We start from the raw sequence: 57,671 nt of genomic DNA, 5'->3' as shown, positions 1-57,671 counted from the left end.
ATAATAATTTAACACCTTTATTTTTAAATGCTGAACCAGCTAATACTGGGAAAAAGTCGGCATTAATTACACCTTTTCTAATTGCTGATTTTAATTCAGAAATACTAATTTCTCCACCATCTAAAAATTTCATTAATAATTCTTCATCATATTCAACAGCAACTTCAACTAAATGCGCTCTTAATTCTTTAGCTTGTTCTAATAAATTAGTTGGAATTTCTATTTCTTTATAATTTTCTTCAGGTTTTCCATCAAACTCATAAGCTTTCATTTCAACTAAATCAATAATACCTGTGAAGTTTTCTTCAGCTCCAATTGGTAATTGAATTGGAGCAGCTTTAGCACCTAATCTATCACCAATAGTTTTTACTGAATAAATAAAATCAGCACCTGTTTTATCCATTTTATTAACAAAAACAATACGAGGAACTCTATAATTTGTTGCTTGTCTTCAAACAGTTTCAGTTTGAGGCTCAACACCAGATTGACCATCTAAAACAGCAACAGCACCATCTAAAACTCTTAATGAACGTTCAACTTCAACAGTAAAATCTACGTGACCTGGAGTATCGATAATGTTAAATCTTGTATTTTTTCAGAATGCAGTTGTAGCAGCAGATGTAATAGTAATCCCACGTTCTTGCTCTTGAGCCATTCAGTCCATTTGTGAAGCACCTTCATGTGTTTCACCTATTTTATGAATTTTTCCAGTGTGAAATAAAATACGTTCAGTAGTAGTAGTCTTACCAGCATCAATATGAGCCATAATACCAATATTACGAGTATTTAATAAACTGTATTCTCTAGCCATTTATTAATTTTCCTTTCTAATTATCAACGATAGTGTGCAAATGCTTTATTTGCTTCTGCCATTTTATGAGTATCTTCACGTTTTTTAACTGATCCACCAATATTATTTGATGCATCAATAATTTCATTAGCTAATTTAATTGTCATAACTTTTTCGTTTCTTAATCTTGCATAATTAATTAATCAACGTAAAGCTAAAGTGATTTGTCTTTCAGCTGAAACTTCTACAGGAACTTGATAGTTAGCTCCTCCAATACGACGAACTTTTAATTCTAAGTGAGGTTTAATATTTTCAATAGCTTTATTAAATACTTCAATTGGTTCTTTATTAGTTTTTTCTTTAATTATATTAAATGCATCATAAATAATTGACTGAGCAATTCCTCTTTTACCATCTAACATAATTTTATTAATTGCACGAGTAACTAATTTAGAATTATAAATTGGATCTGCTAAAACATCTCTTTTTTCTGCTTTATTTTTACGCATGGTAATAACTCCTTTCTTTTTAATATAAATATGCTACTTAATGTGTTCTTTTTAATTTGATATACACGGTTTATTTATTACTATTTATTTTCTTATTTTTTAACTTTAGGTCTTTTTACTCCATATAATGAACGTCCTTGTGAACGTTTTGCTACACCTTGAGTATCTAAAGTACCTCTAATAACGTGATATCTAACCCCTGGTAAATCTTTAACACGTCCTCCACGAATTAAAACAACACTATGTTCTTGTAAATTATGTCCTTCTCCTGGAATATAAGCATTAACTTCCATTCCGTTTGTTAATCTAACACGAGCGTATTTACGTAGCGCTGAGTTAGGTTTTTTAGGTGTCATTGTTGCAACACGCGTACATACTCCACGTTTTTGTGGTGATGCTATTTTAGTAACTTTTTTAATTAAAGTATTAATCCCTCTGTTTAAGGCTGGAGCTTTAGTTTTTCATGTTTTTGCTTTACGGTTAACTTTAACTAATTGATTAATTGTTGGCATGTATTTTCCTCCTTTCACATTTCCGAGTGTATCGAATTAACACAATTTTATATTATATATAAAAATATGCTAAATTCAATAAAATAATAAGAATAAAAAAATAATCTCTATAAACTAAAAAAATTATAGTAAAGGTTGAATAATATTATAAATTTTAATTATGATTTTTCTAAATCAATTAATGTTTTTATTTGGTAAATGATCATATAAATAACTGTTTTTAAAATCTTGTTCAAATTTTTTAGAAATTGTATTGTTTAATTTTTTAGAATAAATTAATCCCATTGTTTGTTGATCTGCAAATAAAGCTCTAAAATCAAGATTTGTTGATCCAATAAATGTAATTTCATCATCAAATAAATAAGTTTTATTATGGTTAAAAACATTATTAATAGAATAGATTTTAACTCCAGCTTTATATAATTCTCTAGTTCATTGTTTTGTTTGATCTAATAAAAAAGCTTTATCAGTTAAACCTGGAATTAAAATTCTAACATCTAGTTTTGAATTAGCAGCACTAATTAAAGCAGTTCTAATTTCTTGAGGAGGAATAAAATATGGAGTTGAGATTCAAATTCTTTTTTGAGCTGAATTAATTAAATTAATAAAAATAGATAAATGTAAAGGTTCTTCGTGATTTGGTCCACTTGAAACAATTTGTACTAATTGGTTTTTTGATTTAACTGGATAAATAGTATTTAAATTTAAATCTGATTCTGTTAATCTTTTTTTATTAAAAGGTTTATAAAAATCATAATCACTAATAAAAATACGTTGAATTTCACTTACAGCATTACCTGTAATTCTTAAAGAACAATCATTTCAATAACCAAACTTATTATCTAAATTAATATATTCATCACCAATATTAATTCCACCAATATAACCAATTTTATTATCAATTACTACATCTTTTCTATGATCTCTATAATTTGCTGTTCATTTAATAAATGGAAATCTTACTGGAGCAAAACAAGCAATTTGACAACCATGTTTTAATAACTTTAATCTTGATTTTTCAAATACAGTATAACTTCCTGCAAAATCATAAATTATATAAACTTTAACATTTTCTTTTAACTTTTTAATTAATAAATTAGTTAGTTGTTCTAATAACTTACCATCTTTAAAAATATAAAAATTTAATAAAATATGACTTTTAGCATTGCTAATATCTTTAAATAAATTTAAAAATAATTCATTACCATTTTTTAAAAACTCAACTTCACTATTTAAAAAAATATTATCAGTTTGAGAAATCATTGCTGTTTTAAAAGCACGTTTAAATTGTGGTACTTGATTAATTAAAATTTGATCAATCTCTTTTAATTCATTATCTAAGTGCTTATTTTTAATTTCTGGTAATTTGTAACTTTTATTGATTTTATACTTATAAGATCTACCAAAAAATAAATAAGATAAAACTCCAATTATAGGAATAACAACAATAAAACAAAATCATCTGATTCTAGTTTCAAATCTTCTTTTTTTATCACCTAATACAATAAAAGCTCAAATAATAGCTAATAAATGAAAAATCCCAAATCCAATTAAAGGTCAAGTAAAAAAATAAAGATTTAATAATAACAAACCTAAGATAGTTAAACCAAACATAAAAATTAAAGACAAAACTGTAATAATTGGTTTTTTCATTATTTTTTATTCCTTTTAATATCTAATTTACTAATTCATTTATTGTTTTTAATAATTAAAAGATTAAAGTACTTTAAAGTTAAATTTCTAATATTTTTAATATAATGATCATTACAAATCATTTCTAAATTAAATAAATTATATGAATATTTATAATCTAGTTCTAAACTTAAATATTTTTTAATATAAACAAATAAAATTAATCAATAACAATAACTATAAGTAAGAGTTTTTTTATTTTCATCAAACATTTGACTAAAACTATTACTAATATAGTTATAAATTTGATGGTTATTAAAATAAGTGTTTATAAAACTATTTGAAAATTTAATATCATATTGTTTTGCAATTTCTAATAGTTGTTTTTCATAATTTATTTCTAAACTATTATATTTTCTATTTGTTGCAATTTTATTTATAGTTAAGTTAATTTGTTTAAGTTTTACATTAGATAAACTTTGATAAAAATTATGATAAAGATAATAAATACAAAAATTCATAAAAGAAATATTAGCTCAATAATTTTTATAATTTAAGTTATGAATTTTTAAAATAATAATAAAGTTATTTAATAAAATATTAGATTTCTTATTAAAATCATGATTTTTTAAATAAATATTTTCTAAATTATTATTTTTTAAAAAATCTAAAAAAAACTTTTTCTTTTTTACTAATGCTAAATTTTTTTTAACAATTTTTCTTTTCATTTTATCACCACTAAATTACTTTTATTTTATAAAAAAAATAAGCTTTATTTTAAATAAGCCTATTTAATTAATTAAAGATTAATAGCAATAATTTCATCTTAATATAAGTTTTAATATAACTAGTTATTTTAATCTATTTAATAAAGGGACAACAAACTTAGAAGCTTCTAAATTAGTTGTGCTTTGTTTTACATATAAAAATGATCTATGCTGATAATCAGCAGCCATTATTTTTCTTAACTCTTTAACAACAAATTTATTTTTAATGTTTGGTACAAAATAAAATTCAATTAATAAAATACCTTTTGGTACTATTGATTCTAAAAGCTCTAAAACATCAATTTCATTTTTTGAATATAAACCAATTAATTGAAATGTTTTATTATTAATAGAAAAAATTACAATTGCATCTAAATTAGAAATATAAAATACATTATTTCTATAATATTTTAATAAACTATAAATTGATAAAGCTCCATCTTCTCTAATATAAAATAAAGAGTTATTTTTACTACTATGAAATAATTCATCTTTAACAAACTCAAAATCAACTTGATTAGTATCTAAATCTAATCTTTTTAAAACACTTAATTTTGCATCTTTGTTAGGATCTCATTGCATAAAGTAAGTATACTCTTTTATTTTTTTAAAACCATTTCTAATTAAAACATCATCATTTTCTACATTAGAAAAAGTGTAAATAAAATCAGAAATATTTTCATATTTTTTAACAACACCTTTAATTAATTCATCAACCATTAAAGGGTTGCTTTCTTTTGATTTTGTAAAAGTATTAGTTAGCAAAATTGTATTTAAAGTAGTCTTGTTAATAATAGCTTTACTTTTAATAAAACCACTAACAGCTAAAACACCATTTCTTTCATTTACAATAGTTACTGGAACATATGCAGAATCAAAATTATTATTAATCATTCACTCTTCAAAAGTTTTTGATCCTCTTTTTTTAATGATTGTGTGCATTTCTTGTAAAAAATGCTTATTATCTCTGTAATTAAAAACTAAACTATGTGAATTCATATATACGAGTTCCTTTATATTCAATATAAATATTACCACAAATTTCTAAATTTTAGAAATCGCTTGGCTATTAGAAGACCAACATATAATAATTACTAATTTGTTTTTATCTTAAATATTTTTTTAAAATACTACTATAAATTTTTGATGCTTTATTATTAAGTTCTTTATCAAAAAAAACTTCTATATTTTGATTAAAATTAATTAAATCTTTTTTATTAGTTAAAGGATCAAAACCATGTATATTAACACTTGTTGAAATAATAGGACCAGTATTATTAATAATTTGTTTCATATCATCTCTTTTAACTAATCTAATAGCAATACTTGATGTAGTTGTTTTAAAAATAACAGTTGTTGGATCAGTATTTAATAAAAAATCTTTATCAGTTAAATCTAGAATATCTAAATCATTTAATTGATTTAAACTAGATATTAAAACTATTAAAGGTTTATTTATATCAGCTTTTTTAACCTCATTAATCTTGATTTGATTTTCTAAACTATAAATAGCTGATAGTCCATAAATAGTATCAGTTGGCAAAATAACTATTTGATTATTTTTTAACAATTTTATAGCTTTATTTATCTTAATATTTGTTAACATAATAAAACCTATTTTCTAAATATTTTCTTATTTTTAAATTCATTTCTTACAAAATCAATTGCTAATCTTTTATCTAACATTCCTTTTAAAATAATACAAAACCCAGTAATTGTTGAAACTGTTAAAAAAGTAATACATACACTTATAATGTAACTATCATTAAAAATAGAATTAATTTTTTGATCAATATTATTTAAAAAACATAGTTTTTGATCAATATCATTAAATACTTTTATTCCAACTACATTTTTTATTGCCTTAACATATTTATATCCAATAATTTGATCTTGATCATTTGAATTTCATAAAACTAAAAGTTTATGTAATTCTAGTTGTGAAACAAAAATACTTAGTATTAAAAAAGCAAGTTGACTAAATAATAAAATAAACTTAGTTTTTAGAACTAATTGAGATGATTTTTGTCCTCTAATTGAAATTGCTAATAAAAATAAAACAGTTGATAAAATAATTCCTAAAAAAATAATTGGTGAAGATAAAATTAGTAAAGGACTACTTTTTGTTAGATTTAATTGATTTTTATACTGATCAAAAATAGTATTTCAATCTTTATAATCATTTAATAAATTAGGTAGTTGATGTGTTCAATAAATTAATGATTTTTCACTTCCTCTTGTTGAAATAGCAACAATATAAATTAAAATTGGAAAGCAAATCATTAATACTAAAATAATTAATCAATTTGATAAAGTTTTATCTTTAAAAGAAAAAATATTATTAACATATGTTTTAATTTTATTTTGATAAATTGTTTTGTTTTTTTGTACAAAATAGTTAATATATTTATCTTCACTATTTTCAACATATTCAAAAAATGTAATATTTTGTAAAGAAATACTTGTAACAAACATTAAAAAAATTTGAACAAAAATAATTCATCAAATACTATTAACATTAATTCAGTTATAAATACTACTTGACTTTTTTTCAAACTCAATAAATTGTGTAGTTATTTTTTTAAACTCATCAATTTTATTTTCTAAACCTGTAATTACTTGATAATTAAAAAAGTCTTGAAAATAACCATAAAAATATTGTGAAATTCCTTGAAATAAAATAGTTAAAATTCCAAAAATAATAATTAAAGCAATAATTGTTTCTTTATATCTTTTATTATTTGACAAATTCACTAATGCTTTAAAACTAATAAACATTGCTATTACAATCACCAGAAACACTAAAGCTAAAATTGCTAAACCTCAAATTTGAGCTTTACTTGGTAAATTAATATGTTTAGAGATGATTTTATAATTAGTAAAATAAAAACTTAAAGAATCATGTTTAAAAATTAAATATAAATAAGCATAAAAAGGTAATAATGCTAATAAAAAAACAATTAATCCTAAAATAGATCTTAAATAAATTGAAAAGTTTTTCTTTTCAATATTTGGATCACTATCTTTAATTCTCATTGAAAACTTATTATTTATTATTTTGACTTTAAAGTCTTTATTTTTACACATATTCATCCTTAAAAATTCTTAATAATTAAATTTCTTCAATAATTGTTATAGTCTTTTTTAAAATCTCAATTATATTTTAAACAATTCTTAATCAATAATTGTTCTATTGAATCTTTTTGTAATCATCCAAATTCTAAAACTATTAAAAACTTTTTATTAACATCAACTATTTTATCTATATTTTTAATTAGAATTTCATAAAAATACAAACCTTTGTTTGGTGCAAATAAAGCAATACTTGGTTCATATTCTATAACGTTTTTATCTAAATTTTGATCATTTATATCTATATATGGAGGATTAGAAATAATTACATTTGCTTTAATATTATCTTTAATTAAAACATTAATAAAATCACCAGATAAACAAGTAGTATTTTTTAAATTAAATCTTTTAATATTTTTATTTGCTACTTTTAATGCCTTATATGAAATATCAGTTAAAATCACTTTATTTTGTTTATTTAATAAAGCACAACTTATTCCTAAACACCCACTACCAGTACATAAATCAACTATTAATAAATTATTATTATTTTTAATAAACTCACTAACATAATCAATTATTAGTTCTGATTCACTTCTAGGAATTAAAACATCTTTATTGATAAAAAAATTATTTGAATAAAAATATTTATTTTTTAAAATGTATGCTAAAGGATATTTTTTTTCTAATAATTTTCAGATTTGATCTAATTTATAAAGTTGTTTTTTTGTTAAAACATAATCTAAATTACTAACAATTCATTGGTAATTTTTATTTAAAATATGTTCTAAAATATGATAAACATCAGCCTTATTCAGACTGATGTTAGTTTGTTGTAGCTCTTTTAAAATATTAAAAATAGTTTTATTCATTGTTTTTTAATTGTTCAGCTACTTTTTGACGTTGCTCTTCATTAATTAAAGCAATAATAAATTCATCAATATTACCTTCCATAACCTGATCTAATTTATTTAAAGTTAAACCGATTCTATGATCAGTAACACGATTTTGTGGGTAATTATATGTTCTAATTTTTTCAGATCTAGCACCAGTTCCAACTGCATTTTTTCTTGTTGCATCAGCTTGAGCTTGTTGTTTTTCAACTTCAGCTTCATAAACTTTTGCTCTTAACATTGTCATTGCTATATCTTTATTATCGTGTTGAGATCTTCCATCTTGGCTAGTTACAACAATTCCTGTTGGTAAATGTGTAATTCTTACTGCTGAATCAGTAGTATTAACATGTTGACCACCAGCCCCAGAAGCTCTATATGTATCAATTCTTAGATCATTTGATCTAATTTCAATTTCAACTTCACTCATTTCAGGTAAAACTGCAACAGTTGCTGTTGAAGTTTGAATTCTTCCTTTAGCTTCAGTTTTTGGAACACGTTGAACACGATGAGCACCTGATTCAAATTTCAATTTAGAATAAACTCTGTCACCCTTGATCATAAACACAACTTGACTATAACCACCAGCTTCACCTAAAGATGCTTCTAAAATATTTATTTTTCAATTTTGAGTTTCAGCATAAAGTTTATACATTCTTAAAAGATCACCAGCAAAAATATTAGCTTCATCTCCACCAGCAGCACCTCTGATTTCAACAATAACATTTTTTTCATCATTTGGATCTTTTGGTAACAACATTTCTTCAATCACTTGTTGTAAATGTTCAACCTTATCGTTATTTTCATCCAATTCAATTTTTGCTAATTCAATAAGTTCAGTATCTTTTTCATTTTCTAAAATAGCTTTTGCATCTTTTATATGATCAACTGCTTTTTTATATTCAACAAATTTTTCAACAACTTCTTCTAAATTAGCTTTTTCTTTATTTAGTTCAGTAAACTTTTTAATATCTTTTAAAATATTTTCATCTTCTAAATCTTTTTGAATTTGAAACAATCTTTTTTGCATTGTTTCTAGTGCTTCATATGTTTTAGCATTCATAATTACACATCCTTTTTAGGAGCTATAAAACATTTTCTACATCTTGCTTCATAACTTTCTTTACCATCAACTAGAATTAAAGGAGAATTTCATAAAGCGGGTTGCCCATTAACAATTCTTTGAGATCTATTAGCAAAAGATCCACATAAATGACATCTAGCTCTTAGTTTAGTTACAAATTCTGCTTTTACTAATAACTTATCTACATTTTTAAATGGTAGTCCTCTAAAGTCTTTATCTAATCCATTAACAATCACAATTATTCCATTATCTGCTAGTTGTTCAACTATATCAACAACGTTTTCATCAAAAAATTGTACTTCATCAATTCCTATAACATCAACTTGTTGGATTTGATTTTCTTTTTCAACTATTTGTTTAATTTCATCACTTGATTTTACTAAATATGAATCTAGTTTACTTCCTGAATGTGAAATTATATTTTCAACTGAATATCTATTATCAATACTTGGTTTAAAAGCCAATACTCTTTTTTTAGCATAACTTAATACTTTTAATCGTCTTATAAATTCTTCAGTTTTTCCAGCAAACATACAACCTGTAATTAGTTCAATTCAACCCATTTTATTAGAATTATATGCTTCTATTTCATTAATATCTAATTCTATCATTACTACACTTCTCCTTTAATTAGTTGTTCTAAGTCATTAATTAAATCATTAATTTGATCTAATGAACTAATTTCAGCTCCACTAGCTAATTTATGACCTCCACCATTATATTTATTTGCAATTTTATCAATACTAAAATCTCTACTTCTTAATGAAACTTTTAAAATATCTTCTACTTGTATAATTGTAAATCAAATTTTAATTTCTTTAATTCCACTCATAACTGAAAGTGCTAATTTAGTTTCTTCATAACTCAAATCTCAACCTTTTAAATCTTCATCTAATAAAACAATATAAGCAATACCAGTATTAGTTAATTTCATTTTTGAAAAACTATACATCATTCATTGTCTTAATTTTAGATCTGATACATATAAAAAGTCATTTGCTTTTTTTAAATTAGCCCCAGCTTCTAATAGCTTAGATGCAACATAAAAAGTTGTTTGATTAGTTTTATCATATAAAAATCTATTTGAATCAGTTAATAAACCTAAATATAAATTATAAGCAGCAGTTGGTGAAATAAATAAATTATTTTCTAAAGCCCATAAACTAATAACTTGAGTATTTGAAATACTACTATCATCTATTAAATCATTATTACAATAATCTTCAACATTTATATGATGATCAATTTTAAAACTATCAGAACTTAAATCAAATCTATTAAAATCTATTCTTTTTTTTGTAGCTGTATCAACTGTAATAATTAAACTATTTTTAACAAATTCATCATTTAAATCAGTTTCATCAATAAAAAAACTATTATCATCACTAATTCTAGACCCAACTACATAAGTAGTTTTATTTTTAAAATTATCATTAATAATGTTTGCTAATCCAATTGCACTACCTTGAGCATCTCAATCTGGTTGTTTATGTTTTGCAATAATAATATTTTGATATTGATTAATTTTATCTAATAATAGTTTTGATTTTTTTTGATCTAACATATAACTCCTTTAAATAATATTACTAATAGCATTTTTATTTATATAAAGCATAGTTTTTTCATTTTCAATAAAAGTTTTGTCTTTATTATAAAAATAAATTTTTTCTTTATTTTTAGTAATTGCACAATGCATAAATTTATCAACATATTTTTTAGATTTTATAATTTTAACTTCTAAACATAGATCATTTGGGTCTTTAAATTCAAGTGAAATTTTAAAAGGATTAAAAAACACAAAACCATTACTTTTTAAAATACAATTATTTAAAATTCATCTTCTATCTTGAATTTTAATTTGATTTTTATCAATTAGTTCATAACTAATTTTATTAATACTATTTTCACTTCTTTTTAATAAAATATCAAAAATATCAATAATTGGCATTTCTTTTAGTTCTTGTTTTATTTCTTGTTGTGTTTCTGGTTTTACTTCTAATTGATTATTAACAAAATAAATTTTTTTATCTAAATTATATACATCTTCAATTGAATCATTTAAAAAAATAAAAGTCATTAAAAGATGATGATGTTTAATACTTTTAATAGTTTCAAATAACTGGAAAAATTCTTTTTCTGATAAATGCTTTGTAATATTTGAAAAAATAATATTTCTTTTTGACAAATTAATTGCCTTTAAAATTTTTAAATAAACAATATTTAATGATAAATACTTAACACCACTTTTAATAAATCATTCAAATTTTATGTTGTACTTATTTACACTATTTGTCATTTTTTCAACAGCTTGTTTAAAAACGCTTTTAATTTCTTTCTTTTTTTGCTTTTTCATATTTAAAAATTTACGTTTTTCAACATACTCTAATTCATCTGATAAAACTCTTTCATGATATTGGTGAATTAAAAAAATAATTTCTTCACTAAGAGCTTTTGCAGTATTTCTAATAGGTTCTATAAATTCTTGTTTTTGTTTATTTTCAATATCAGTTAAAGTTTGCTGATTAGCTTTTCTTCAATCAATAAAATATTCTTGTTTTTTGTCTTGTTCTGCTCATGTAAATCTTTTTGATTTATCATTTTCTAAAAGTGCTAATGCTTTAAGATACTTACGAAACTCAAAATTTCATTGAGCTCTAAATTGATTTAATTTTCTATTTTTATGAAAAATGCTAGTTCTTAATTCAACAATTTTAGCACTAATAATTTTTAATTGTTTATTAACAGCATAATAAGTTTGTTGGTAAGTGAATTTCTTTCAACTTTTTTTAAGTTTTTTATTAGATGAATGTTTAGCATTATATTCACAACTACAATTATCTCTAAGTTCATTTAAAGTATAAACATTATCTCATAAAGTTTGTTGAAACATTAACATTATAGAAGCTGTTCTTAGTTCAGTTTTTAAGTTTTCTATTGCCTTAGAAAGTAATTTTATCTGAATAGGTCATTGTTCAGGAATTTCAAGATATTTTTTTTGATTATGTTTTTTTAAATCATTTATTGCATCATATAATGCTTTTTGTTCTTCTCTAGTTTTTGTATTAATGTAATCAGAGATTAAATTATCAATATTTTGTCTAAGTTTTTTATCATTAACTTCACCTTTACTTGCAACTAATGATAAATATTCATATTTCTTTCCAATATATTTAACTGATGCACTTCTTAAAAAGTTTTGATCAAATAATAAAGAAAGAATTAGAACTCATTTACTTGGAATCACACGTTGTATTCAAGTATCGTGTTTAATAAATTCTACATTTTTTCTAGTAAAGCCTCTATTAATAATATCAAAATCATCAATTTGAAATCTACCTGTTTTATTTTTCTTTTTACCTAGTAAAACTTTTTTAAAAAAATTCATTTGTTGTTCATTATCAATAACAATATCAACAATCTGACCATCATCAGCAATTAAATTAACTTTATCTAAACTAGATTTTTTAGAACGAAAGGTTAGGTCTTTAATTTTATATGACATTAAATTAACCTCCACTTAGCACTATTATTATTTTAATGTATTTAAAAAATAAAAGAGGTCCTTAAGACCTCAAATTATTTGTTTTCTTGGTTTTTTGCTTTTTGAGCTGCAGATTGCTTTTGAGCTTCTGCTTTAATTGTATCTCTTTTAGCAAATTTTGATTTAAACTGTTCAACACGTCCAGCTACATTAGCATAAGTTTGAGCTCCAGTGTAGAAAGGATGACAATTTGAACATACATCAACTCTTACTTCTTCACCTTTAGAAGTTCCACAAACTCATTCATTTGTACAAGTTGTACAAATAAATTTTGCTTGGTCAAAATACTTTGGTTGAATATCAATTTTTGGCATAGTTATTCTCCTTGCTATGTTATCATTATGATATTAATTTACTAATAGAGTATACAATAAAATGCTCAAAAATAAAGATTTACCAAGTTAAAAATTAGAATTATTATTTAATAATAAACTATTAAATTTTTAAATTTAGTTAGTTTTTGGATATAAGTCAGGATAATCTGAAATATAACCATTGATTAAATCTTTATACATTTTATGTATAGTTTCTACATCAGACATTTTTTTAAATGTTCAAACATTTAAAGGAATATTTAATTTTTTAAATAATTCACAATTAGATTGTTTTTTTAATAAAGTAATTGGAGGGTGTAAAAAATCAAATTTTTTACCTAATTGAACATCAAATTGAGACATTTTCTCAAATAAATATCCTGATTTGTAGTAATTTTCTTTTCTTTTTAAAATTTCTTTTAATACAACTGGACTAAATGAAGAAACTATTATTTCAACACCTTTATTACAGTATTTTTTAATTGCATTAAAAATTGTATCTAATTCTTCTTCAATGTAATGATCTGGTTTGATTTCAACATTAATCATTTCATATTGGTCAAAATATTTATCCATAAATACTTCAAATAGAATAGGAGTTGCCAATGGATTTTCTACAAAATAAGGAATTTTTGTAATTTCATCATAAGTTAGGGTTTTAACACCTCTATTTAAATTTCCAATTCTTTTAAAATTATGATCATGGAAAATAATAATTTTGTCATCTTTTGTTAATCTAATGTCAAATTCAACAGCTTTACAAATTGTTAGTGCATTTTTAAAGTCATATTCACGGTTTTCTCCATAAAGACCTCTAAAACCACGGTGTGCTACTAAGATCATTATATTCACCTCTTTTAATTGTTTAAATGAATTTTTTAAATATTAATTATTTGTTGATTACTATTTAATCTATTAAGAATTTATTATAGAAATTTTATTTATTTAATAACATCATTTTTTTCTTATCAGCTTTTAGTGAAAAGTGTAAAGCAACTCCAGCTAAAAATCCAATAAATCCAAAAATAACAACAACTAGTAGAATTAATTGGTTTCCTAGTTTATCTGCAACTTGAACTCCATCTATTTGCATATGATGTTTTGATTCAATCGCTGATCTTATTTGTTTAAAGAATGCATCTGGAGTAAAAGCAATAACACTAACAATATTTACAGCAGCTGCATAACTATCATTTTGAATATTTAAATCAGTTCCAATTGGAGATCATCTAATTGTAACAACAGCTCAAGTAACAGCTCCCATTAAAATTAAGTTAAAGCAAGCTGCAACTTGTAAAATAATTCCAGATGTTTTTTTAATTAATTCTTCATTTGGATAATCTTTAGCAAATCCAGGTAAAACAATACCAATAGTAATTAGAACCATACCAATAAATAGTCCAATAATAATTAGTGGAATATATGATTTTTGTTTATCTGCAAATCTACCAAATCAACCAGAAATCATAAAACGCATTACATAGGTTCTAAAAATCCCAATAATCATAACAGCTACTGCAGGAACATAAAATATATTTCTCATATAGTTAACATATGAAGATAGACCCATTTGTAGCATATATACACCTAAAACTAAAATAGATAATAAGTAAATGTTTTTTTGCTTTAAAACATTAACCATTGCTTTAACTGAAAATGATAATGGCTCTTCAACTTTAGGTTCTTTAATAAAAAAGATAGCAAGAATTGCAGAAATTATAATTAATGCAGCATAAACTGAAATTAAAATAAGAAATGCAATACTAATTCCATGTTCCCCACCAATTTTTCCTAGTTTTTCTGAATTTTGAAGAGATAACAATAAAGTACCAAATAAAGCAATTGTAAGTCCAATAAGACCATTTAATGCTCCTTGCATACCATTATTTTTACCAACTTGTTTTTCTTTTAATTCTTCAGGCAAACCTTCAGTATTTTGATTTTTAACAAGTTTTCACAATGGTGCTCAAAATAATGCACAAGTAGCAAAAGCAAATCCACCAAAAATAAAATATAGTTGCACTTTTGTAGCAATTAATAAACCACCAGTAAGAGTTGCACTATTATTACCAGCAATAATTGGAATAACTGGTACTAAAACATATCAAACTCCAAGTGATCCAGTAATTAAAATACCAATAACTACTAATGATTTTGCTCTAAACTTATCACCTAGATATGATCCTAATAAATAACAAGGTATAGCAACAAAACCATAAACAGCACCTGCTTGTGAATAGTCGGCTTGATTTAATTTAAAATTTAAGTTCATGTTAGGAATAAAATTATCCATATAAAACGGAATAGCCATAATAGCAACATCAGCTAGTGCTAAAATGAATAAAACAAAATTTTCTTTAACAAATTTAGATATTTTATTTTTAACCAAAACATATTCCTTTCTATATTGTATAAGGTTAAATATATAACCTTATAATCTAATTTTATGCTAATAGCTGTATAAATACTTCAGCTTGCAAATAAAAATAGTAAATTGAAAATATATTAATCTTTGTTTAGACTACTTTAGATCAACTACAATTATAGTAGGTAATTTTAATTAATTACCTACCTACAGAAAGGTAAGTGTCCTATGACAAAAACAACAAAGCCAAACCCTTTCACAAATTTTATAAATAAAACTTTTAAAACTTTTGATAAAAGACATTTATTTGTTATTATGCTACTAGCAGTTTCAGATACTTTAGTGTTTATTTTCCCTTCTTATTTAAGAAATGTTATGAGTTCTGAAGTAATAAGTTTATATTTGGGAGTAAAAACTGAACATTTATCTCAAGCTAGTGCAATTTATGGTTATATTTCTTTAGCAATTTATTTTTTTGGATCAATATTAGGAGATAAACTTAGTGTTAAGTGATTAACTATTATAGGTCTTGCAACATTTGGAGTTTCTGGAGCTTGATATGGATCAATTGGTTTAACTGCTGGTGGAGCTTTAGTTTCTAGTGTTAATGGACCAATTCTAAATGAAACTGGAGTTCAATCTCGTTTTATTCAACTATGTATAATCTATTCAATTTGAGCTTTTGCTAAAATAATTTTTTGAGCTCCATTATGAAAATTATTATCTCAACAAGGTAAACCAGAGCAAAACGGTATTTTAAATGGAATACATGGTAGTTTTAATGGATTTGCAGGAACAGTTTTAGTTTCAATTGGATATATTTTATTTTTTATATTAACTCCTTTATTTGCTGGGAAAAACATTTCAACTCCTAGTGTATGAAACTTTTCAATTATGATTTATATGTTTTGTGGATTAATAGCACTAACTGTTATTTTATTAATATTTACAGTTAAAGAAGGTAAATCAGAAAAAGAAGAAAATGCTTCATTTAACATAAAAGATGTATTTGGAATATTAAAAAATGCAAAAATTTGATTAGTTTCACTTGTTGTTATGGGTGTTTATATGTATCAAATGGGGTTAAGCATTTTAGTATCTTATTTAGAAGTATCGCTTCAAGTTGCTGCAGTTGCTGTATTTGTTGGTGGATTATTAAGAACTTATTTATTTAGATTTATTTTCTCAGCTCCTGCTGGTAAAATAGCTGATAAAACCGGTAAATATGTTAAATTCTTAATGACTGGTATTTTGATAGGAACTTTTTTAGTAACAACAGTTCTACTACTACCTGGATTCAAAGTTGGTTGAATAATAGAAAAAGCTCCTAAATGATATTTATGAACAGTGAGAATAATTGTTTATACATTCTTTTTATGTTTAGGTGCTTTATGTTGAGGTTTAGTAACTAATCGTTGAGCTACTTTATTTGAAATTGGAATCGATAGAAAACATTATGCTTCAGCTGTTGGAATTATTAGTGTTGTAGCCTTTACTCCAGATGCTTGATTTCAACAATTACAAGCAGTTTTAATTGCTAAATATAAAGTTGCTGATCCTTTAATAAAAGGTGGTTATAACAATCAATTTGCCTATCAAATTTTAATGATAGTGATTGTTATTATCAGTTTAGTTGGATTTACCGCTGGTGCTTTATTAATCTATTTAAATAATAAAGATAAGAAACTTGCTCAAATCCAAGCTCAAGTTAAACAAATCAAAAAATAAATAATCAAATAATCATAATCGACTCACTTATGTGAGTCCTTTTTATTAAAAAAATGGATTATTTTTGTTTAAATAATCCATTTAAATTGACTATTCAAAATCTAAATATTCATTTGATTTTGTATGAATATCAATTTTATTATTAATTTGAACTTTGCTTGCAACTCAATAATCGCTTTTATTACACAAACTAATAAATTCTTCAACTCTGTTTTTATTATCAATTGATCTAAAAGTTATAACTAAACTAAATTTTATTGATTTATTATTTATGTTATCAGTTCTAGTTTTTCTAATTACTCTAATACCTCATCTACTATTTGTTGTTTTTATAAAATGTCTTTTATTACCCTTAAGAGTTTTAGATCATTTGACTATAGATTTAACAGTGTTTCATTTTGCAAACATTTTTCTAGCTTCATCTTCATAAATATAAGTATTTGAACTAGAACTAGATTGATTGTTCTCATTTATATCTTTTATAGATTCAGACTGACTTTTTATTGGTCCAAATTGAATATCTAATTCATCTTGTGTATAGTCAACACCTTGTCTTCTTTGTGATTCAGCAAAATAAACAAAAGTAAGTTTTGCAATAAAAGGAAATTTACTATTTTCAGTTGGAATTGGTAAGTTGTAATTATATGTATAATAAGCTTTTGTATTATATGATAACAAAACTTTTATATCACTATTTTTTGATTGTAGTATTTCATTAATATGTATAGGAACTACACCATATCCAATAAGATCTCTATTATGATTTTCTTGTCTATCAAATTTGATTGCTGAGTCAATTATTAATGCTTTTGCTTCTTCCTTGTTGTAATTCATTTTATAAATCAAATAAGCTACTTTTCTAGTAATTCATGGGGCAGCAAATGAAGTACCTTGAACTTTTGCTTCTCCATAACAACCACATACAGTAATTTTATTATTATCAACTCCACCATAATAACTAATATCAGGTTTATTAAAATATGTTAATACAGGCCCTTTGCGAGAATAATTTGCTGGTTTATTTTTAAAATCTACTGAATTAACTACAATTGAATTTATTGAATCAGCAGGTGAACCTAATATTCTTTGTTTACATTCTCTATCATTAGTACCTGCAACAATAAAAATAACATCATTTTCATACTGTAATTGATCAAGTAGAGAACCTAATAATGAAATATAATTAGAATTAACTGAATAAATTGAACCTAGTGATAAATTTCAAACTTTTATATCCAAGTTATTAGTAACAATTGATTTTATTTTTTTAAATAGAGTTGAGGCATTTGCACTAGAATGTGGCATAACACCAAAATGTCTAACTCTAAACCTTCCACATCCATCTTCTAATTTCTTATTAAAAGATGGGCCATCAACAATAATAGAACTAACTTGAGTGCCATGCTCGTAGTCTTTAGAATCTAATAAAATATCATCAGAAATTTCTTTTCTAAAATCTACTCATTTAGAAAAATAAACATCTTCACAAAACATTGTATCAATAACGCCAACTATTGGTTGATCAGTTGGATCTGGTATAGAAATAATATCACTTATTGTTGTTTTTTCTTCTTTATCATCTATTACAAATTTAGTAAGTTCTTCAACTGACATAGATATTAAAAAAGGTGCTCTAGTTTTTAATTCATCATACTGATCTCTATCTAAAAACAAAGTGTGATCATCAATAAAATTTGACATATTAACATTAATGCCGAGTTTATTTAGCAAATCAACAGCTTTTATACCTATATCATATAAAGTTACTACACTATCAACATTCTTATCACTATGGTTAGTTTTTACAAAAATTTCTTCTACATAGTTAAGATCCACTAAAGTTGATATAAAAACCGTTTTGTTAAGAAATTCATGTCTTTGAATTTCTTTTTTTATGGGTAAACATTCTTCATTATCAATTAGTTTAATTAAATTATTATCAATTTGATTAAAATTACTTTTATTTAAAATATTGATTATTGCATCTAATCTCTTTATTGCTTCTTGCAAATCTTTTTGTGTCAAATAATAAGTAATAACTTGTTTTTTAACTAACTTTTTTTCAATTGATTCATCTAAAAAACTTGAACCTATAATATGTTCATTATTTTTTTGTAATTTTTTTAATAATAAATAACTTATTCTTTTACTTTTAGAAATAATTCTTTTATATTTAACATTTATTATTGGATTAATATCTATTTTTTGTTTTTCCCAAAAACTAGATGCTTTTATTAATTCATTAAGTATTTTTTCAAGATGTTCTATTCTTATAGTAGATGTTTTTGGTATTTCAGGACCACTAGATTTTCTAGTATTTTTACCTGGCTCAAAATTCCCTTTTAATATAATAAGATTATTCATTCAAGTTTAGCTCCTTTACTTTAATAGCTACACTACTTTTTGATAAACCTTTTAAAATTTCGATTTCTCGTACAGTAAAGTTATGTTTGTTAAGCTCTTTAATATCAAACTTATCATCAGTTATTTTTTTATAAATCTTTTTTAAATAATCATACTGATCTTTAGGATCACTTAAATAAATACTTGATTTAATAATATTTTTTAAATCACCAGGATAAATCAATTCGTCTGATAATGAAACAATTTTTCTAAATAATCTTAATTCACTTTTAATGTTATCTACTTTTTTAATATAATGCTTTAATATAATTTCAGCTATATCTAACATATCTTCTTTTGAATATCTATTAAAATCAATTACAAGATCAAATCTTCTAATTAAAGCTTTATCAAAATGTTTAAAAAGATTTGTTGTTGCAAAAACAATAATATCAGAATCTAGTTTATCTAAACCCTGGAAAACAGCGGTTGTTACTCTACCCATTTCTCTTAGATCAGTTTTATTTGTTCTATCTAAGGCCAAAGCATCAATTTCATCAAAACAGATAATATTTTTTTTTGGATGTGGAGTTTCATTAATTTTTTGAAATAACTCAGCAATGTTTTTACTTGATTGACCTAAACGAGAATCAATTAAATTATTAAAATCAACCATAAAAAGATTTCTATTTAGTATTCTTGCTATTTGTTTTACAGTTTCAGTTTTTCCAGTTCCAGGAAAACCTTGAAATAAGAACTTATTTATTCTTCTATTTTTACTAATAGCATTAATAACTCCTTTTATTTCTTCACTTATAACTTGTGGAAGTGGTAAAGGCTCATTATTTTTTTCAAGTTCTATTTTTTGAGTAAACGGTATTTGAATATCATATTCTTCATCTATTTGTGGAACAAAATGATTTGCATCTCTTAACATAAATAAAACATATTCACCTAATTCATCATCACCCATTTTATAAAATTCTTCAGCTATAATACGTGCTTCTTTTCTAAAAGATATGTCGTTTTCTTCTATATGATATCTAATCAAATTTAAAACATTTGCCTTTTTCATAATTTCAACTCTTTTCAAGATTATTATATTTTATGCTGGACAAAAAACAATAAAATAGGACAAAAAATAGAAAATTTATTTTTTCATTTTCCTTTTCAGTACTAAAAAAGTTGCTTGTATTACAAAGCAACTTTTAAATTAATTATTCAGCTTTTCCCTGGCAACCAAATCAACTTGTTAATTCCAAAAATGTAGATTTTAAAGCATCATATCCTGGTTTCAGTAATTTACGGGGATCAAATCCCTTTTTAGAATCATCAAGATCTTTTTCTTCTTCAATATATTTTCTAGTTGCATCTCTAAAAGCTAATTGTAGTTCAGTATTTACATTAATCTTTGAAATTCCCATAGAAATTGCTTTTTTAACTTGATCTTGTGGAATTCCTGAACCACCATGCAGTACCATTGGCATTTTGCAAGCTTGTTGTAATTTTTCTAAAGTTTCAAATGAAAGTGATTGTCATCATAATGGATATTTACCATGAATATTTCCAATTCCAGCAGCTAGCATAGTAATTCCAGTTTTTGAAATTTCCTCAGCTTGTTGTGGATCTCCTAATTCACCTTGACCAATAACTCCATCTTCTTCTCCACCAATTGAACCAATTTCAGCTTCAACTGAAACTTCATATTCTTCAGCAAATTCAATCAATTCTTTAGTCATTTTTAAATTTTCTTCATACGGGAAATGTGAACCATCAAACATTACTGATGAATAACCGGCTAAAATACATTTTTTAGCCATTTCTAATGATTGTCCATGATCTAAGTGTAAAGCAACTGGTACTGTAATATTTAAATAATCCAATAATCCATTAACCATTCCTACAACAGCATTAACACCACCCATATATTTTATAGCACCTTCACTTGTAGCTATAATAACTGGTGTTTTAGAAGCTTCAGCTGCTTCTAAAATTGCTTTTGTTCATTCTAAATTATTAATATTAAAGTGACCTATTGCATATCTTTTTTTATGTGCATCACTTACCATTTTTTTAGCATTAACTAATTTTTTGTGATATAACTTTGGCATTATATTACTTCCTTTATTTAAATCTATTTTAATATTATCATTTTCTAATGTTTTAATGACAACATATAAGTTCATAATTAGTAAATGTACAAATATACTTAATAATTTAATTAATAAAAATATAAAAAACCTAGTATTTACTAGGTTCAAGTTACTTTTTAAATCTTTTAATTAAATAAGGTGTACCAACTGCTAAAGAAGTTAACACAACTTGACTCCCAACAACAATACCAACAATTGCAGAAGTTGAAAGCTTTTTAGATTGTTGATTTGTTGCAGTAGCATTAGCTTTTGGGATTTCTAGTCCTGGTGTTGTTTTTGGTAATGATTTAGGTCTTATAGTTGGAGGAATTAATTTTACTAACTTTATTGGATCAGGCTTACGCTTTGGTGAAGTTGGAGATGGGTGATAAATTATTTTAGGTTGTTTGTCTTCAACTTTCTTTTCTATTGGATCATTAATTTCTGTTATGCTATTTCAATTAGGTTTTTTATTGCTATAGCCAAAAATACCACTTCCTCTAGAAAAATTTTTATTCTTAGTAACCTTTTCAACTCTCCAATTTTTCAAACTTTGGCTAAAATTAGTGGCGCCTTCAAACATAGAGTCCATTGATGTAACATTACTAGTATCTCATTCTAGTGATTTTCCGCCATTATTAAATTGTGTTGCATTTTTGAACATTCCATTCATATTTGTCACATTATTAGTCTTTCACTTTGATATATCTGCATCAAAAATATGATTATTAGAAAAAACATAGCTCATATCAGTTATATTTGAAGTATCTCATGTTTCAAAACCTGTGACTTTTACACCATTATTAATATTTCTATTTGAAAAGGCTCCATATAAACTTTTAATTTCAGTAGGTAATTGTCCTGAAACCTTCTTAATTTTTGGTGGTATTTGCTTTATTGTTATTACATCATTTCTTTTATAGAACCCAATTTCTGTGATTTCAGTTCCATCTTCACTATACACATGACTTTTTTCGTCACTTCTATCAATTTTTCTTTTACCTGTTTGAAAACTAAATAATGATTTTTGTTCTTTGCCTAATGTAAAAAATAATGCAGAACTACCGATTATTGGTATGCAAAATAAAAATAAAAGTTTTTTCATAATTTTTTACCTACATTGTTTTTATCTTTTTAGTAAAATATCAAATTAGTATTTGTTATTAAAAACTTAAAAAGATAAAAGTAATATTAGATTAATGCATTAACACATTTACTTTTTAAATCTTTTAATCAGATAAGGTGTACCAACTGCTAAAGAAGTTAACACAACTTGACTCCCAACAACAATACCAACAATTGCAGAAGTTGAAAGCTTTTTAGATTGTTGATTTGTTGTACTCAAATTAGCTTTTGGTATTTCTAAACCTTTCTTTGAATCTGGTGTTGGTTTTAAAATTGGAGATCATTTTGTAGTAGGAGTTATTATTCTAGTTAAAGGTATATTAACTTTAGGCTTTGGTGGAGATGGATGAATAATTACTTCAGGCACTCTTGTTTCTGGTTTTTTAATAATTGGGTCGTTAATTTCTGGTTGTTTTCAAAGAGGTCTTTTATTAGGTTCATGAGAAAAACCGCTTCCTCTAGAAAAATTTTTATTATCTTTAATCTCGTCTACTACTCAACTTCTTAAATTTTGATTAAATTTTTTTGCTCCATCAAACATTGAATTCATTGAAGTAACTTTGCTAGTGTCTCACTTCAATGGTTTTCCATTATTGTTAAACTTGATAGCATTCTTAAACATACCTTGCATATTTGTCACTTTATTTGTTTTTCAGCTAGATAAATCAGCGTTAATTGTCTCATTATTATAAAATGTATAACTCATATCAATTATTTCAGACGTATCTCAAGTTTCAAAACCAGTTACTTCTTTATGATGTTCAAATCTATTAGCAAATGCATTACGTAAACTTTTAACTTCTTTTGGTAAAGTAGATGAAACTTTAGTTATATGTCAAGGAATTTGCATAAGTGTAATAGTTGAACCGTTTTTATAAAATCCTAAATCTGTAATCTCAGTTCTTGTTTTATTATCTTTATATTTATGAACTTTGTATTCTTCTTTTTTTATTCTGTTGAAAAGCAATTTTTTGACACCGCCACTAAAAATTGAGAAAGATAGAAAAGTAATTAATAAAATGAACATAAAAAAAGACGCTAATATAACCATCAACTTTTTCATAAAACACCTACAACTTAACTGAAACTTTTTTATAATTCATATATAACATACTTAATAAATTTTTACAATATCTATTTTAAAATAAAAACTCACAATTTAATTGTGAGTTTAACTTTATTATTAAGATACTATTTATTATTTTCAATAATTGCTTTAATAAATCCTTTAAATAAAGGAGTTGGCTTATTAGGACGAGAAGTAAATTCAGGATGAAACTGACTAGCAACAAAAAATTTTAAACTTGGCATTTCAATAACTTCAACTAAATTTTTTTCTTCATAAATTCCAGAAAATCTTAATCCAACACTTTCTAAATCTTTTTTATATTCATTATTAAATTCATATCTATGTCTATGTCTTTCTAAAGCAACATCTGAATTATATAACTTAGAAACTAATGAATTTTTTTCTAATTTAGTAACCATTGTACCTAATCTTAAAGTTCCACCAATATTATCTCTATCAATACCTTTAATATAATCAAAAATTGGATGAGTAGTATTTTTATTAAATTCAGTTGAATCAGCATCAGTTCAATTTAATAAATCTCTTGCAATTGAAATTGTTGCTATTTGCATTCCTAAACAAATTCCTAAATAAGGAATATCATTTTCTCTAGCATACCTACTAGCTAACATCATTCCTTCAATTCCTCTTTTACCAAATCCACCTGGAACTAAAATACCTTGGCTATTTTTTAATATTTCTTTGTAATTTGATTCATTTAATTTTTCTGCTTGAATTCATCTAATTTTAATTTTTTTATTAAATTCTCAACCAGCTATTTTTAATGATTCTAAAACTGATAAATATGCATCTTGTAATTCTATATATTTACCAACAAAACTAATTTCAATTTCTTGACTAGATGAATCGATTTTTTTGTTAAATTGTTTTCATGAAGTTAAATCTATAGCATTAGCTTTTAATTGTAACTGTTCAATTATAATATCTTGAAGATTTTGTTTTGCTAAAGCCAATGGAACTCTATAAATTGAATCTTGATCAATTGCATCAATAATATTTGTAATAGGAACATTACAAAATAAAGAAATTTTTTCTTTAATATCTTTTGGTGAGCTTGAGTCACTTCTACATACTATAACATCAGGTTGAATCCCTAAACTAGCCATTGCTTTTACTGAGTTTTGAATAGGTTTAGTTTTATATTCTTTTGAAGCAGCTAATCATAATAATAAAACAACATGAACAAACATTACATTTTCTTTACCTTGTTCTAGTCTAATTTGTCTAATTGCTTCAATAAAAGGTTGAGATTCAATATCTCCAACAGTTCCACCAATTTCTGAAATTATCACATCAGCTTGACTTTGTTTAGCTGCTTGATAAACTTTATTTTTAATAGCATCAGTTATATGAGGAACTACTTGAATAGTTTTACCACTAGTGTCTCCTTTTCTTTCACCTTTAATTACAGATAAATAAATTTTTCCAGAAGTTGTTGAAGATAATTTAGTTAGTTCTTCATCAATAAAACGCTCATAATGTCCTAAATCTAAATCAGTTTCTCCACCATCTTTTGTAACAAAAACTTCACCATGCTGATATGGAGACATTGTTCCTGGATCAACATTTAAATATGGATCAAATTTTTGCATAAATACTTTTAATCCACTAGCTTTTAATAATGCACCAATTGAACTAGCTGTAATTCCTTTTCCTAAACCTGAAACTACTCCACCAGTTACAAATATAAACTTTGCCATCTATTTATTCTCCTTTACTTATTATTTTAATTAATTATAAACAACTAATTAAAATAAAAAGGTCATAAAAACTCAGTTTTACAACCTTTAATTATCGATTATATTCATCGTCATCATCTATATATGAATTATCAATGTCATCAAAATCTTCGTCAAAATCATCTATATCTTGAGTAAAGTCATCATTATCATAATCTTCATCAAGCATCATATCATCATCTATTGCTAATTCATCATCTAAATCGTGATATCTATATTTATGATCTGAAGCATTAATAAAATCATCGTATTGTTTTTTAACATTTTCAACTGAAGAATTAGAGCTTAAAGCTCATAAATTATCAGTTGTTAAAGCAAATCTATTATCAAGAACCATATCTCCATATAGATCTGCAATTAATGAGATTTCATCTTTTTTTTGACTAATTACATCTTTTGAGATTGACTTTCAAATTTCAGCTAAACTTGAAGGTGTTTTAGTGTTTTGTAAATACAAATGCACTAAATCCAGATTTCTAACTTTTGACATATTTTCACCTACACAATTAGATATTCTACACTATTTCTTTTGGAAAAATAATTTTTTTCACTTTTTTTTGAGTATTAGTTTTTTGAAAAAATTTCACTAATTTACTATAGTAACTTAGTTCATTTATTTGATGATTATTATTATCATATAAATAGATATTTTCATCTTTATTATCTTTAATTATAGGATTATACATAGTTAAAGGCTTAATATTTGCTTCTAATAAATAATACTTAGGATCTAAACCTAATTTATTTAATTTTTTAATCAAGACATTTTTATCTATTAGATATTCATCTCTAATAGTGAATAACTTACGTTCTACTAGTCTTTTAGATAGATCACTTAATATTTCATCAGTTTCAATACTACAATTTTTAAAAATATCAAACATTAAATAATCATCTATTTTTAAATAAGATTCTAAACTAATATTTCTATTATAGAATAATGGTGAAAAAAGGTCAATAATTCTATTATCTTTAAACTGATAGTTTTTGTTAAATAAATCAACAACTCTTTTAAACCAACTAATAAGCATAGCATCAAAAATAGTTGATGTTTTATGATTATAAACTTGTTGGTACATATGATATCTACCTAATAAATATGATTCAATTGCATAAATAGTTTTTTTAGGAAAGACTATTTTATCATCAATAATAAAAGCATTTCTAATCATTCACTTAAAATCTAGTGTTGCATAATCAACACCACAACTAATTGAATCTCTTTTTAAATAATCAAATCTATCAGCATCAATTTGTGAACTTACTAATAAATTAATAATTTTATTTTTATAAGTTCCATTAATAATATCAACAATATCTTGAGGATTTATATGATGTTTTTTTAAAATCGGATAAATATTTCCTTTTTTATTTAAAATAATTTCACTTGTGTATTGTTCATGATTTTTATGTGTAATTTTTTCAAAAGTATGTGAAAAAGCACCATGTCCAATGTCATGTAATAATCCAGCTATTTTTACTAGTTTTTGTTCATAACTACTTATTTTTCAAAAAACTTTATTTTTAAAAAACTCTTTTAAAATATAATAAGTTCCAATAGAATGACTAAAGCGAGTATGTGTTGCACTTGGATAAGCTAATTGTGTTCCTGCAAGTTGTAAAATTCTTCTTAATCTTTGCATTTCATAAGTATTTATTAATTGAATATAAATTACATCATCAAAATAAATATCACCATGAACATTATCTCTAATTACTTTTAAATACATAACTATCTTTCTAATGAATTAATATTGTTTAAAACAGTTGTTTTTCCTAATAAATAAATTACATCAGCTAAACTAGGTCCATGTTCTGATTTAGTTGCAAAAATTCTAATTGGCATAAACAAATCTTTTCCTTTAACATTTGCTAATGTTGAAGTGTTTTTAATTATTTGTTTAATATTTTCTATTGTTCAATCTTTTAAATCATTAATTTGATTTTTAAAAATCTCAACTACATTTTTATAATTAGTTAAATTGTTTAAAACATCAATTGTATTGTTATCAAGTGTATTTTTATTAAAGAATAAATCTAAATGATCATTAATTTGTTCTGCATATTCTAATTCTTTTTTATAAAGTAATAACAAATGATTTAATCAAGTTTCAGATTTACTAGTAATGTCAAATTTATTAGTATTTATAAATGATTTAACAAATTCTAAATATTTATCATCATCTAATTTTTTCATATAAACTGAATTAATCCATTTCATTTTAACCATATCAAAAGTTGAAGGAGATTTACTAAAACGTTTTTCATCAAAAATTTTAATTAATTCATTTTGAGATAAAATTTCTTGTTCACCAGGTGGAGATCAACCTAAAAGAGCAATATAGTTAAAAATAGCTTGTGATAAATAACCTTGTTTTTTGTATTGTTCTATAAAAAATAAAGCATTTCCACTTCTTTTTGATAACTTTTTACCAGTATTATCTACAATTAAAGTTAAATGACCAAACTTAGGATAATTTCAATTAAAAGCATCATAAATCATCATTTGTCTTGGAGTATTTGAAATATGTTCTTCTCCTCTTAAAACGTGAGTTATTTGCATATCATAATCATCAATTACAACTGCAAAATTATAAGTAGCTACACCATTAGATTTTAAAATTACAAAATCACCTAGATCCTTTGAATCAAAACTAACATCACCTCTAACAATATCATTAATTGTTCAAGTTTTATTTTTTGGAACTTTAAATCTAATTGAGTATTCTTTTTTATTTTCTAAGTTTTTTTGAATTTGTTCTTGAGTTAAAAACAAACATTTTTGTGAATATTTAGTAGCAATAATTCCTTTACTAGTTTGCTCTTCATAATCTTTTTCTAATTCTTCACTAGTACAAAAACATCTATATGCTTTATTTTGATCAACTAATTGTTCAGCTAATTGTTTGTATCTATCAAATTTTTGTGATTGCATATATTTACCATATTTTTGATCGTTTGAATTAAAAATAGATTCATCAGGAAAAATTCCTAATCAATTTAAATTTTCAAATTGTGATTCAATCGCTCCATCAACATTTCTTGCTAAATCAGTATCTTCAATTCTCACAATAAATGAACCATTATAATGTTTTGCAAATAAATAATTCATCAAAGCTGTTCTAGTGTTTCCTATATGTAAAAATCCAGTTGGTGATGGTGCATAACGTAATCTAAATGACATAATATTCTCCTTAAATAACTTTTTTGATTATACTACTTTAATTAATTTTAAAATTTTTTTTATATCACAACAAATCTATATTTAATAAAATAAAAAGTTCAGATAACAATCTGAACTTAAATTATTTAAACTAATTTAAATTTAAAATTTCTTTTAACTTATCAGCAACGTGTTCTACATCAGTACCAATTATTATTTGATAATTTTTTTGACCTAATCTAACTACTCCAAAACCACCAGCTTGTTTAATTTTTTCATCATCAATAATTTGTTTTGAATTATTTTTTACAGTCAATCTTAATCTTGTAGAACAACTTTCAACTAATTCAATATTATCTCTACCAACAATATCTAAAATTCTTTTAGCCATTAGCTCATATTTATTTTGTTTATTATTAATTGTTGTTATTGGTTCTGAAATTTCTTTTTTAAATCCTAATTGATTTTCTCTACCAGGAGTTGGAATATTTAGTTTTTTAATTAAAAAGTAGAATGTTGTAAAGTATAAACCAAACATAGCAACAGCAAATACTCAAATTCATAATGGATTTGCATGTCATCCAATTTTTGTTGAAATTTGTCATGAAGTTCAAAATGAAACTACATAATCAATAAATCCAGCACTAAATCCAATACCTAAAGCAATTTGAGATCAAGTTACAAACATGTAAAAAATACCTGTAAATAAAGCGTTTAAAACATATAAAATTGGAGAAATAAAAATAAAGTTAAAAATTAAAGGTTCATCAATTCCAGTGATTCAAGCAACAAAAGCAGATCCTCCATAAAAAGCAGTCATTTGCTTTTTCTTGTCTTTATCTGAAACTAAAATTAAAGCTAGCGCAACTCCTGGTAATCCACCTAAAAACAAAGGGAAAAAACCAGAAGTAAATAATCCTGAACCAATTAATCCTTTTTGAAATGCAGTAATATCACCATTAATTATTGCTGTAGATCCATCGGCTAATAATTTACCTTCAATTGGTAATTGAAATCATACAAATGTATTTAAAATATGATGTAAACCAAATGGTTGAACAATTCTATTTAAAAACCCATAAGTTCCAACTGCAAATCCCTTAGCAAAACCATTTGCTTGAGATAAAGTTGTTCCTATTTTAATTAAAATAAATTGTGCTCAAGGTCAAACGATAGCAAAGCCTAAACCTAGTGGAACAATCATTAAAACACCTAACATTGGAATAAATCTTCTTCCACCAAAAAACGAAAGAGCTTGGGGTAAAGTTACATCTTTATATTTGTTATAAATTAAAGCAACTAAGCAACCAACAACAATACCACCAACAACTCCAGTATCTAATTGATACTTAACAGTATTATCTTTTAAAAAATATAATAATTGAGTAGCTGGAATCATTTGATCGCCTTGTTTAATTAAAATCTTATCTGAAGTCAGTACATTTTTTCAAATAAATGTTGGAATTAAACCTTCTTTTAATAAAGCTGTCATTCCAAATCAAACAATTCCACCAACTAAAGCAGCTTCTCCACGATTATCTTTTGCTAACCCAAAACTAATACCAATAGCAAAAATTATTGCTAAATTATCAAAAACAATTTGTCCAGGAGTAGCTATAACTAATCCTATAAATTTCTGAATTTCAGAAATATTTGATCCCCCATTAGCTAGTGGATCTTGAATTAAAGCACCAAATCTAGCTAATAAAGCTGCAATAGGTAAAACTGCAATTGGAAACATTAAAGTTTTTCCTAAACGTTGTAATGCATTTAAAAGATTATTATAAAAACTATTTTCTTTGTCTTTTTTAGTTTTTGTTTTTAGATTATGCATGGATTATCTCCTTTCTGCAATTTCTAAATATTTTTTATCTAATAAACTAGCTGCATCTTTATCAAGTATATAAGTACAATCTTTATGTAATTGTAAAAATGAAGCTGTAATTTGTTCATTTGGTTTATCTTCAATCATTTGTTTAGTAACTAAAGCTTTATGAATTCCATATGAAACCATAATTGCTTTTTTAGTTCAATTTAATAAAGTTTGAATTCCCATAGTCATTGCATGAGTTGGACAATCATCTAATGAATTAAACTTTTTCTTATTAACCATATCTAAAATAGTTTCTTTAGTTAATTTAACAACATGTGTGTCAGTATTAAGACTAGTGTTTGGTTCATTATAAGCCATATGACCATTAATTCCTAAACTGATGTATTGAAAATCAATCCCATCAACACTTCTTATTAAATTTTCATATCTTTGACACTCTTTTTTAGGATCACTAGTTTGACAATCTAAAAAATTAATATTTTTAGGATCAATATCTAGATGATCAAATAAATTATCTTTCATTTGTTTAATAAAAGCTTGTTTATGATCTTTACTAATATTTACAAATTCATCTAAGTTAAATGTAGTTATATTTTTTCATGAAATATTATTTTGTTTTGAATGCTTAATTATTAATTTATAACAATCAACTGGGCTAACTCCTGTTGCAAAACCAATTTTTGCAAACGGATTTTGTTTTACTTGATCTATAAATAATTGAGCACAATACTCTTGTAGATCTTCTATCTTATCAAATATAATAATCTTCAAATAAAACACCCCCTTTTGTACATTTAATACACTAAATATACACCTATATTTTATCTCAGCTGAACTTTTAAATTTTTTATTAAACATTTTAATTATTAATTTATAACAACCAACTTTATTAAATTAGGTATTATAAATTCTTTAAAATTGTTTGGTTAATAAATTTATGCACAACACTTTTATAGATCAACTATTTTATCGATTAAAGTTATTTAAAACTCCTTTCATAAATTTAATACACTAAATATACAATTTTATTTTATCTAATCTAAGGTCTTAATTTTTTTATTATTCTAATCATTATTTCTAATTACTAAAAAATAAAAAAATCACAATTTTTAAAATTGTGATTTACATTAATTATTTGTATTTTTTTCTTATTTTATTGATACGTTTTTAGTTGAATCTTTTTTAGTTGGAAACATTGGATATTCAGGATGTGGTTCTTTTAACATTAATATACCAATTAATGATATTAATGTAGCAACAATAATAATTACTAGTTGAATTGAACTTACTAATACTTTATCTAAGCCTTGTAAAAGTGTTACACCAGAAATTATAATTAATACAACAGTAAAGAACATGTATCCAAATCCTCAAATTAAACTAAACATTCAACCAATAGTTTTTGGATCTGCTTCTTTGTATTCGTGAGGCATGTTTAACATAACTCCTTGAATACCTCAAACACATAATCCAGTTAAAAAACCTAAAATAATAAACATTATAGCTGAAAATACAAACATAGAATTGTTTTGGCTTTTTCCATATTTAGCAACACCAAATACAAAAGTTAAAGTTGATAATACAAATAAAACTATTCCCATTGTAATTGCACAAGCAATGAATCATCTTCTTTTTGCTTGTTTTCTTGATCACAAACCAAGACTAATAGGACCTACAAACACAGCTGCTAAAAATGCAATCTGTCAACCTTGAATAAATTTGTTAAATGATCCACTAGCTCCACTTAGTCCGTTAAAGATTGGTATTGTTAAACTTGTTAGAAAAACAGCTATACATAATCATCCACCATATAGTAGAACTCATGCATAAGTTTGTTTTTTCTTAATGTATGAACCAAGAATTTTTCAACCATTTACTTTTACTTTTGGTTCATCTTTTTTAATGTCAAATTTTGTACCTATAAGAATAAATAATATTAAAGGAATAATATTTAATGCAGCAAGTAAAGTAATTATTAGTTGTCATTGATTTCTAACTGAGTCTGGCATGCTAACTAAAAATGCAGGTAAGATTGAAACAATTGTACCTAGTGGATAAAATCAAATACCAAATTGTGAAACAATTGATTTTTGCTTAGCACCAAAGAAGTTAGCAACAACTGGTTGGGTTAAAATAACTAGTGTTGTTCCTCCAATAGCCATAATTGTTCTTAAAATTAAAAACAATGCATATCCAGATCTAGTTGCTGGCATAAATGCAGCTGGAATACCAGCTAATGTCATACCAAGCGCAATAATAGTTGTGTATTTATGAGCAAATTTTGCTAATAATAATGCAATAAGCACTGAACCTATAGCACGACCTAATGTAATTGATCAGTTTGAAATTTGGTTTAAAACTTGAAAACTACGGTTGTTTTCAATACCAAAGTAACCTAGAAATCCCGGATGAACTGTTCCATTACTTACACCACTACCTGCTAATGTAACTGAAAAACCTCAGTTAGCGATAAATAGCATATATGCAAATGAAATAAATGATCATAAAATAAAGCCGTAAAGTACTTTATTTTTTTGTGATCACTGTTGAATTTTATTATTCATATTCCCTTTCTACATAATCAGAATTTAAGATAATCGCAATTGATAAATTATTTGTTGGTAATATTTAATTTTTTTAGAAATTTATTTTTTAGGGCGTAATAAACTATTTAAGTTTTTAATTAATGATTTGGTAGAATGAAAAATACTGTATCAGTTGCTTTTAAAATGCCTTACTTTTAAATATTTTGTAAAACAGATTTATTAAACTTGTAATCTTTTTTTTAAGTAGTAGGGTGGTTATGTTTAATTAAAAAACTACTTGATTTTTAAAAATTAATATTTATTATTAACCTTATAGTGGAATTATTGGTAAATAATTATTTTTCTTTTACAGAGAATATAAATTTTATTTCATCAGAAAGTTTTGTAGATTTAACAACTACACCACCAGTTTTATCTTCATAGTACACATCTAAAACTGTTAGTGTAGATTCATCTACTTTCAATATTTCTGCTATTTTCTTTTTAATTGTTGAATAAAATTTTGAATTATCTAGAATTTGGTTTTTAGTATAAGCACCTAATTCTAGATTTTTTTTACTAAAAATGTAACTTTTAAAGCATCAGAGAATTCTGTAGATTTAACAATTGCTTCTCCAGATTCATCATAAAAATAAACATTTTCAACTTTTAATGATTTTTCTTCTATTTTTAGTATTTCTACAATTTTCTTTTTAATTGATGAATGTAAAGCACTATTATCTAGTACTTGTTTTTTAGAATAAGTCCCTACTTCAATATTTTGTTTAGGGAATTTTGGTAGATTTTGATTATTGTTTGGTTTTGAAAAATCATGATTTTCTATATCTCAACCAGTTATACTATCTCTAAAGGCATCACTTCAGTGACTTTTTGAAATAACTTTTGGTTTTTCTTCGCTTTTTTCATTACCATCTTTTTTATCTTTATCTTTATTTTGATTAGTACTTGGTGCTTTTGTAGAATCAGTATTATTGCAAGCAACTACTAAACCAACTCCACTTGCACTAATCATTAGAGAACTTAATATTGTTAGTAATGATTTAATACTCATGTCTTTATAAAAAATTGATTAACTTTTTGAAGTTAATCGGCTATATACCTAGTGTATATAGTTAATTCCATTATATATATATATATGTATATAATGTCAAGTTTATAACCAGATAGCAGGCCATCTTTATATCAGTTTTTTTACATTTTTAAGTTTTATATTTGCCATTTTAAAAAAGATAATAGATTTTTTAAAATTTAAACTTCACCATTTAATATATATGTTTATAAATTTAATAGATAATAAAAAAATCAGCACTTAGTTGTGCTGATTTTTGTTATTATTTTTTAATTTCAATTCAATCATCTAAAACTTTATAATGTTCATCTCTTAAATAATCAATTCCCATACAGTGACGAATTGGTTTTGAATAAACATGCTTGTTTTTTAGATATTTTAAGTGTTTTTTAAAATGCTTATAATCAACTAAAGCATCTCCTGTACTTTGAATATGTAAAACATTATCTAAATTTTTAAAATCTTGTTTTTTAATAAATCTTTTAACTGGATAATGAGAAAGTTTAAATAGTACTGGTAAAAATAAATAAGATAAATAAATAAAATATCAAACTTTTTTAAATCCAGATTGAATAGCAATATCTAAAAATGAATTATATCCTGCATCAACAATAAACTTATCAGCTATTTTATTATTATATTTACTAATAAAACTATAAACAGTTCCTCCACCCATAGATTCACCATATATAACTAGTTTTTTTGGTTTAAGATCTTTTTTAACAAAATCAATAACATCTTTTAATAAATCTGCTTCTTTAATACCTAAAGTACATTTACCAAATTTATCAGATTCACCTCAACCAAAATTATCATAACTAATTAAAGTTATATTTCTTGAAAAACAATAATCTAAAAACTTAATCGCATTTCTATTATTTGATAAAATGCCATGACAATAAATAATTACACTATCACCAGTTCCGTGTTTAAAAATTTTTAATTTTCCAAATCTAGTATTAATAGTTTTATATTCCTTATTAAAACCTGATAAATCTAAATGATCAAAATTATATCCATTTTCATTTGCTATTTGATATTCAAAATCTAAAGAATCTTGATAACTAACTTTTCTTTTTAGTTTTTTTCTAATTTGTAATCAAACATATAAAGATAAGATCATAATATCACCTATTATTTTTTAGTTTGTTTTGGTTTATCTGGGTTATGATGAGATGGTACTAATAAATGTTTATTAAATGTTTTATCATCAATTTCTCTAGTAATAAATTCTGGTTCTTTAAAAAATAAGATTAGTAATAAAATTGCAAATAAACATGAAATTCCACAAATTAATCAAACTCAATATCCACCAGCTCCACTAATTCCAAATACTGGAGTTTTTGATAAAAACGTATTAACTCCTACAAAAATAATTCCACCAAAGCCATATGTAATTGAGTTAAAAACAACAAAGGTTGCTGGGCGAGTATTAATAGTTGTTACTCTTGAAATAAATTCATATCCTAAAGCAACAGCTAATGTTCCAGTAATAGCTCCACCAATTCCACCAATTAAACTAGTAATAATTGGATTTTTTGGTTTAACTATATAAACTATTGTTCCAATTCCAAATCAACTAATTGAAGCTAAAATCGCTGCTCATAGTAAGAATTGTTTTAATTTAATTTTAGTAACAACTTGTAAAATCAAATAAGATAAAAGTAATTGAACTGGTATTGAAAAAGCTTTTTGATATCCAATATGTTGAGGAGAATTAAATGATTTTGTTGTTGAAGTAAAGTTTTCAACTGTATTTACTCAAATTGAACCAAATGCTTGTACTGTACCAATTACTATTAAAAAGAATAATAACCCAATAATAAAGTTTTTATTTAAAATAATCTGTTTTAAAGTTAATTCTTGATTAAGTTTATTAGCTTGCTTAACTTCTTCATATTTTTTTTGACTAACTCTTTCTTCTTTAACATGCAATTTATCAAAAATATTATCTGGCATAAATAGTCATAAAAAGATTGTCAAAATAACATAAAAAGCACCAACTACATAATATGGAGTAGCATCAGCTCAACTAATTGTTCTTTTATAATAGTTTAAATGTAAAAGCAATTGAGTAAGACCAATTGAACCTAAACCTGCTCCAACTTCATAAAACCCACGTACAAATGAAATTTTTACATTAGTTTTACGCGCAACTGAAGTAGCTCAAGAATCTAAAGCAGTTCTATAAGAATATAACATTCCAAATAATGGAGTAAATACAGTAGCTAATAAAAGTACTGATGAAATTACTGGCATTATAAAAAACATCATTATAGATAAACCTAAAAGTATTGGTAAAATAAAGAACTTATAAGTTTTTTTCTTAGTAATTGCATACACTAAAATAGGTCCTGAAATAAATGAAGCTATTAAAGCAGCAGCTGAAAATAATAAACCTTCTTTTTTAAATGCACTATTAATATTAATATTATAATATTTTGTAATTATATGATTTTCTTTATCTATTACATCATTTAATTTAATATAAAAATCATCTATTGTTTTAATATTGTGTTCACTAAAAACAATAGTTAAATTTTTATCTATTATAGCTGTTCCCATATTTAGATCAGCTTGTAAACTACCATTAAAAATAATTACTTTTTGAATAAATCATTCTAAGTTATAAACAAGTGTTGTTGTTATACCTACTAAAATTCAAAAAATAATCAAAGTTATTAACGACTTATTTTTTTGTTTTTGTAATTCCATAAATAGCCTAAAATTGTTAAATAGACAAATAGTCTAAGTTATTAACAACAAAAATTAGACGTTTCATAAAACTTTTGTTGCTTATATTAATTTTATAATAATTGATTTTAATTTCTTTAAAAAGAAATTTTTGAAATTAGTATACTTTTATAAATAAAAAAAGTATCTTTTTCTAGTATAAACTAAAGATACTTTTTAAACTATAATATTTTTAAAATTAATCTGTAATGCTTGTAATTTTGTAATTAGCTTGAATAATTTTGTCAATGATTTGCTGTTGTTGATCAGTATTTGATAAATCAATAATAAATGTTGCATGAATTTCACTTAATTCTAAATACATAATATCTCTATTAGTTTTTATTTTAAAAATTTTAGCTCCACAAGAATTAATAATATTAATTATATTTAGTATTTCTTTATTATCTGATGGTATATTAACTGATAATACTAATCGTCTATTAGTTTTAATTAAAGCCTTATTAATAATATTACCAACCATTGCAATATCAATGTTTCCACCACTTACTAAACCAACTATTGTTTTATTTTGATTTTTAATATTTAATTTATCAAACATTAAAGCTGCAGCAGTAACTGCTCCTGAACCTTCAGTTACAAACTTACAATTTTCCATTAAAAATAACATTGCTTCAGCAATTTCTTCTTCACTTACAACAACTACATCATCAACATATTGATTTAATATTGAAAAAGTTAAATCACTAACTTTTTTAACAGCAATTCCATCTGCTATTGATGGTTTAGAATCAATCATCACCGGTCTACTCAAAGCTTTTGCTTGTTGATAGGAATTAACATTAGCAGCTTCAACACCAATCATTTTAATATTTGGATTAACTTGTTTTAAATAAGTAGCAATACCACTCATTAATCCACCGCCACCAATTGGTACTAAACAATAATCGATGTTTTTAATTTGTTGATCAATTTCATATGCAATAGTAGCTTGACCTTTAATAATTTCAATATCATCAAAAGCATGAATTAAAGTTAGATTTTCTTTTTCTTTTAATTCAATTGCTTTAGCTAAAGCATCATCAAAAAATCTTCCACTTAGAACAACTTTTCCACCATATTTTTCTGTTGCTTGAATTTTTGCCATTGGGGCATTTTCAGGCATAACAATTGTTGATTTTAACCCTAAATTAGTAGCTGCAAAAGCTACACCTTGTGCATGATTTCCAGCACTAGCTGCAATAATTCCATGTTCTTTTTCTTCATTAGTTAGTTTATTAATTTTATTAGTTGCTCCTCTTAATTTAAAGCTTCCTGTTTTTTGTAAATTTTCTAATTTTAAATAAATATTATTACCAGTTAAAGCTGATAATTTATCTGCATAATGTAAAGGTGTATAATGAATTATTTTAGAAATTTCTTGATGAATTTGTTTAATTTCATCTACTGAAAATGGATGCGACATAAATTCTCCTTTTAGTTTATATGTTCAAATCCTTGTATATTAAATATTATATAGTTTAAAAAACGTTAACTTTATTTACCTAACAAATAAAAAATAATTAATTTTATGATTCTTAAAAAGGTTGACTGTAAAAAAATAATTTAACAAGAATATATAATTTATATTAAGAAAAGAGATGATTTTATATGAATATATCAGGTTTGTATGATACACACTGTCATCTAAATGATAATAGATTTATAGATATTAATATGACTTCAAATGAAATAGTATTTGAAGCTAAAAGATCTGGAGTTAAGTATATTAATAACATAGGTTATGATGTGAAATCTTCTAAAACCGCTATATTTCAAGCTAATTTATCACCAAATGTTTTTGCAGTTGTTGGTATTCATCCAAGTCAAATTCACTTATATTCTGAACAAGCTTTTCAAATTATTGAAGAATTAGCTAATTCAAATAAAGTAGTTGGAATTGGCGAAATGGGTTTAGATTTTTTTGAAACCAATAAGTATGAAAAAGAACAAATTCAAGGTTTTAAAAGACAAATTGAAATAGCTCAAAAACTAGATTTACCAGTAGTTGTACACTTAAGAGATGCTACAAACCATTTCAGAGTTTTTGAAATTGCTTATAAGATTTTTAAAGAAAAACGTGTTAAAAAAGGGGTGATTCATGCTTTTCGTGGTCCTTTAGATTGAGCATTAAAATTTATTGAATTAGGGTTTTATATTTCTTTTGATGCTGCTATTACTCATGAAATCGAACTAGAACAAGTGGTAAAAAATATTTCATTAAATAAATTATTAGTTGAAACAAACTCTCCTTTTTTACCACCAACACCATATAAAAAAGGTTTAAGTTATCCTAAGTACTTACCACTAATTGTTAAACACATAGCAAAAATTAAAAAAGTTTCTGATAGCATTGTTGCAGAAAATACTAAAAATAATGCTGAGCGATTATTTTTAAGATCATATTAAAAAAACGAGAAGTTATTAAATTCTCGTTTTTTATTCAACTAAATCTTCAAAATTTAATACTTTATCAGCTCAATTAGTTTCAAAATTAATATCATGAGTTGTAATTAGAACAGTACCTTGAAATTCTCTAATTGCTTCTAGTAAAGATTCTTTTGCTAAAACATCAATATGATTAGTTGGTTCATCTAAAATTAATAAACTTGCTGGTTCTAAACTAAGTGAGGCTAATCTAACTTTAGTTTGTTCTCCACCAGATAAATCATTCATTGGATTTAACATAAGTTCTGTTCTAATTCCAAACCTTGAAAGTGTTGATCTAATTTCAGGTTCTAGAACTTGTGGGTGTCTACTTGATAAATATGAAATTGGATTTTCATATTCATGAAATTTTTCAACTTGTTCAAAATATCTAACTTCAACACCATCTCCAAGTTTACATCAACCATCAATTGGATTTAATTTATTTGAAACAGTTTTTAAAAAAGTGGTTTTTCCAATTCCATTATATCCTTTAACAATACATTTTTGACCTTCTCTTAATTCAAAAGTTAAAGGAGCAGTTAAACTAAAATTATAACCAATTTCTAAATTTTGAGATTTAACAACAACAGCTGAATTAGGACGTTTATATTTAAAACTCATCTTAGGTTTAACTATTTTTTTTCTTTCATCTAAAACATCCATTTTATCTAATTGCTTTTGACGAGATTGTGCACTTTTAGCTGTTGAAAATCTTGCAGCATTTCTTGCAATATAATCTTTTAGTTTTGCTATTTGTTGTTGTTGAGATTCTCTTGCTTTATCATATTGATCAGCCTTTAAAGCAGATAATTCTAAATACTTATTATAATCTCCAACATATCGATTTATTTTTTGATTTTCTATAGCAAAAATAATTTTTGCTACTCTATTAACAAATTCAATATCATGACTAATCATTAAAAAAGCATTCTCATAATTATTTAAAAAGTTAATTAATCATTCAACTTGCTCAATATCTAAAAAATTAGTGGGTTCATCTAATAAAATAAAATCATCATTTTTTAGCAACAACTTAGCTAATAAAATTTTTCCACGCTGACCACCAGATAATTCTGATAGTTTCTTCTTCATATTATTTGGATTTATTCCTAATCCTGAAACTAAGTTACCAACAGTTTTATCAATAGTATCAAAATTATGACTAGTTAAATAATCTTGTAATTCTAAAGCTTTTATTAAATCTGATTCTTTATATTCAATTGCCATATTTTCATAAATTTTATGAATTTTAGCTTCAATTTCAAAAAGATTTTTAAAAGCATCTTTTAAATACTCTTCACTAGTTATGTTTGGATCTACTTCTTGGTGTTGATCTAGATATCCAATTTTTGCTTTAGGATGCCATTCTATATTTCCATGATCTGGAGTAATTTTTTGAGCAATAATATTTAATAAAGTTGATTTTCCAGCCCCATTAGGACCAACTAAAGCAACATGTTCACCTTTATTAATTCTCATTTCAGAATTTTTATATAAAATTTTTCCTCCATTTTGATGTGTAATATTTTCTAAAACTATTAAACTCATAATCCCTCCTAAAAAACATATTAAAAAACAAACATTTAAAAATAAAAAGTTCTTTTACTTTTTAATAGCTTGTTTTTTTCTTGGAAATGTATCTGGCTCAGTTTTATTTGTTATTCTTTTAATATTTTGAGAATGTCTTAATCCTAAAATTAAACCACCAATTAAAACTATAATATTTCCTTCTAACATTCCACTAGCTCAAGTATTATCAAATCAGTAGTGAAATGAATTTAGTAATGAAAATAAAATGTAGTTTTTTCAAGCAACACTAAATTGTTCTAAACCATTTCATTGTCAAATGAAATAACTCACTCCATTTAAATAAGGAATTCACATTATTATTAAAATAAAAAATGCTGAAAATATTGAAGCAACACTAACTTTTCTTGAAATAGCAACACTTATAAATCAAACAGTTAGAAAAATGATTAAATATAAAATGTTAACTACAAATAAAAGACCTAAAAAACAACTAACTGCTTTTCCACCTTTAAACTTGTAATAAATTGGAAAACAATGTCCAATTAAAGCAAAAATACAAGGAATAAAATAACTAGTTTGACTAAACAAACTATTTGGTATTAGTGATAATAATATAGCTATTATGCTTGTAAAAATTACTTTCAAAGCATCTAAAAAAGCTACAACTAATCCTCATTTTTTACCTAAAGCTCTTACAGTATTAGTTGCTCCAGGATTACCTGATCCAATTTTTCTAATATCAATATTTCCAACTTTTTTAACTATAATTATTGATCAAGAAATAGAACCTAAAAAATACCCAACTATACTAGCTAAAATTATTCCTAAATAATACATATAAAATCCTTTCAAATTCTAATAAGATTATAAAATAAATAAAACTAAACAACAATTGAGGTTATAAATATGCAAAATAAAACTGGCTTATCACTACTTGAAGATGTATTTGTTAATAATTATTATAATAAAATAGATTTTATAAAAATGATTTTTTCAAAAGAACAAATTAATCAGCTAAATTCAAAAATTAATTTAAATGAACTTTTAATTGATCTAAAACAACTTTTAGATCAACAAAAAATCATTAATCAAAATAAAATTAATGATTATCAGTTACAACTGAAACAAACTAATAAAAAAATTTTAAATAAATTATGATTATGATGAATATTACCAATTATTGGTATGTTTATTTTTTTTATTATTTATAATAATCGCTTACAAGATCCATATTATGCAAATCAATTAGTTGATATTAAAGTAAAAATTACTGATTTAGAAATTAAAAACATTTATATAAATAAATTAATAAATGAAATTTTAAATAATAATTAAGATTAAAAAAGCTAGTTATATGAACTAGCTTTTTATTTATTTAATTTTTGCTTGTCAAACTTATAAACCGCTAATTCTGAATCAGTTGCTAAAACAAAATGATTCTTTCCAACATGATGTCATGATGGTTGGTTGTTTTCATCATATTTATGAATGTTATGATCATAAATTGATCCAATTAAAGAACCTTTTTCACTTTCAATTGAAGGAACAGCATCTAATAAACTTTTAGTATAAGGATGATAAGCATTATTAATAATTTCATCAGTTGGTCCTATTTCTAATAAAACTCCTTTATTAATTACAGCAATTCTATCTGAAATATATTCAACCATTCTCAAATCATGAGCAATAAATAATATAGTTAAATTATATTTTTTCTTTAACTCATTAAAAATATTAATAACTTGAGCTTGAATTGAAACATCTAGAGCTGAAATTGGTTCATCAGCAATCAATAACTTAGGACGTAAAACAACAGATCTACAAATTCCTAAACGTTGTTGTTGACCACCAGAAAACTCTAAAGGATATCTTGATAAAACACTTTCATCAAGTCCAACTTGTTTTAGAATTTCAATAATTAAACGGTGCTTACATTCTTTTTCACTAAGTTTTATTAAAGTTTGTCTTTGTAGTTGAGATTCAACTAATCTATTATAAATAGGAGTGTAAAATTCTTTATCATTTGCTTTTAAGTTATTTAGGACATTTAATAAGTCTTCATATACAACTTTATAAGAATTGTCTAGTGTATATGTTAGCTTAGTCATCTGATCAACATAATCAAATATTTTGTTAGTCAATTTATCAGAATCTTTAATTTGACTAATAGTATTGTTATAAACTTTTTCATCAAAATCTGTAATATAAATTAATTTTGCGTTTTTAGTATTTGATAATCCTTCGCCAACTACAGTCTTAACATCTTTAAAAGGATTTAATGAATTAGTAGGATCTTGGAAAATCATTTGTACTTTATTAACCATAAAATTAATAATGTCTTTATATTTTTTACTAAATTTGTTTGTTTTTTCTAAGTTTTTAGGAACGATTCTATCTAGTATTTTGATTTGACCAAAACTATGTGGAGTTAAACCAATAATACTTCTTCCAATAGTTGATTTACCAGAACCAGACTCACCAACTAAACCTAGAACCTCTCCATCATAAATATTTAAATTTAGATCTTTAATAGCAGTAAATTCTTTTGCACCAAACCCATAAACAATATCTAAATTACGAATTTCAACAACAGTTTTTCTATTTTTATAAGCATTTAACATCTCATTAGTACCTTTTCTAATACTACGATATAAAGCTTTTTTAAAAGGTTGTTTTTCGATATAATACTTACTCATTTATAACCTCTTGTTGTTGTTTTAATAATTGTTCGTTTTCTTTTAGTTTTAGTGCAACTTTAATATTTTGTTGTTCTGATTTAGTTTTATAGTTGTTATAAACCATATCATCTACAAAAATATTTTCACCATAAAGATCATTAAGTATTTTGTCATATTTTTTTCATAAATTCAAAATAGTTTTTGGTGGAGTGTAGTTTGGAGCTTTTGAACTTAATAAGTTACTTTTTACAAAATGAGTTGGTGAAATTTGATAAACTGGAGGTTCTTCATAAAAATCAATATCTAATGCATAATCATTTCTAACAGCAAAAGCATCTCCTTGAATTTTATTTAAATTAGCTGGAACTGAGCCACGAATAACTTCTAATTTTTCTCCTTTATTATAATCTGGCATTGAAGTTATCAATCCTCAAGTATAAGGATGTTGTGGGTTTAATAAAATCTCTTCTTTAGTTCCAGATTCAACAATTTGACCAGCATACATAATATTAATAAAATCAGCAATCGAAGCAACTACTCCTAAATCATGAGTAATAAAAGCAATAGCTATTTTAAATTGTTCTTGTAATTCTTTAATAACATCTAAAACTAAAGCTTGAACAGTTGGATCAAGTGCTGTTGTTGGTTCATCCATTACTAAAATTTTTGGTTTTAATGAAATAATACAAGCAATAGCAACACGTTGAATCATTCCTCCAGATAATTCATGAGGATATTTTTTCATAATAGCTTCAGGGTTATTAATTTTAGTTAGTTTTAAATAATTTAAAGCTTGTTCATAAGCTTGTTTTTTTGTTTGAACAATTTTACTTACTAACATACCTTCTATAATTTGATTTCCAATTTTCATAGTTGGATCTAATATAGACATAGGATTTTGAAAAACAGCTGAAATCACTCTTCCTCTTAATTTAGATTTTTCTCATTGATATTCATTAAAATTATGAACTTCTAATCCATACAATTTAACACTTCCAGATTCAATAATAGAATTTGAACCACTTAATCCATACAATAAAGAAGTAATTACTGATTTACCAGAACCAGATTCACCAATTAGTGCATGAACTTTTCCTTCATAAATTTTTAAACTAGGTCCACGTAAAACTATATTTTTTTCTCTAGGATTAGCTGGATTTTTAAAAGATAAATAAACATCATCAATGTGAGCAGCAACATTAACTAATTTTCCAAAAACTTCTTCTTGTTCAATGTTTTTAAAAATATCTACAGTTTGTTGATCATTATTTTTATTAAAAAGATTTTTAACTACATTATATTTATGTTTTCAATAATCAATAAAGACTTGAACTATAGACTTATTAGTTTTATCTTTGATTTCAAGTAGATCTAATGGGATTGGCATATTGTTATAAACAAGTGGTGTTTTAAACTTTTTACTATATCCTTGTTTGTTTTTAATTTGATCTTTCATATACTACCTATCTTTGTCTTAATAATGTATCTTGAACTGAATTAGCCATTAATTGAATAGAAGTAGTTACTAATATTAACATAAATGAAGGAATTAAAACATATCTAGGAAACACAGTAAAGTTTTTAGATCCATCACTAATTAAATTACCTAAAGTTGCAACATTTGGTATTGATAATCCAATAAATGCTAAAGAAGTTTCAGAAAGTATAATTCCTGGAATATGAAACACAATTTCAGTAATTAATAAAGATATTAAAACTGGTAAATAGTTTAATAAAACTTTATAAGTTGGGGTTCCCAAAACTTTTGAAGCACTTACTCATTCAAATGATTTTGCTCTTAAAACTTGTGAACGCATTTGATTTGCAATTCCTGTTCAAGAAGTAAAAGATAATGCAAATACCATAACTCAAAATGTAGGTTTAATAATAATAGTAATAGTAATCAGAATAATAATAGAAGGTACATTTGAAATAATTTTAATAACAAAAGTCATTAGTTTATCAAATATACGAAAATGACCCATCATAATTCCAATAAATAACCCAATAATTACTTGAATAAAAGTAGCTACAACAGATAAAGTTAATGAATATCTTAATCCATGTCATAATCTAGCTCATAAATCTCTACCTAATGCATCAGTTCCTAAAATATGACCATTAGTAAAAAATGTTTCATTTCTATTTTCTACATCAATTATTAATGGATCTTTTGTAGTTAAAGGAATAATTAAAGATAAAACAATTAAAGTTGCTAAAATAACAAATCCAAAAACTCCAGCAAATGATCTTGAAAAACGATAAAAAAATTCTATAAAAGCATTTTTTTGATTATGCATTTTACTTGTTTCACTAAACTCTAATAAATTACCAACTAATTGTCATTGTTGATGAGCTAACGGACGTAAAATTTTGTTTGGTGCTAGATCAGATCCACTAATATTTGTTGGACTTAATTCTGCTCTTTTTTTACGATAATGTCAGTTTTTAAATAATTGAGATAATTTTGTCATATTAAGCTTTCTTTCTTACTCTTGGATCAATTACTTTATATAAAGCATCACGACATGTATATGACAAAATAGTTAGTAATGAAAATAGAGTTACCATAAATAAAATAATATTAAAGTCTTTTGAAGTAATTGCATTTAATAACAAACCACCAGATCCTGTAATAAAGAAAATTTGTTCAATAAATAATGAACCAATAAAACTTCCAAAAATTACTACTGGAAAAAAGGTTGCTATTGGAAATAAAGCTGGTTTTAAAGCATGAGTTCAAACAAATCTACGTTTAGTGATTCCTTTTAAATAAATAAATTTACAATGTTGAGAATTTAATTCTCTATTTAGTTCAGTTCTAATATATTTAATATAAACAATAATAGAGCCTAATGATAATGAAAATCCTGGAAGAATATATGATGCTAAATTAGCTTGATCAAAAATATAAGGTATTCCGGCTGATCGGCCTAATAATAACAATCATAAAGCAAATACTAATGAAGGTATTGATGAAAAAATTGAAACTAATACAGTTGCAATGTGATCTGGTAATTTATCTGGATTCATACCAACATAAACTCCTAAAGGTATACCAATTAATAAAGTTAACATTACTGAAAATATACCAATTAAAAAGCTTTTATAAAATCTTACTCAAACAAAGTCATTAATTTTTTCACCAGGAAAAACTGATAAACTAATTCCAAAATCTAAATGTAAGATGTTATATAAATAAATTCCATATCTAACAAGTAATGGTTGATTTAAACCATAATGCTCTTCAACAGCAGCTTTAGCTGCTTCATCAAGTCCAGCAGTTAAACCAGTTCCACCCGGTACTGAGTTAATTAAAAAGAAAGTAGCAGTAATAACAATAAAAGCAACAACAAAAAACTCTATAAATATTCAAATTGTTCTTAGTAATGAAGAAATTCAAGGTGTTTTGATGTTAAAAATACGTTTATGTCAAGCGATATCGTATTTTATTTTATTACTAAAATCTACATGTTGTTTATGCTCTATGGCATTTTTTGGCAATGTAGATAAATCATCAACAAAATTAGATGTTGTTTTTGATTTCATTATTCTGTCTCCTTAATATCAGTTGGTAATTTTGGACTTGGTGGAAAGGCTGTATCGTATGCAAATTGTAGTGAATAAGTAAATAGGTTATCACTTCCATTTACTCTTGAAATTTCTCAGTATGTATCAACTTCCATTAAAGGAACTACTGGAGCTGCATCACGAATAATTTTTTCTAAAGCTCCAATAATTCCAAATGAAGATTGTTCAGTTCATTTTTCTTCATTAATTTCTTTTGATGTATATTGATTTGTAAAAAAGGCATTAACACGTTCAGTATATTCACTTAATGATTCTTCTTTATTAACACCTTTATCTTTATATTTAGTTTTTCTAAATGATAATTCTAAGATTTTATTTCATAATTTTTCATTAATACGTAAACGTGTTCTTAGTTTTTCAGCTTCATTTTTATGTTTTTGATCAATAACTACTTTTCCAGATTCATCTAATTTATAACCAATTTCACTAAAGTATTTTTCATAAGTAAATGAACCAGATGGATTATTTCTAAATCCTGTAGTTTTTGCATTTTTACTATCAATTCCATCAGTTCTAAAAAATACTCTTACATAACTATAAGCATCAGATCCAAACGCATCAAAGTTACGATATAATAGATCAAACTCACCTTTAGTTCTTGCATATTCATACACATTTTCAGGTAAGCTTTTAATTTCAATATTAATAAATCCATTAAATGCTTTTCTCATAAAATCTTGTAAAGCAATACCAGCATTTTGTTGTTCATCAGTTGAATTTGAAATATATTTTAAAGTTAGTGATTTAACATTAGGATGTTTTTGTTTAAATAAATCTAAATATTTATTAGCAATATTTAAATCAAAACCTTTATCTGTTCTATCAACATGTTCAAAATTATAAGATTTTGATAAGTGATCTATGTGTTTGTAGTTTTGTACTGGAATCGCTTTTTTATTATCAACTTTTGTATACATTTCATCATGATCAAATGCAATTTCAATAGCATCTCCAAATGATGAAGAACCTTGACCAAATGCTGTTCAAGTAATAACTGGATAAGACGAGTTTCAACCAACAATATTTAACATTTCATCACGATTGATTGCATAATAAATTGCATTTCTTAAATCAGAATCATAAATATAACGTGAATCAGAGTTTTTATCTAAACTATCATATCTTTCTTGATCTAAATTAAAGGCTAAAGCAATTGTTCCAAATCCAGCAGATTTTTTCATATATTTTCTATATTCTTGATTAGTTCAATAAGGTAATTGACTAATTGCTGGTATTCTAGTAGCTGCAATATACTTATCATCATATAAAGCAGCATTAATATTAGGATTTGAACTAAAGAAAATTTTGATTTTGTTTGAAATAGTTTTTGGTGCTGAATAATAATTTGGATTTTTACTTAATAATAAATAACCTTGAGGACCTAAAACTGCATCATCAAGATTAAATGCTCCAGTTGTTAAAAATCTTTCTTTAGTTAAACCAAAATCATTGATTCCACCATTTAATTCAACAAATTTTCTATTAATTGGAAATAGTGTTGATAACATATCTTGAACAACATTTGAAATTGAAGTAGGTTCACTTGCAGCATACTCAACACGTAGCGAATATTCATCTAAAGCTAATTCTCTATGTCATCTATATTTTTTAGCATCAAAACTATCAATGAATTCATTTGATAAAGTGTCAGAGTTTTTATAAGCTTTATTAACTTCTTTATTATAATTTTCAAGATTATTTTCACTATATATTGTATTTATATGACTTTTTAATTCTCTTGATTGTTGTAATAATTTGTCAAATTCTTTACTAAACTTTTGTCTTGGGTCAGAAAATAAATATTTTTTAATTTTAACTGCTTTTCTTTGCAATGTGTTTTTACGTTGTTCTGAACTTAGATTTGGATTTAAATACTCTAAATTAGGAAGCATTATTATAGTTTCATCAGCATTTGGATCAAAATCAGGAGAATAAGCAATACTACTTAAAATTTCTCTATTTGAATAATTTCAATATAATCTTCCTGAATATAAACCTAGTTTTTTAATTGCATTTTGTAGTTTATCTAAAACTTGTTTTTCTTCTTTTTGTAGTTGTTCTATTTCTTGTTTAGATAATGTTTTATTTTTATACTTACTACTATTTTTTAAAATGTGATCAATTTGTGAAGCATAAAAATTCTTTTTATATTCTTCGTTAAATACATCGTATAAATATTTTCCATTAATTTCTTTTATTTTTGGATATTGAAATGGATTAGTATAAGTTACACCAAATTTTCTAATGTATTCATTTTGTAAATCAACAACAGTTTGAGCGTTTGCGAATTTACGTTGTAAGATGTTAGTTAGTCTTTGAGATCCAGTTGATAAATCTAAAATATAATGAAGTGCATCAACATAATCATCAGCTACAACTTCATCATTATTACTTCATCTACTTTGACCATTATTTAATAAAATGTTTGCTGATTGAACTTTATTATTACTTAATAAAATACTTGCAGGATGATAAGTGCTTTTATCAGCACTTAAAGTTCCAGTAGTGTTTCCAAATCCATCAAGTGCATAAAACCTACTAGTTAGATTAGCACTTGGTTCTTTAGTTGTGTAGTATTTATCAATACTTGTAATGCCTTTTTCTATATCACTATCTGTAAGCTTTATATCATTTGTATAAGCTCCCATTGGAATTTCAGGAATTGATAAAATTCTTTTTAAATTTTCACTAGGACCAGATTTTAATGGAGCTTCAACTAAGCTTGGTAATACTTTACTAACTGATGCAAATTTAATGTAGTTTAAAGAGTTAATTGGTTCAGCTACTAAACCTAGATCATAGTTTCTAACTTCTTTTTTAGATCTTGTATTAGTGACTATTAGTGGAATAGAACTTGCTAAAACTGCAGCTGATATACCACCAAATATAATTGAAAATTTAGTTATTTTCTTCATAATAATCTCCTATTTAACTCCATTAAATTGATCGTAAACATAAAGTGTATTTTCATAGTGTTTAAATCCATTTGCATCAACTTTAACTGGGTTTTTACTTTTTTCCATTCTAATTGGAGCTTGTGAGAATGTTTTTCCATTTTCAGCAATTGATTGAAAATCACCTAAGTCAGTTTTAATAATATCTTTAGTTCCTTTTTTATCACTTGAAAAATAAACACTATATTTTTGCCCAGGTGTTAATAAGGCATTTTGATATTTAGACATAATTGCATAATCACTAACTCATGAAACAAATCCAGTCCCTTTATGATGACCATTAGTATCTTTATAGTCATATTTTTCATGAGCTAAAGTATGACGAATAGCATTACGTTCTTCATCAGTTTTTGCAGCTTCATATTTAGCTTCATTTTCAATATTTTGAGTTTTGTAATAAAACATATTACTACTAAATTGCTTGTTAATTTTTACTGTTTTAACTTCTCCAGTTTCTTTGTTTTTAAATGCTAAATAATTTGCTTTATTTGCAACATCACTTGATAAATATCCAAACATAGCAACAGCATCTTTTGTAGCATCTCTTCAAATACCACTAATGTTACGCTTTCCTACACCTTGAGATTGAATGTAATATTGTCAATAAGCATTAACTCTTGAAGTAACAACTTTATTTTCTAGATCTTTAATTCTAATAGTTTTGTCTTCAATTGGTTTACCATCATCATCATAAAGTTTGAAATCTAAAAAGTCACGATATCATCTATCTTTAAATCAACCGTTATTAATTGATTGGAATTCTCCAAAATAACTATTGTTATAGTTTGAATCATCACTTAAATTAGACTTTTGAGATAGTTTAGAATTACGATATTTTAAATTTAAAGCTTCAGCTTTATTTTTAGTCTCATTATCAACTAATTTTTCATAATCTAAAATAGTATTTACAATACCATTTCTTCCATCACGATCATTAATTTTAATTGCACGTTTTTTTCATTTAGCAGTTGTAGTTCCATCAACAACATACTCTAAACCAGTTGTAGATTCACTAATATTTGATAAAAAGCTTGGCATATTTCCAAAATCATGATTACTTGGAGAATAAGTAATTTGTAAGTTATCACGGTTAATTACTTCAGCAAAACTATAAGTATAATTTGAAAATAATTCATTAAATTTACGTTCAGTTTTATTATGGAAATATTCTAGTACATCTTGAGATGGAGAAGTGTGGAACTGAGCAGTTGCTAGCGATGAAAATATACTCAATAGATCCAACTTTTTATTAGCGATATGAATTTTGGTTTGATCAGTATATAGTTGTATTTTGTTATCAAAAACTAGTGCATCAACCAAATTTAATTGTTTAGTTTCTACATTTAATTCTTTAGCAAATTTATCATATGCATTTAGCATATCGTCAGTAGATATTTCTCATCTATCTTTATCTGGATTTTTAATTTTAAATTCTGTTTTTTTAAAGTCTCCATAACCATGAACTGAATCAAATATTCATCCTAGATCCTTATTAGTCTTAATATCATCAATTGAAAGTGCACTATTAAACATTGCAAAGTATGATGAACTAAATCTACGCATTATTTCATTAGCTCACATTTGATCGCTTTTATCATTATTAGCTTTTTCATAAAATCTCTTAAATGCTTCTTTTTGATTAGCATTCATTGAGGCGATTGAATCTAATTTGCCTAAAACATATGTTTTAAAATTAGTTTTAAATTTATCAATATTAACTTTAGATTTAACGTATTCTATGTCTCAATTGACAGCATCATCTGAAGGGTTGTATTTAGCTTTTGTAAAATCTACATTTACAAAATCAAGTCATTTTTGAGTTTCCGTAAATTCCAATGTACCATTATCAAGGTTATTTAGTGAGCCAAATAATCCATTTAAAATGTTATGATCAAGCTCTTTTAATCCATTACTATAATTTAATTTTAGTTTATTAACATTTAAAATAGTTTGTCCATCTCCATCATTTAGCATTACTAATTGTCCAGATTTATTAACCATACTTCAAATACCATTTTTATTAAACTTACTAGCAATGAAAGTTGGAGTGTATTCAGACATTCATTTTAATACTTTTTTGGCATTGAATATTTGTTCATATTCTCTAGGTAATCTACTTAAAAAGTATAAACTAGTATATGCATCTTGTAATTTAACATTAGGCATATACATCTTATCTTTACTAATTCATAGAACTTGGCCTGAACCACCATTTGTTGTATTATCTTCTGAAGACCCAGCTGTAAATAATGTTCCTAATAATAATGCAAAATTATCTTGGCCATTCTGGTTACTTGTTTTAAGATTCTTAGGGTTTGCATATATTAAACTAGACTGTTTGTCCTTATACTTATGGCTGATATTGTTTTCACTAGCGTCTAAATTATAGTATTTTATAATATTGTTCTTACCATCATTTTTATAAGAACCGGTCTCAACATCTCTATTCGAAACATAATTACCATAAATTTTTTTAAACATTTCATTAACTGTAGGAGGTATTCTAGTACCAAAAATATCCTTAATTGCAGGATAGTTTAAATCAATTTTTGAGTCTAAACTAAGGCGTGTATCAGCCTTATTTCAACCATTTATTGAATATTTATCAACCACAAGAGACTTAATTGTTTTTTCAACAACTTTAATTTTTTCATTTACAAATTCAATGGTTTTTGCTGGATCACTACCATCTGTTTTCAAATCTACATTAAGAGGAACATTAACAATAGGAGATCCATCTTTGTTATAAACTAATACTTCAGTAATTTTTGTATACTTACCTTCTGAATCTTTTTGACCTTTAACTACTATAGGTTCAACACTTTTACCATTATTTGAAATATTAAATCTAATTGGATTTCCTTTACCATCTTTTAAAATTCCATCTAACATTTTTAAAGATGCCGGTTGAAATCTTAATACACCTTTATCATCTTTATACATATACTTAACAACTTGATTTTGTTGTTCTGAACTATTAAAAGTTGGATTTAATGTACCTGAATAAAAATCAATTGCATTAGCAAGTCATAAATCAAATGCAGTTAATCACTTTTTATCATCATCAGTAGTTAAATTATTTTCTTTTTGTCTTTCTTTAACTGCTTCTAATAATCCAGCAAAATCTTGAAGAAATCTTCTTTTTTTGTTGCTTAATGCTTTTCTAATATTTGGATCTTCAATATTAACTCCTCAAATATCAGAATCATCTTCTAATCCCTTTTTATTAGATTTAGTATCAAAACTTATAGAACCGTTTTTATCTTTTTTAGCAAAATTAAAAGTAGCATATTCTCCATAATCTTTAATTGCACCAAATTGATCTAATAAACGTTTAGTTTCTAGTTCAATATGAGTACGAGCTTTTAAAAATAAATCAACAGCTTCTCTACTGTAGTAGTTATTAATGTTTGGTGTTGCTCCAGGAGTTAATGCACTAATAAAGATTGGATCACTACCTTTATTTCCTAAATCCTGAGCACCATTTAAAGTAATATGATGTCCATATTCGTGAGCTCCAACAAATTTTAAAAAGTCAGTTGATATACCTTTAAAGTTATTATCAGACATTTTTAAAATTGCTCATAAACCAATACGATCATCTTTTGTAAAACCTAAATATTTTCCATTTTCTAATTTATATTGCATCACACCATTTTCATCAAGAACTTTTTTAATATGAGGTCCTTCTAATCATTGTGCAGCATAAGGTACTTTTTCTAATAATTCATCAATCAAATTTTCATAAGCATCTACATAAACATTAAATGTCTTTTCAAGCTTATTAGTAATAGGATTTCTCAAATCACTTTCTTCTTTTAAAACACTTGGAACAACTACTTTTTTATATCCTAAAACCGCAAATAAATCATTAGTTGCTCTAATAACATCTTTTTTAGCATTAGCATTAATAGAGATATTAATTCATTTATTTCCAAATTTCTCATTATTAGATGTTTTTTCTGTTTTAGTATCTCTAAGAGAAATCAATAAATTTTGTCCCTCTTTTTTAAGATTAAATAAATCTACTTTAAAAATAATTTTATTAATTTCTTCTTGACTAATATTAGGTTTTATAATATTTTTCTTAGTTAAAATATCAACTAGCTCAACTTTAGAACTTGCAACAATTAAATCATTTTCACTTTTTAATTCTTCATATTTTTTATTTTCATTAGCATTTATTTCTTTAACAAATTTTGAATAAACAAAAAACTCTGTTAAACCATTTTTTAATATATTTTTTCTATCAGCAACAAATTCATTTAAGTTATAAAAATCTCTTCAATTCAATTTATTTTTATCACTATGTTGAACTAAAGTTTCTAAAGTAATTAATTCTGGTAATGAATATGCAATATCTGTTTCATAATATTTTTTTTCATTAAATGCTTTATTACTAGTAGTTTTACCTAAAATTTGATTAAACTTATCTTCAGAATCAAATAATTTTTTATCAACTTTTTTAAGAACATCTAATGTTAAGTCTTTTTGTTTTAATAAACTAACTACACTATTATCAGACTCAAATTCTTTTAAAAGACCTTCTAATTCTTTTTCTTTTCCATTAGATTTTAATTTAATATTTTCTTTAATTTGTAAAATAAAATTTTTTACTTTGTCTTCTAATTTTTGTTTAGCATTAGAAAAATTAACATAATTTTTAAGTGCAACATAAGTTTTATTACCATTAGAAGTCATTTGCTCAGTTAAAACATCAGAAAAAGCATTATGAATAATGTATTTTGATTTATCATTAAAAGTTAAAACTAATTTTTTATCAATAATCTTATTAGTATTATCTTGCTTTACTTCTGCATCACTAATAGTTTTTTCTTCTAAAGCAACATTCTTTGGATTTATTTTTTCAAAAAATTTATAAGAATCATTTTCTTTTTTATACTCAGAAAGTTTAACTTCTAATTTTTTACGAGCTTCTTGTAAACTATTTGCTGGAATAGCAAACAAATATGGGGATTTATCTTCTAATCTTTTCTTTTCTAATTCAGAATAAGTTTTAGAAAATTTACTTTGTCAATTTTCTTGTTTATAAACAAAAACTTTTTGTTCTTTTAAAAAACTAACATTAGTAATTCCTCTAAAGTATGACTTATTAATTGTTTGTTGAGATAAATTAGCTAGCGAATTATAGTTTTTAACATTAGCTAAAAAACCTTCTAAGTCTTTTTGAGTTAGAACTTGTTGATTCAATTTATAGGTTAATGACTCATAAGCGTTACCTCTACCACTCAAATTAGAATAAATAGGAAGTGTTCCAAAAAAAGCATCAGGATAAAACTTAATAGTTGTTTCTTCTTTGTTTTTATTACTATGTGCTCCTAAAGTAATGCTATTACCACTCATTTCAACACCTTTAACAATTGAAAACGATTTTAGAGTAATAATTTCAGGGCCTCAAGAAACATTTTTCATAAATCATTTAGTGAATTTGTAAAATTCTTGTGGGCTTACAGCTTCTATATATTGATTGTAAAAATTAAATGAACCATATCTAATATTTAAATAAGGTAAGGCTTAATACTTTTGATAATACTGTTGTAAATATTGATCAACACTTATTTCTTTTTCATTAAATTTAACTACATTTTTTTCTGGATCATACTTTACACTTTTCTTATTATTATGAACTTCAGAAAATTCAGTTACAGGCAAAGCATTAGGATCAATAAAAGCATTTTTAAATGATTCTTCATCAACAAAATTTTTACGACCAAGTTTTTCAATAGATGTAGTTGAGTATTTATAAGCAGATCCTAAAACGACAGTAGTTGCAACAATAATTAAACTAGCAGATATAGCATATTTGTGTCATACGTATTTTTTAAAATTTATTTTTGACATAAGCAATACTCCTTAATCAATGTTTTTATTATGTTCATTTTTGAGAAAAAAGCAGAGACATACAATCTCAATATGAATAAAATATTGCAACATTTAAGTAATTACTAACATCAATTACAAGATATTACTAAAATAAATTTCAAAAATTAGTTAGCTTTCATGTTAATAATATTTCTCTTTTCTAGTTGCTTATTCTATGTTAATAGGAATAATACCACAAAGACTTTTATATTTGCAAATGCTTTTTTTGTTTTTTTATTAATAAATTAATTAAAAATAAAAAGCAAAATTTTAAAAATAATTGCAAAAAACGCCTTTTTTAAGGGTTTTTCTTATAATTTAGCTTTTAATTTACTAATATTTCAGAAAACAAAGCTTATTTTTTATTTTAAAAAAAAATAAAAAAACTAGTTCAAAAACTAGTTTTTATTGATCCAAATTATTTAAATTAATATTCTTTAATAGGTTCAACATTTTTAAATGAAACTTCTAAAGTGGTTCATCTTCCAAACATTTCAATAGCAACAAAAGCTACACCTTTTGAATAGTCCATGTCTTTAACAGTACCTTCTTCATTTTCATGAATACCAGATTTAACTTTAACAACATCACCAATTTTAAAATCAGCAGTAAACAAAGCTTTTTTAGCGACTGCTTCATTTTTTTGTTTAGTTTCTTGTTCTTTTTCTTCTTCATGAGCTTGTTGAATTTCTTCAATATTTGGTACTAACATATTTAAAGTTTCTTCAATAGTTAAAGGAGAAGGTTTAGCCCCACGACCACTTGAACCAATAAATCCAGTTACCCCAGGAGTATTTCTAATTAAAAATCAAGCCTTTTCACTCATAATCATATTAATAAAAATATAACCTGGAAACTTATTTTTAATTGAAGTTTTTCCTGATTTACTTACTTGATTCGCTTTTGAAATTTTTATTGAAAAAACTTCATCTTCAATACTAGCTGATTTAATTTTTTGTTGTAGATCACCTAAAACTTTTTCTTCATGCCCAGTTTGACAAGAAATTACAAATCATTGTCCTTTAGCTTCTAACAACTCATCTTCTAGTTGTTTAATTTCTTCATAAGTCATAAATTGTCTCCCCTAATTAAAATGCTTTTATTAATCTAAATAAATGTTGAATCACAATATCTACACCAAAAAATAACAAAGCAAAAATACTCATAAAAATAATTACTATTAAAAATTTTTTACCTAAACTTCTTGAACCAGTTCATCTAATTTTAAAGAATTCCTTAGACATTCTTATTGGAAGCTCTTTAAATCATTTTCTAAAATTTTTTGGTTGTTTTTCTTTTTTAACTTTTAATTTCTTTTTAGTTGCTTTAGAAATTTTTTGTGTATTTTTAGGTTTTATAAGTTCATTTTGTTCAACTTGATCTATACTAATTTCTTTTTCCATTATCTTGTTTCCTTATGTAGGGTATGTGCATTACAAGTAGTGCAAAATTTTTTAATTTCTAGTCTTTGTTTTTGAGTTAAACCACTCTTATTAACAGAATAATTTCTACTTAAACACTCAACACAAACTAATGTTGCTTTTTTATTTGTTGAACTTCTCATATAAAACCTCCAAAGATACTAACAATTAATATTATATATGTATTTCTTTTGATTAAAAAA

48 protein-coding genes (1 of these 48 cut by a window edge) are annotated in these 57,671 nt (G+C 24.5%); 3 read left to right on the top strand and 45 right to left on the bottom strand.

The features are described from left to right. The 16 genes from fusA to MSB_RS00910 all read right to left on the bottom strand — a co-directional run. Window positions 1–811: the beginning of an elongation factor G gene (gene fusA, locus MSB_RS00985; protein ID WP_013447517.1), read on the bottom strand. It extends 1,259 nt beyond the left edge of the window; only the first 811 of its 2,070 coding nucleotides appear in the window; its start codon is at window positions 809–811; its stop codon lies off the left edge, out of view. Between the two features lie 20 nt (window positions 812–831). Continuing rightward, on the bottom strand, window positions 832–1,299 hold the full coding sequence (gene rpsG / locus MSB_RS00980; RefSeq protein ID WP_013447516.1) for a 30S ribosomal protein S7: 468 nt from the start codon (window positions 1,297–1,299) through the stop codon (window positions 832–834). A 92-nt stretch (window positions 1,300–1,391) separates the two neighbouring features. Then, complete coding sequence (rpsL, locus tag MSB_RS00975) at window positions 1,392–1,811, bottom strand: 30S ribosomal protein S12 (protein ID WP_008362393.1); 420 nt, start codon at window positions 1,809–1,811, stop codon at window positions 1,392–1,394. A gap of 123 nt (window positions 1,812–1,934) precedes the next feature. Continuing rightward, complete coding sequence (gene cls, locus MSB_RS00970) at window positions 1,935–3,464, bottom strand: cardiolipin synthase (protein ID WP_013447515.1); 1,530 nt, start codon at window positions 3,462–3,464, stop codon at window positions 1,935–1,937. Next, window positions 3,464–4,171, bottom strand: coding sequence for a hypothetical protein (locus tag MSB_RS00965; RefSeq protein WP_013447514.1), 708 nt, complete (start codon window positions 4,169–4,171; stop codon window positions 3,464–3,466). The genes cls and MSB_RS00965 overlap by 1 nt, the downstream gene beginning before the upstream one ends. A gap of 123 nt (window positions 4,172–4,294) precedes the next feature. Beyond that, window positions 4,295–5,209: a hypothetical protein gene (locus tag MSB_RS00960; protein WP_013447513.1), complete on the bottom strand. Its 915-nt coding sequence runs from the start codon at window positions 5,207–5,209 to the stop codon at window positions 4,295–4,297. Window positions 5,210–5,315: 106 nt separating this feature from the next. After that, on the bottom strand, window positions 5,316–5,816 hold the full coding sequence (locus MSB_RS00955) for an L-threonylcarbamoyladenylate synthase (protein ID WP_013447512.1): 501 nt from the start codon (window positions 5,814–5,816) through the stop codon (window positions 5,316–5,318). Between the two features lie 8 nt (window positions 5,817–5,824). Continuing rightward, on the bottom strand, window positions 5,825–7,297 hold the full coding sequence (locus MSB_RS00950) for a hypothetical protein (protein WP_013447511.1): 1,473 nt from the start codon (window positions 7,295–7,297) through the stop codon (window positions 5,825–5,827). Between the two features lie 8 nt (window positions 7,298–7,305). After that, window positions 7,306–8,154: a peptide chain release factor N(5)-glutamine methyltransferase gene (prmC, locus tag MSB_RS00945; protein ID WP_013447510.1), complete on the bottom strand. Its 849-nt coding sequence runs from the start codon at window positions 8,152–8,154 to the stop codon at window positions 7,306–7,308. Further along, window positions 8,147–9,238, bottom strand: a complete 1,092-nt coding sequence (prfA, locus tag MSB_RS00940) for a peptide chain release factor 1 (RefSeq protein WP_013447509.1) — start codon at window positions 9,236–9,238, stop codon at window positions 8,147–8,149. The genes prmC and prfA overlap by 8 nt, the downstream gene beginning before the upstream one ends. Window positions 9,239–9,240: 2 nt before the next feature. After that, window positions 9,241–9,870 (bottom strand): thymidine kinase, encoded by a 630-nt coding sequence (locus tag MSB_RS00935; RefSeq protein WP_013447508.1) that lies wholly within the window; start codon window positions 9,868–9,870, stop codon window positions 9,241–9,243. Window positions 9,871–9,872: 2 nt separating this feature from the next. Continuing rightward, entirely contained in the window at window positions 9,873–10,823 is a 951-nt protein-coding gene (locus MSB_RS00930; RefSeq protein WP_013447507.1) for a DHH family phosphoesterase, read from the bottom strand. Window positions 10,824–10,832: 9 nt separating this feature from the next. Then, window positions 10,833–12,761 (bottom strand): hypothetical protein, encoded by a 1,929-nt coding sequence (locus MSB_RS00925; protein ID WP_013447506.1) that lies wholly within the window; start codon window positions 12,759–12,761, stop codon window positions 10,833–10,835. Window positions 12,762–12,835: 74 nt separating this feature from the next. Beyond that, window positions 12,836–13,114 (bottom strand): 50S ribosomal protein L31, encoded by a 279-nt coding sequence (gene rpmE / locus MSB_RS00920; protein ID WP_013447505.1) that lies wholly within the window; start codon window positions 13,112–13,114, stop codon window positions 12,836–12,838. 135 nt (window positions 13,115–13,249) lie between these two features. After that, entirely contained in the window at window positions 13,250–13,957 is a 708-nt protein-coding gene (locus tag MSB_RS00915; RefSeq protein WP_013447504.1) for a glycerophosphodiester phosphodiesterase, read from the bottom strand. Window positions 13,958–14,051: 94 nt separating this feature from the next. Then, on the bottom strand, window positions 14,052–15,503 hold the full coding sequence (locus MSB_RS00910; RefSeq protein WP_013447503.1) for an MFS transporter: 1,452 nt from the start codon (window positions 15,501–15,503) through the stop codon (window positions 14,052–14,054). Between the two features lie 204 nt (window positions 15,504–15,707). Between MSB_RS00910 and MSB_RS00905 the strand changes: the two genes are divergently transcribed. Further along, window positions 15,708–17,207 carry an MFS transporter gene (locus MSB_RS00905; RefSeq protein ID WP_013447502.1) on the top strand — a complete coding sequence of 500 codons (1,500 nt, stop codon included), beginning with the start codon at window positions 15,708–15,710 and terminating at the stop codon, window positions 17,205–17,207. 90 nt (window positions 17,208–17,297) lie between these two features. On the opposite strand, the gene MSB_RS00900 is transcribed toward MSB_RS00905, so the two are convergent. The 17 genes from MSB_RS00900 to ilvA all read right to left on the bottom strand — a co-directional run bounded on the left by MSB_RS00900 (window position 17,298) and on the right by ilvA (window position 38,407). Continuing rightward, window positions 17,298–19,571, bottom strand: a complete 2,274-nt coding sequence (locus MSB_RS00900; RefSeq protein WP_013447501.1) for a S8 family peptidase — start codon at window positions 19,569–19,571, stop codon at window positions 17,298–17,300. Beyond that, complete coding sequence (locus MSB_RS00895) at window positions 19,564–20,625, bottom strand: ATP-binding protein (RefSeq protein WP_013447500.1); 1,062 nt, start codon at window positions 20,623–20,625, stop codon at window positions 19,564–19,566. Before MSB_RS00895 ends, MSB_RS00900 begins: the two co-directional genes overlap by 8 nt. 142 nt (window positions 20,626–20,767) lie before the next feature. Further along, the gene (gene fba, locus MSB_RS00890) at window positions 20,768–21,661 is read right to left on the bottom strand and encodes a class II fructose-1,6-bisphosphate aldolase (protein WP_013447499.1); all 894 of its coding nucleotides are present in this window, start codon (window positions 21,659–21,661) and stop codon (window positions 20,768–20,770) included. 151 nt (window positions 21,662–21,812) lie between these two features. Next, window positions 21,813–22,787, bottom strand: a complete 975-nt coding sequence (locus MSB_RS00885; RefSeq protein ID WP_013447498.1) for a BspA family leucine-rich repeat surface protein — start codon at window positions 22,785–22,787, stop codon at window positions 21,813–21,815. A gap of 108 nt (window positions 22,788–22,895) precedes the next feature. Beyond that, window positions 22,896–23,870 (bottom strand): BspA family leucine-rich repeat surface protein, encoded by a 975-nt coding sequence (locus tag MSB_RS00880; protein WP_013447497.1) that lies wholly within the window; start codon window positions 23,868–23,870, stop codon window positions 22,896–22,898. A 128-nt stretch (window positions 23,871–23,998) separates the two neighbouring features. Beyond that, the gene (locus tag MSB_RS00875; protein WP_013447496.1) at window positions 23,999–25,597 is read right to left on the bottom strand and encodes a CTP synthase; all 1,599 of its coding nucleotides are present in this window, start codon (window positions 25,595–25,597) and stop codon (window positions 23,999–24,001) included. A gap of 91 nt (window positions 25,598–25,688) precedes the next feature. Further along, a complete protein-coding gene (rpoE, locus tag MSB_RS00870) occupies window positions 25,689–26,126 on the bottom strand; it encodes a DNA-directed RNA polymerase subunit delta (RefSeq protein ID WP_013447495.1) in 438 nt (145 codons plus the stop codon). Between the two features lie 25 nt (window positions 26,127–26,151). After that, window positions 26,152–27,366 carry an HD domain-containing protein gene (locus tag MSB_RS00865; protein WP_013447494.1) on the bottom strand — a complete coding sequence of 405 codons (1,215 nt, stop codon included), beginning with the start codon at window positions 27,364–27,366 and terminating at the stop codon, window positions 26,152–26,154. A 2-nt stretch (window positions 27,367–27,368) separates the two neighbouring features. Further along, window positions 27,369–28,820 carry a glutamate--tRNA ligase gene (gene gltX / locus MSB_RS00860; protein WP_013447493.1) on the bottom strand — a complete coding sequence of 484 codons (1,452 nt, stop codon included), beginning with the start codon at window positions 28,818–28,820 and terminating at the stop codon, window positions 27,369–27,371. 130 nt (window positions 28,821–28,950) lie between these two features. Continuing rightward, the gene (locus MSB_RS00855) at window positions 28,951–30,633 is read right to left on the bottom strand and encodes a PTS transporter subunit EIIC (RefSeq protein ID WP_013447492.1); all 1,683 of its coding nucleotides are present in this window, start codon (window positions 30,631–30,633) and stop codon (window positions 28,951–28,953) included. A gap of 3 nt (window positions 30,634–30,636) precedes the next feature. After that, a complete protein-coding gene (locus tag MSB_RS00850; protein WP_129619738.1) occupies window positions 30,637–31,413 on the bottom strand; it encodes a glucosamine-6-phosphate deaminase in 777 nt (258 codons plus the stop codon). A gap of 368 nt (window positions 31,414–31,781) precedes the next feature. Next, entirely contained in the window at window positions 31,782–33,197 is a 1,416-nt protein-coding gene (locus tag MSB_RS00845; RefSeq protein ID WP_014584423.1) for a hexose phosphate transporter, read from the bottom strand. 317 nt (window positions 33,198–33,514) lie between these two features. Continuing rightward, a complete protein-coding gene (locus MSB_RS05345; RefSeq protein ID WP_013447489.1) occupies window positions 33,515–33,643 on the bottom strand; it encodes a hypothetical protein in 129 nt (42 codons plus the stop codon). Window positions 33,644–33,723: 80 nt separating this feature from the next. Beyond that, on the bottom strand, window positions 33,724–34,191 hold the full coding sequence (locus MSB_RS00840; RefSeq protein WP_014584422.1) for a hypothetical protein: 468 nt from the start codon (window positions 34,189–34,191) through the stop codon (window positions 33,724–33,726). A 319-nt stretch (window positions 34,192–34,510) separates the two neighbouring features. Beyond that, window positions 34,511–35,371, bottom strand: coding sequence for an alpha/beta hydrolase (locus tag MSB_RS00835; protein ID WP_013447487.1), 861 nt, complete (start codon window positions 35,369–35,371; stop codon window positions 34,511–34,513). Window positions 35,372–35,382: 11 nt separating this feature from the next. Beyond that, on the bottom strand, window positions 35,383–36,963 hold the full coding sequence (locus tag MSB_RS00830) for an MFS transporter (RefSeq protein WP_013447486.1): 1,581 nt from the start codon (window positions 36,961–36,963) through the stop codon (window positions 35,383–35,385). 217 nt (window positions 36,964–37,180) lie between these two features. Then, window positions 37,181–38,407 carry a threonine ammonia-lyase gene (gene ilvA, locus MSB_RS00825; RefSeq protein ID WP_013447485.1) on the bottom strand — a complete coding sequence of 409 codons (1,227 nt, stop codon included), beginning with the start codon at window positions 38,405–38,407 and terminating at the stop codon, window positions 37,181–37,183. A 185-nt stretch (window positions 38,408–38,592) separates the two neighbouring features. On the opposite strand from ilvA, the gene MSB_RS00820 reads away from it, so the two are divergent. After that, a complete protein-coding gene (locus MSB_RS00820) occupies window positions 38,593–39,390 on the top strand; it encodes a TatD family hydrolase (RefSeq protein WP_013447484.1) in 798 nt (265 codons plus the stop codon). 30 nt (window positions 39,391–39,420) lie between these two features. On the opposite strand, the gene MSB_RS00815 is transcribed toward MSB_RS00820, so the two are convergent. Together MSB_RS00815 and plsY are read right to left on the bottom strand one after the other, a co-directional pair. Continuing rightward, complete coding sequence (locus MSB_RS00815; RefSeq protein WP_013447483.1) at window positions 39,421–40,959, bottom strand: ABC-F family ATP-binding cassette domain-containing protein; 1,539 nt, start codon at window positions 40,957–40,959, stop codon at window positions 39,421–39,423. Window positions 40,960–41,013: 54 nt separating this feature from the next. Further along, a complete protein-coding gene (gene plsY / locus MSB_RS00810; protein WP_129619736.1) occupies window positions 41,014–41,793 on the bottom strand; it encodes a glycerol-3-phosphate 1-O-acyltransferase PlsY in 780 nt (259 codons plus the stop codon). A gap of 54 nt (window positions 41,794–41,847) precedes the next feature. Between plsY and MSB_RS04905 the strand changes: the two genes are divergently transcribed. Next, entirely contained in the window at window positions 41,848–42,276 is a 429-nt protein-coding gene (locus MSB_RS04905) for a hypothetical protein (RefSeq protein WP_013447481.1), read from the top strand. A gap of 32 nt (window positions 42,277–42,308) precedes the next feature. Here MSB_RS04905 and MSB_RS00800 read toward each other — a convergent pair whose 3' ends face one another. From MSB_RS00800 to rpmG, 10 genes are all read right to left on the bottom strand, one after another. Then, window positions 42,309–43,637, bottom strand: coding sequence for an ABC transporter ATP-binding protein (locus MSB_RS00800; RefSeq protein WP_013447480.1), 1,329 nt, complete (start codon window positions 43,635–43,637; stop codon window positions 42,309–42,311). Beyond that, window positions 43,630–45,075, bottom strand: coding sequence for an ABC transporter ATP-binding protein (locus MSB_RS00795; RefSeq protein WP_013447479.1), 1,446 nt, complete (start codon window positions 45,073–45,075; stop codon window positions 43,630–43,632). The genes MSB_RS00800 and MSB_RS00795 overlap by 8 nt, the downstream gene beginning before the upstream one ends. 7 nt (window positions 45,076–45,082) lie before the next feature. Continuing rightward, complete coding sequence (locus MSB_RS00790; protein ID WP_013447478.1) at window positions 45,083–46,093, bottom strand: ABC transporter permease; 1,011 nt, start codon at window positions 46,091–46,093, stop codon at window positions 45,083–45,085. A gap of 1 nt (window position 46,094) precedes the next feature. Beyond that, window positions 46,095–47,168: an ABC transporter permease gene (locus MSB_RS00785; protein WP_013447477.1), complete on the bottom strand. Its 1,074-nt coding sequence runs from the start codon at window positions 47,166–47,168 to the stop codon at window positions 46,095–46,097. Continuing rightward, a complete protein-coding gene (locus tag MSB_RS00780; RefSeq protein WP_013447476.1) occupies window positions 47,168–50,125 on the bottom strand; it encodes a periplasmic substrate-binding domain-containing protein in 2,958 nt (985 codons plus the stop codon). Before MSB_RS00780 ends, MSB_RS00785 begins: the two co-directional genes overlap by 1 nt. 9 nt (window positions 50,126–50,134) lie before the next feature. Then, window positions 50,135–55,645, bottom strand: coding sequence for a PDxFFG protein (locus MSB_RS00775; RefSeq protein WP_408632429.1), 5,511 nt, complete (start codon window positions 55,643–55,645; stop codon window positions 50,135–50,137). A 54-nt stretch (window positions 55,646–55,699) separates the two neighbouring features. Beyond that, the gene (locus MSB_RS05385) at window positions 55,700–56,026 is read right to left on the bottom strand and encodes a hypothetical protein (protein WP_013447474.1); all 327 of its coding nucleotides are present in this window, start codon (window positions 56,024–56,026) and stop codon (window positions 55,700–55,702) included. A 448-nt stretch (window positions 56,027–56,474) separates the two neighbouring features. Then, window positions 56,475–57,119 (bottom strand): transcription termination/antitermination protein NusG, encoded by a 645-nt coding sequence (nusG, locus tag MSB_RS00770; protein ID WP_013447473.1) that lies wholly within the window; start codon window positions 57,117–57,119, stop codon window positions 56,475–56,477. 16 nt (window positions 57,120–57,135) lie between these two features. After that, entirely contained in the window at window positions 57,136–57,450 is a 315-nt protein-coding gene (gene secE / locus MSB_RS00765; protein WP_013447472.1) for a preprotein translocase subunit SecE, read from the bottom strand. Next, window positions 57,450–57,611, bottom strand: coding sequence for a 50S ribosomal protein L33 (gene rpmG, locus MSB_RS00760; protein WP_011387009.1), 162 nt, complete (start codon window positions 57,609–57,611; stop codon window positions 57,450–57,452). Before rpmG ends, secE begins: the two co-directional genes overlap by 1 nt. Window positions 57,612–57,671: the final 60 nt, after the last annotated feature.

Origin of the sequence: Mycoplasma leachii PG50 (assembly GCF_000183365.1) — a bacterium.
GTDB lineage: Bacteria > Bacillota_I > Bacilli_A > Mycoplasmatales > Mycoplasmataceae > Mycoplasma > Mycoplasma leachii.
This window is presented reverse-complemented; position numbering and strand designations above follow the sequence as displayed.